This window comes from Stagnimonas aquatica, from assembly GCF_003730135.1.
Taxonomy (GTDB): Bacteria; Pseudomonadota; Gammaproteobacteria; order Nevskiales; family Nevskiaceae; genus Stagnimonas; species Stagnimonas aquatica.
Map to the genome: position 1 here is coordinate 114,843 of NZ_RJVO01000001.1, position 54,314 is coordinate 169,156.

A 54,314-nucleotide genomic window follows, 5' to 3' on the forward strand; every position below is an offset into this window, starting at 1 on the left:
GCAGGCCATGACCGATCACCTGGGTCAGCGCCAGGGTGCCGATGGTGGTTTCCTTGGCCCATTCCGGACGGAAGAACAGGCGGCCGACGAACAGGCCGGTGGCGCCCACGAACATCCCCAGCGCGCCGTTGAGCAGGCCGGCGGTCAGGTAGGCGGCGCGGGGCGGCAGCGGCGCGCGCGCGGACTGCCCCGGCGCCAGCGAGGCGAGGATCAGCAGCGCCAGGATCAGCCGCACCCAGTCGCCATCCACCGCCGCCGCGTAGGGCGCGACCAGGAAGGTCGCCGGCACCGCCGCCAGCGCGAACCAACCGGCGGCGCGCCACTCGACATGGCGCAGATAGGCGACGGTGCGCGAGGAGTTGGAGACCAGCTGCACGGCGGCGAACAGCGGCACCGCCTCGGCCGGCGCCATCCCCACCGCGTAGAGCACGCCAATCAGGATGGTGCCGCCGCCCAGACCGGCGACCCCGGACAGGAAGGCGGTGCCGAAGCCGCAGACGGTCAGGGCGGCGATCAGCAGCGGCGTCGGTGTCATCGCAGCCGACTCCCGCAGTCAGGGTTCGGCGCACTGCGAGCCGCGCCACGGCCGCCATCCGCTGGCGCCGCCGGACCGAAACGCCTCACAGCACCAGCGCGGTGGCCAGCACCAGCATCAGCCCCATGCCGGCGATGTCCGTGCCGGTGGTCAGGAAGATGCTGGAAGCCGTCGCCGGGTCGGCGCCGCAGCGGCGCAGGGCCAGCGGCACCAGCACACCGAACAGGCCGGAGACCAGGCAGGCGCCGGTCATCGCCAGCACGATCACCAGCGCCAGCTTCAGTGCCTGCGGATTGCCGTCGAGACCACCGGCGGTCCACCACATGGCCGCGCCCGCCACCAGGCCGGTGAGCAGGCCGTTGAGCGCGCCCAGCAGCGCCTCCTTGGTCAGCAGCCGGGCCAGCGGCAGGCTGTCGAAATCACCGAGCGTGAGCCCGCGCAGACTGATCGCCAGGGCCTGGCAGCCGGTGTTGCCGCTCTGGCCGGCGAGCAGCGGCAGGAAGGCGGCGAGCGCGACGATCTGGGTGATGGTGTCCTCGAAGGCGCCGACCACGAAGGCGGCCAGGAAGGCGGTCAGCAGATTGATCTGCAACCAGGGATGGCGTGCCCGGAACGCCGCCCAGAACGGCGTGCCAACCCGCTCCTCCTTGTCGATACCGACCATGCGCCCGGACTGGGCGCTGAGTTCCAGCGCCTGGTGCTCGAACAGCTTCCAGCCACGGACGATGCCGACCAGCCGCCCGGCCTCGTCGCAGACTGGGTAGACCGGGTAGTGGCGGCGCACGGTGGCGGCCACCGCCTCGCCCACCGGCGTCTCCGGCGCCAGCCGGAAGGGCTCGCGCAGCATCACCTGCGCCAGGGTCTGGCCGGGCTCGGCCAGCAGCAGCTCGCGCATCACCACCAGGCCGACCAGGCGCTGCGCCGCGTCGAGGGCGTAGAGATAGGTGAGCTGCTGCGGCTCCGGCTGCGCGCGCAGCCAGACGATGGTGTCGGCGACAGTGGTTTCCTGCGGCAGCGCGCCGCGCGGCGGCTCCATCAGCTCAGAGACCACGCCCGGCAATTCGGCGACTTCGCCGGCCTCCTCGATGGCCCCTGGCAGTTGCGCCGCGATGCGCGCCGCCGACGCCGGGCCCAGCGCCGCGAGAGCCGCTTCGATACGCGCCGGAGGCTCGTCAGCAAGCCGCGCGGCGGCATCCGGCGGGGAGCGACCCTGCAACTCGCGCAGCAAACCGGCCAGGTCGTCGTCGGGGCGATCGGATTCAGGCATAAGAGTCACCGGAGGGCGCGGGTCGCGAGTCGTGGATGGCAGCTCGCAGAGTACCGGCAGTTTCGGACCGAAGGCAGCCCGCAGGCGGAGCAGCAATGATCGGCCGCCGTCGCCCGATGCCGACGGGGCTGCCGGCGGCGCCATCAGCCCCTTCGCAAAAAGGAATATCGGACCGCCCCCGACCGAGCCAGAGCGAATTTCACCACTTCGCGCCCCCCGGAACTGACGTTACCGTAACGTGACAATCAGTGCAGATCGTCGAAGTAAGTCCCGGCCGGAGAGAGCCTGTGCGCCGTGTTGCCCCCCTTAGCCAACTGACCTCCCTGCTGTTCGCCAGCGCACTGCTCGGCTGCGGCTCCTCGCAACCGCCGGCCAGCGTCGATCCGGGGCCGAGCGGACCGGTGGTGAGCCGTTACGACCTCGCCAACCGCTGCTTCGTGATGAAGGCCGATGGCGCCTACGCGGTGCGCAGCGGCGCCAGCTTCCTCGCCAACGGCCAGGATGCCAGCGCCGCCGAGCGCTTCTACATGAAGCCGGCCGGCCTGGGGCGCTACCTGTTCTACACCGCCGACAAGAACCTGATGACTGGCAACCGTTCGGCGGTGAGCGCGGCGGCCAGCCCGGCCGACGGCTCCGACTGGACTCTCGATGGCGACGCCGGCCGCTATTCGGCGACCACGCTCGGCCAGAGTCTGGGCGTCGCCGCCGACGGCAAGCTGGTGCTGGGCAGCGCTCCGGCGACGCTGAGCTTCGAGCCCGCGCAAGGCTGCACCGAGTATCCGGAAATGCCGGTCGGCATCGACGGCCCGACCTTCAGCGGCCCGGCGCCCGGCAAGCCGGTACTGGGCTTCGCCGAGGTGCACGCGCACATGTCGATGGGCTCAGACATGTCCGACGGCAGCGGCGACCGTGGCCCCTCGGCCGGCGGCGTGATGTACGGCCACGCGGTGGACCGCTTCGGCGCACCCGAAGCACTGAAGAACTGCATCGCCATGCACGGCCCCGAGGGCATCCTCAGCGCCGAGAACATCATCCTCGACACCAACCCGTTGCAGACCCACGACACTGTCGGCTGGCCGACCTTCATCGACTGGCCCAAGCACGACTCGCAGCTGCACCAGCAGATGTACTACAAGTGGGTGGAGCGGGCCTACAAGGCCGGCCTGCGCACCATGACCGTCCACGGCACCACCATCGAGGCGCTGTGCAACATCGCCAAGCTGACCTTCGGCGACAAGACGGCGGCCTGCGTGGACATGGATGTCGGCACCAGGCAGGTCGAATACCTCTACGACATCGAGAAGTACATCGACGCCCAGGAAGGCGGCCCCGGCAAGGGCTGGTTCCGCATCGTCAAGGACCCGGCCGAGGCACGCCGCGTGGTCGGCGACGGCAAGCTGGCGGTGATCCCGGGGCTGGAGTTCGCCAACATCTTCCATTGCCGCGTGCAGTTCCTGCCCGGCATCGGCGAGGTCAGCGACTGCACCAAGGAAGACATCGACCGCGAGATCGACGAGGTCTGGGATCTGGGCGTGCGTCAGGTCTTCCCCTACCACGATGTCGATAGCGCGCTGGGTGGCACCGGCATCTTCAGTTCGATCCTGAACTACGTCGGCTTCACCAACACCCTGGGCTTCTGGAAGACCTACCCCTGCGAAAACGGTGGCGAAGGCCCGACCTATTTCTACGAGGCGGGCGCGGTGCTGGAGACCGCGACGCTGACCCAGTTCAATGATCCGGTCACGCAGTTGCTGATCGCCACCACCGGCGGCGTGCTGCCGGTCTACGGCCCCGGTCGCCAGTGCAATGCCCGCACCGTGACCGATCTCGGCAAGTACGCCATCGACAAGATCATGAAGAAGGGCTTCATCCTCGACATCGACCACGCCGAGATCAAGAGCAAGCAGTACATGCTCGACCAGGGCGCGCTGACCACGCCGAGCTACCCGATGATCTCCGGCCACGGCGGTCACGGCGGGATCAGCAACGCGCAGGCGGAGCAGATCTTCCGCCAGGGCGGCATCATTTATCCGGCCCTGCCCAACGGCAAGGACTTCGCCGCCTTCGTGCAGAAGGTCAAGCCGATCTGGCAGGCCTCCGGCACCAAGCGGCCGCTGTCGGTGGGCTACGGCGCCGACGCCAACGGCCTGCGCAATCTCGCCGGCTCACGCGGCGCCGGCAGCGAGCCGGTGCACTTTCCCTTCACCTTGTTCCAGGGCCCGGGCTGGGGGCCGCAGTACGCCGCCGCCGGCATCAAGCCGATCAGCGTCCAGCAGTTGGCCATCCCCGGCGGCAAGGCCTGGAATATGGACGAGGAGGGCATGTCCAACTACGGCCTGGTCGCCGACTTCGTCGAGGAGGCCCGCATCGAAGGCGGCGAAGAAACCACCAGCGCGCTCTACAACTCGGCGGAAGCCTTCCTGCAACTCTGGGAGCAGACCGAGAAGGCCTCGGCCGACGCGCAGAAGCTGCCGACGCCGTAGCTCCGACCACGGTGAGGATGCGGCGGAGGCTCGCCGGCTTGGCGGTGCTGCTGGCGCCGCTGCCGGCCGGCGCGCACGGCTTCGGCCGGCTCTACAACCTGCCGGTGCCGTTCTGGCTCTATGCCTGGGCGGCCTCGGCGGCGCTGCTGCTGTCCTTCCTGCTCGCCGCCTACTTCGCCAGCGCCCCGGCGGCGGTGCGCGAGGGCGGCAGCCGCGATCTCGGCAGACAGGCCTTCGGCCGCTGGCTGCGCCGCGCCCGCCCGGCGCTGGCGGCCTTGAGCCTGGGCCTGCTGCTGCTGTGCATCGCCAGCGGGCTGTTCGGCAACCGCGACCCCTACCGCAATTTCAGCATGACCTTCTTCTGGGTCGTGTTCGTGCTGGCGATCACCTACCTCACCGCCCTGCTCGGCGATTTCTACGCGGCGCTCAACCCCTGGCGGGTGCTCACCGGACTGCTGGCGCGCGTCTGGCGTGGCTACGCGCGCGGACGGCTGCGCTACCGCGAGGCCTGGGGCGACTGGCCGGCGCTGGCGCTCTACCTGGGCTTCATCGCCTACGAGCTGTTCGGCCACAGCAAGCCGCCCTCGCTGGCGCTGGCCCTGCTCGCCTACAGCGCGCTCAACCTGTTCGGCGTCTGGCTGGTCGGTGCCGGCGCCTGGTTCCGGCACTGCGAGCTGTTCTCGGTGTTCCTGCGTCTGGTCGCGCTGATGGCACCGCTGGACTACCAGCCCGCCGAACAGACCGGCGGACGCGGCCGCCTGCGGCTGCGCTGGCCGTTCAGCGGCCTGCTGCACGAGCGCCCGCAGAACCTGGGCACGGTGTGCTTCGCGCTGGCGATGCTTTCCACCACCGCCTTCGACGGCCTGCGCGCGACGCAGTGGTGGGTCTGGCTGTTCTGGCGCGACACCAGCGGCTGGATCACCGCGCTGGCCGGCAGCCCGCCGATCAGCGCCATCGCGCTGCTGCGGCCCTGGTACATCCGCTGGGAGCTGTTCTGGCTGCTGGTCTCGCCCTTTCTCTACCTCGCCGCCTACCTGGCCTGCCTGTGGCTGGCCAAGCGGCTCACCCGCAGCACGCGACCGCTACGCGCGCTGGCGCTGGACTTCGGCTACAGCCTGCTGCCGATCGCGCTGGTCTACCACGCCACCCATTACTCGACCCTGCTGCTCACCCAGGGCCTGAAGATCGTCAGCCTGTTTTCCGACCCCTTCGGCTGGGGCTGGAACCTGTTCGGCAGCGCGCAGTGGCTGCGGGCGCCGATCCTGCCGGCGATGGGCACGGTCTGGCACACCCAGGTCGGGCTGATCCTGCTCGGCCATGTGCTCAGCGTCGCCGTCGCTCACCGCATCGCCCTGCGTCTCTGGCCCGACCGCCGGCAGGCGATGCTGAGCCAGTTGCCGATGCTGCTGCTGATGGTGGCGTTCACCGTCGCCGGGCTGTGGATCCTGGCGCAGCCGCTGACCAACGAACGGATGCTCTGAGCCGGGCCTGCACGCCGGCGGAGCAATGGCGAGCGCCGCAATCCCGGCCGCCGCGCCGGGGCAGCCGCAAGGCCTTAACGGTTTCCTAAATCTGGCCGCGCATCGTGCTGCTCAGCCCCGGCATCCCGCCGGGCGAGAGACAGGAGCCGATGCCCAATGAACCTACCGACCTTCGTCCGCAAACCCATGGCCGCCGCCGCCCTGGGCGCCGCACTCGCGGCTCCCGTGGGCGCCGTCCTGGCACTGGGCTTTCACAGCCACGCCGAGGCGGCGATGCCCACCGCCGGCACGCTGCCCTCGCTGACCAGCAGCACGCCGCAGATGGTGGTGCCCAACTTCGCCGCGCTGGTGAAGCAGTACGGACCGGCGGTGGTGAACATCACCACCAAGGAGACCGTGAAGACCTCCAGCCGCGCGCCGCAGGGCCTGCCGCCCGGCTTCGGCGAAGGCGATGATCCGCTCTCGCAGTTCTTCGGCTTTGGCCAGATGCCGCGCTGGCGTGGCCAGGGCGGCGTGCCGGGCCAGCTGCTGCGCGGCGAGGGCTCGGGCTTCATCGTCGGCAGCAACGGCGTGATCCTGACCAATGCCCATGTCGTCGCCGACGCCAAGGAAGTCACCGTGAAGCTGGTGGACCGCCGCGAGTTCACCGCCAAGGTGATCGGCCAGGACGAGACCAGCGATGTGGCGGTGCTGAAGATCGACGCCAAGGATCTGCCCACCGTGAAGCTCGGCAACCCCGACAATGTCGCGGTCGGCGAGTGGGTGGTGGCCATCGGTGCGCCGTTCGGCTTCGAGAACAGCGTCACCCAGGGCATCGTCAGCGCCAAGGGCCGCACCCTGCCGGACGGCAGCTACGTGCCCTTCCTGCAAACCGACGTGGCGATCAATCCCGGCAATTCCGGCGGGCCGCTGTTCAATCTCAACGGCGAGGTGATCGGCATCAACTCGCAGATCTACACCCGCAGCGGCGGCTATCAGGGCGTGTCGTTCGCCATCCCCATCGACGTGGCGATGAACGTCAGCCAGCAGTTGCAGACCAGCGGCCATGTCGCGCGTGGCAGGATCGGCGTCACCGTGCAGCCGCTCGACGGCCAACTGGCGCAGAGCTTCGGCCTGACCAAGCCGGAAGGCGCGCTGGTGGCGCAGGTGCAGAAGGACAGCCCCGGCGCGGAAGCCGGGCTGAAGTCGGGTGACGTGATCCTGAGCTTCAACGGCACCGACATCCACGAGTCCTCGGAGCTGCCGGCGCAGGTGGCGCGGCTGGCGCCGGGCACCAAGGCCAAGCTCGGCATCTGGCGCGACGGCAAGGCCAAGGAAGTCGTGGTGCAGCTCGCCGACATGGGCGCCCAGGAGGTCGCCAGCGCCGACAGCGCCGCCGCCGGCAAGCTCGGGCTCTCGGTGCGGCCTTTGACCAAGGACGAGCAGAAGCAGATCGAGAGCGAGGGCGGCCTGCTGGTGCAGGACGTGGCCGGCGCGGCGGCCGAAGCCGGCATCCAGCCCGGCGACGTGGTGCTCGCCGCCAACGGCAAGGCGGTGGGCAGCGCGGCCGACCTCAAGGCGATCACCGACCACGCTGCCAAGCACCTGGCGCTGCTGGTGCAGCGCGGCGAGGCCCGACTGTTCGTGCCGGTCGATCTCGGCTGAACCAGGCCCCTTAGACTGACGGCGCCGACCTCCAGGGGTCGGCGCCGTTCTGTTTTTTTCCTTCGCACGAACCCGGAGTCGCCATGAGCCGTCCGCAGCCGCTGGACTACCTGCAATCCGCCGCCCGCTGGTTTGGCCGCCGCGCCGACCAGCTCAGCAACACCGAGCGGCGCGTACTGGCGCACGCCAACCGCCACGAGGCGTTGAGCGAGGACCCCGGACAGGTGCTGGACCGGCAGTCGAGCTTCGGCGAGCGGCTGGCCGACCGGGTGGCGGAGTTCGGCGGCTCCTGGACCTTCATCCTGATCTTCGGCGCCGTGCTGCTCGGCTGGACCCTGCTCAACACCGAAGTGCTGGGCAAGACCGCGTTCGATCCCTACCCCTACATCTTTCTCAACCTGATGCTGTCGATGCTGGCGGCGATCCAGGCGCCGATCATCATGATGAGCCAGAACCGGCAGTCGGCGAAGGACCGTCAGATGGCCGAGCACGACTACGCGGTCAATCTCAAGTCCGAGCTGGAGATCATGGCCCTGCACGACAAGCTCGACGCCCTGCGCAGCGAGCATCTCGAAGCGCTGCTGCGCAAGCAGCAGGAGCAGATCGAGCTGCTGACGCGGCTGCTGTCCGAGCGCCAGTGAGGCGCCTGCGGTTTGCAGCGCCGCGCGCATTTGCCAGACTGCGTCCGCACCGACACTCCAGGGACACCCGCCATGCCCGGCCATAGCAGCTACCTCATTGCCCGCGTCCTGCTGGCCAGCGTCTTCATCGGCCTGGGGGGTGCGCGCCTGCTGATCGGACTGGGGCTGATCGACGGTGGCGGCAGCGACTACACCCTGGGCGCACTGGCCTTCTCGGCCTTCGAGCTGGCGGCCGGCCTCGGCATCGCCGTCGGCTGGCGGGTGCGCTGGCTGGCGCTGCTGATGGCAGCCTTCCTGGCCATCGACGCGGTGCTCTCGCACCCGTTCTGGAGCCAGCAGGGCATCGAGCTGCACGCGCAACTGCTGCACTTCCTGAAAAACCTCGCGGCCATCGGCGGCCTGCTGCTGCTCTCCTGGGTGGAAGCCGGCGGCCGGCTGTCACGCGGCTCGCTGTGATGGCCAGCAGCCTGCTGCGGGTCCGCAAGGCGCAGGAGCACGGCAAGGTCAGCTTCGTCGAGCTGTTCTTCGACCTGGTGTTCGTGTTCGCCATCACCCAGCTCTCGCACACGCTGCTGGCGCATCTCACGCCCCTGGGCCTGGCGCAGACCGCCTTGCTGATGCTGGCGGTCTGGTGGGTATGGATCTTCACCTCCTGGGTCACCAACTGGCTGGACCCGGAGAAGCTACCGGTACGGCTGGCGCTGCTGGTGCTGATGGGCCTGGGCCTGCTGATGTCGTCCTCGCTGCCGCAGGCGTTCGGCGAGCGCGGACTGGTGTTCGCACTCGCCTACGTGGCGATGCAGGTGGGACGCAGCCTGTTCTTCCTGTGGGCGGTGCGCGGCCAGGCGGGCATGGTGCGCAACTTCCAGCGCATCCTGGTCTGGCTGAGTCTGGGCGGCAGCTTCTGGATCGCCGGCGCCTTCGCCGAGGGCGAAACCCGGCTACTACTCTGGAGCCTCGGCCTGGCACTGGAATACGCCTCGCCCTCCCTGGGTTTCTGGGTGCCGGGCCTGGGCCGCTCGGAGTCCACCGACTGGAACGTCGAGGGCGGTCATCTGTCGGAGCGTTGCGCGCTGTTCATCATCATCGCGCTCGGCGAATCGGTGCTGGTCACCGGCGCCACCTTCGCCGAGATGCCCTGGTCGGCGGCGACCTTTGGCGCCTTCCTGGCCAGCTTCGTCGGCAGCCTGGCGATGTGGTGGCTGTACTTCGACAGCATCGCGGAAACCGGCAGCCACCGCATCGCCCAGGCCCGCGATCCGGGCCGGCTGGCACGCCTGGTCTACACCTACATCCACCTGCTGCCGGTGGCGGGCATCGTCGTCACGGCGGTGGCCGACGAGATGGTGCTGGCCCATCCGCTGGGCCATGCCAGCGGCGCCGCCACCGCCGCCATCCTCGGCGGCACGGCGCTGTACCTGCTGGGCAGCCTGCTGTTCCGCTGGACCATCGGCGGACAACTGCCGCGCTCCTGCCTGCTCGGCCTGCTGGCGCTGGCGGCGCTGCTGCCACTGGCCTCGCATCTCGCGCCGCTGTGGCTGTCGCTGGCGACCAGCGCGGTGCTGGTGCTGATCGCCGCCTGGGAAGCCGGCGAACGCCACCGCCGGCAGTGCGCGACCGCGCTGCATTTGTCCGAGCGCTAGCAGCCAGCAGCGCCCGCCCCGAAACAAAGAGCCTTAGACGCCCAGCGCCTGGCGCTGCGCTTCCATCAACTCGCGGATGCCGAGAGTGGCGAGGTCGAGCAACTGGTCCAGCTCCTCGCGCCGGAAGGCATGGCCCTCGGCGGTGCCCTGCACCTCGATGAACTGGCCGGCCTCGTTCATCACCACGTTCATGTCGCACTCGCAGCCGCTGTCCTCGTTGTAATCGAGGTCGAGCACCGGCGTGCCCTTCACGATGCCGACGCTGATCGCGGCGATCTGGCCATGCAGCGGGTCCTTCTTGATCAGCTTCCTGGCCTGCATGGCGCGGATGGCATCGACCAGGGCGACATAGCCGCCGGTGATCGCCGCCGTGCGGGTGCCGCCGTCGGCCTGCAGCACGTCGCAGTCGATGGTGATGGTCAGGCCCGGCAGGGCATCGAGATCGACGCAGGCGCGCAGGCTGCGGCCGATCAGGCGCTGGATCTCCTGGGTGCGGCCGCTCTGCTTGCCGCTGGCGGCCTCGCGCTTGCTGCGGGTGTGGGTGGCGCGCGGCAGCATGCCGTACTCGGCGGTGACCCAGCCGCCGTCCTTCTTCCAGGCCGGACCACGCTCTTCGACGCTAGCCGTGCACAGCACCTGGGTGTCGCCGAAGCAGACCAGCACCGAGCCCTCGGCATGCTTGGTGAAACGGCGCTCGATGCGGACAGTGCGGAGCTGGCTGGGGGTGCGGCCGGAAATACGGGACATGGACGGGTCGGTCAGGGATTTTGCGGGACGCGAGTATAGTGCCGCGCCTCACGCCTCACGCCTCACGCCTCACGCCTCACGCCTCACGCCTCACGCCTCACGCCTCACGAGATTATGGACATCGACGAACTCGCGGAAACCTTCGAGCTGCTGGGCGACTGGGAGGAGCGCTATTCCTACCTCATCGACCTCGGCCGCAAGCTGCCGGCGCTGGCCGAGGCCGAGCGCAACGAGGAGACCAAGGTGCGCGGCTGCATGTCGCAGGTCTGGCTGGTCGGCGGCCTGGAGTCGGACGGCCGCATGCGCTTCAACGGCGATTCCGACTCCAGCCTGGTGAAGGGGCTGATCGCGCTGCTGATGGCACTGGTCAACGGCAAGACGCCCGGGGAAATCCTGGCGCTGGACATCGCCGGCAGCTTCCAGCGCCTGGGGCTGGAGAGCAACATCACCGTCAACCGCCGCAACGGCTTCTACTCGATGGTGGAACGCATCCGGGCGCTGGCAGCGGCGGTGCGCCGCTAACTTCCGCTCCTCGCGCCCAACGAGTCGCCCCAGGGCGTTGCGAGCTACGGCGCCTTCGGATGCGCCTTGAAGAACGCCCAGATGGTCTCGCTGGCATTCAGGGCCTGACTGGGCGCCTCGGCGCGGCGGCGGCCGGCGCGTCCCCCGGGCCAGGCATGGCCGGCGTCCTCGATCAGATAGCGCTCCACCGCCAGCCCCTGCGGGCAGCGATAGCGCCAGTGCTGCACGCCGCCCTGCACCTGGACCTCGGGCGCCGCCTCGCAACCATCGGCGCGCGCCCAGAAGGCGCCCTGCTCGCCGGCCGGCCGCAGCGGCGTGCCGTCCCAGGCGCCGGGGAAGCGTCCGCCGAGCGCACCGCCCTGCGGCGGCACCATGCGGTCGGTGCCACCGTTGATGATGAGTGCTGACACCGGCTGGTGCGGAAGCGCTTCGTCGCCGAACAGCGTGCCCACCACCGGCGCGATCGCGGCGACGGTGTCGGACAACTCGATGCCCAGGCGGTGGCTCATCATCCCGCCGTTGGACATGCCGGTGACATAGATTCGGCGGGGGTCCACCGGATAGTCCCGCGCAACCTGCCAGATCAGCGTGCGGATGAAGGCGACATCGTCCACCCGGTGCTCCATCGCGTAGGCACAGCAATGGCGCGCGTTCCAGCTCAGCAGGCGCTCCTCGAAACGGCCGCTGCCGTCGGGGTAGACGACGATGAAGCCCTCGCGCTGGGCAATGGGCGTGAAGCCACTCATCTGCTCGCCGTTGTCGGCATTGCCGCCGCCGCCGTGCAGCATCAGCACCAGCGGCAGCGGCCCACTCGGCAGCGGGGTCGGCACGCGGATCAGGTAGCTGCGCTGGGTCTCGCCCACGGGCAGGTGCCGACGGCCGCCGCTGTCGCCGCCGGCGGTGGCGAATCCCGGCGCCCCGGCCAGCACCAACGCCAGCAGCGCCGCGCGGCACGAAGGCGCGCGGCTCATTTGCGCGCCGCCGGCAGGCAGTCGGCGGCCTGTTCCGGCGTCTTGCCGCGCGCGCAGTCGCGGATGCTCTTGCGCTCGGCCTCCGGCAACTGCCGCGCGGCGCGGAAGCGCTCGCGGATCTCGGCGCGGCGTTCCGGCGGCAGCTCACGGAACTCGCGCACGAAGCCGCGCAGGCGTTCGCGCTCCTCGGGGCTCAGCGACTGCCAGCGCTGGCGCCCTTCCTTGAGCTGTTCCTTTTGCTCGGGTGGTAGCGCGTTGTAGCGGTCGGCACGGCGCAACAGTTGCTCGCGGCGGTCGCTGGGCAGGCTGTCCCAACCGGCGGCGAACTCGGACAAGGCCTGCTGCTGCTCGGGCTTGAGCTGGTTCCAGTCCTGCGCCCAGAGCGTCGGCGCGATGCACAGCAGCGCCAGCGGCCAGGCGCGGCGGAGAAAATTCGGAAGCGCGTTCATGGCGGCCTCAGGCGGCATCGTCGGCGGCGAGCCAGAGCAGGTATTCGAGGTCTTCGTCCTGCAAGGGCTCCTCGCCGGCCGTCGGCAGGCCGACCGCCAGTTCCTCGATGGCCGGCGTCGGCGGCGCGCTCGGCAATGGAGCCTGCGGCCAGAAGCCAATTCCGAAGGCCAGCAGCAGGCCAGTGGCCAGCGCCGGCGCCAGCCAGACCCAGGCGCGCCGGGGCTGGGCCTCGGCGACGGTCAGCGCGCGGCGGCGGGCGGCGGCCAAGCGCGCACGCTGCACCGGGTCGATCTCGTCCTGCCAGTGGTCGAGCGCGCGCAGCACCGGTTCGGTACCCGGCGGCGGCGGCTCGTGCGGCTCGGTTGGGCGGTTCATGCTTGCAGTCCTTCCTGCGCCAGCAGGCTTTGCAGGGCGCTGATCGCCCGCGACAGATGGGTTTTGACGCTGCCCTCGCTACAGGCCATGGCCTGGGCGGTCTCGCTGGTGGAGAGCCCCTCCCAATGCCGCAACAGAAAGGCCTGACGCTGCCGGTGCGGCAGATTTTGCAGCGCCCGCCGCAGCCGCTGCCGTACCTGCGCGCCAGCGACCAACGTCTCCGGCCGCTCGGACTCGGGCGCAGGCAGGCGCTCCAGCGCCGATTCCTCCTCGTCCTCGTTGTCGAACTGCCGCTGACCCAGCCAGCGGCCGCGCAGCAATTGCTTGTAGCGCCACTTGCGCAGGCGGTTGTCGAGGATGCGGTAGAACAGCGGTGGCCACTCGGCGGGATCGTGGTCGGCGTAATGGCGGGCGAGCTGGATCATCGACTCCTGCACGCAGTCCAGGGCCTCGTCGGCGTCGCCGCCGGTGCCGAGCTGGGCAATGCGCAGCGCCCGCCGCTCGACGCCGGCCAGGAAGCTGGCGAGCGTCGAAGTCCGCGACCGGGCGCTGGCAGTCACCCGCGCGTCAATCGCGGTGGCGGCGGTCGGCACGACGGTCTGCACGCTGCACCACCCGGTCGCCCTTGCTGTCCAGCCGGGTTTCCTTGCGCTCGCCGCGCTGATCCAGGCGCGCGTCGACGCGGTCGCCCTTTTCATCCACCCGGCTCTGGTAGCGCTCACCACGCTGGTCGATCCGGCTGGCGGCCTGCTCGTGGCCGTTGGCGTTGAGACGCTCGGCGCGGGTGTCGCTGTGCTGCTCCACCGCATCGCCACGGCGGTCCAGACGCTGGTCGATGACCTCGCCGCGCTGGTCGGCGTGCTGCTCCTGGCGCTCGCCGCGCTGATCCAGGCGCTGGTCGATGCGTCCGGCGCGGTTCTCGACCGGCGTCTGGGCCTGCGCCAAAGGCGCCAGCAGCGCGGCGCTCAAGGCCAGCGCCAGGTGGAATACGGGTTTGCGGTCCATGCGATGCTCCTGTGACGGTGAGAGGCTGGAGGGCGTCCGAAGCCGCTCCTGCCCACACAAGTCCACCGACTGCCATCCGGTTGACACGCTAGGATGCTGTCCTGGTACCGCTTCCAACAGAGAGCCGTCATGTCCGCCTTCGCCATCGCATTTCTGATCTTCGCCGCCGTCACGCTCTACAAGGGGGTGGTCACCGTGCCACAGGGCATGGAATACACCGTCGAGCGTTTCGGCAAGTACCGCGCCACCTTCACCCCCGGCCTGCACTGGCTGGTGCCGTACGTGGACCGCATCGGCCGCCGGCTGTCGATGATGGAGCAGGTGCTGGACGTGCCCAGCCAGGAGGTCATCACCAAGGACAATGCCATGGTCGGCGTCGATGGCGTGGTGTTCTTCCAGGTGCTGGATGCGCCCAAGGCCGCCTACGAGGTGCAGCAGCTGGAATACGCCATCCTCAACCTGACCCAGACCAATCTGCGCACGGTGATGGGCTCGATGGATCTCGACGAGCTGCTCAGCCAGCGCGACCACATCAACACCCGGCTGCTGGCGGTGATCGACCAGGCGACCTCGTCCTGGGGCATCAAGGTGACCCGTATCGAGGTCAAGGACATCCGCCCGCCGGCGGATCTGGTCGATTCCATGGCCCGGCAGATGAAAGCCGAGCGCGACAAGCGCGCCAACATCCTCGAAGCCGAAGGCTTCCGCCAGGCGGCGATCCTCAAGGCCGAGGGCGAGAAGCAGTCGCAGATCCTGCGCGCCGAGGGCGAGCAGCAGCAGGCCATCCTCGACGCCGAGGGCCGCAAGGAAGCCGCCTACCGCGACGCCGACGCCCGCGAGCGCGAGGCCCAGGCCGAGGCGCGCGCCACCATCATGGTCAGCGAGGCGGTGGGCAAGGGCGATGTGCAGGCGCTCAATTACTTCATCGCCCAGAAGTACACCGAAGCGCTGAAGGAAATGGCGCTCTCGCCCAACCAGAAGACGGTCTATCTGCCGCTGGAGGCCGCCAGCATCATCGGCGCGCTGGGCGGCATCGCGCAGCTCGCCAAGGACGCGGGCAAGCCGCAGACCTGAACCGGAGACGCTCATGGACGCATTGGTCTTCTGGCACTGGTGGGTACTCGGCTTCGGCCTGCTGATCGCCGAGATCCTGCTGCCCGGCACCTTCTGCCTCTGGCTGGGCCTGGCCGCCTTCGTCACCGGCGCCGCCGCCTGGCTGATTCCCAGCCTGCACTGGCAGGTGGAGGTGGTGCTGTTCGCGGTGCTGTCGTTCGCGGCGGTGGGCCTGTGGTTCCGCTTCCGCCCGGCTGACCGCGAGCAGGTGGAGCACGGCCTCAACCAGCGCGGGCGCGGCTACCTCGGCCAGGTGTTCGTGCTGGTCGAGCCGATCACCGAAGGTGTGGGTAAGGCCCGCGTCGAGGACGGCGTCTGGCGCGTGCAGGGCCCTGATCTGCCGGTCGGCGCCAAGGTGAAGGTGGTGGGCATCGAAGGCACCACGCTGCGCGTGGTCGCCGCCTAGCATGCGCCGGCAGGCCAGCCCCGCTCCCGCGCGACCGGCGCGGGTACGGGTGACCCTGCCGGACAGCATCTACAGCCTCGGCGAGGAGATCGCCCACGCGCTCAGCCACGGCGTCGGCGCCTTCGCCGCCATCGCCGGGCTCGCCGTGCTGGTGGCGAAGGCGGCGCTCTACGGCAATGCCTGGCATGTGGTTTCGGCCAGCGTATTCGGCGCCACCCTGATCCTGATGTACACCGCCTCGGCGCTGTTCCACAGCATTCCGCTGCCGCGCAGCAAGCAGGTGCTGCGGGTGATCGACCACTGCTGCATCTACCTGCTGATCGCCGGCACCTATACGCCATTCACCCTGGTGACCCTGCACGGTCCCTGGGGCTGGAGCCTGTTCGCACTGACCTGGGGCCTGGCGGCAGTCGGCGTGGTGTTCAAGATCTTCACCACCGGCCGCTACGAGGCGCTGTCGCTGGCGGTGTATCTGGCGATGGGCTGGTGCGCGGTGCTGGCGATCAAGCCCTTGCTGGCAGCGCTGCCGGCCGGTGGCCTCTGGCTGCTGCTGGCGGGCGGACTCTCCTACAGCCTGGGCGTGGTGTTCTATGCCTGGGAAAAACTCCCCTACCACCACGCGATCTGGCATCTGTTCGTGCTGGCCGGCAGCGTGCTGCACTACTTCGCGGTGCTGTTCTACGTGATCCCCTCCGGCGCGATTGGCGGCGGATAAGCGCCGTTGGTAGTCCCGCGTCCGCCGGCGTCCGGGCCTGCGCTAGGGTCTGCGCATGGCCGACCTTCCCCAGACCCGCCGTCTCAGCACCCCGCCCGCCTATACGGCCGAGGAGGAGATCGCCCACAGCGTCAGCCACGGTCTGGGCGCGCTGCTGGCCATCGGCGGACTGGCGGTGCTTGCGGCCCGCGCCGCGATGTACGGCGAGTACCTGCACGTCGTCGCCTGCAGCATGTTCGGCATGGCGATGCTGCTCACCTATCTGGCCTCGGCGATCTACCACAGCGTGCCGCTGTCGCTGCTGCCGACCGCCAAGGACGTGCTGCGCGCCATCGACCAGGCCTTCGTCTACGTACTGATCGCCGGCACCTACACGCCGTTCTGCCTGCTGGTGGTCGAGGGTCCGCTAGGGCCGACGCTGTTCATCGCCACCTGGACGGTGGCGCTCACGGCCATCGCCTTCCGGGTACTGGCACCCGACACCCACGAGCGCATCGCACTGTGGATCTATCTGGCCCTGGGCTGGGGCGCGCTGCCGCTGATGTCGCGCCTTTCCGACGGCTTGCCGCGCGAAGGACTGTGGCTGCTGATCGCCGGTGGCTGCGCCTATACCGCCGGGGTCGGCTTCTACCTGCAAACCAAGATGCGCTACCACCACGCGATCTGGCATCTGTTCACCCTGCTGGGCTCGGCGCTGCACTACTTCGCGGTACTGCTCTACGTGATCCCGTCGCGCTGACCCTTGCGGCTGGCGCGACAGCGTGCCAGCGTTGGCCGTGAGCCCTTAAACCCGCCCCCACAGGATGAAAGCCTTCAGCGCTCCCGACAGCCCCTGGCGCGTGCCCTACGACGGTGGCTTCGAAGTCGCCAAGGCGCCGACCCGGCCGCCCAAGGACAGCCTCGACAAGGCCGGCCGCCAGGCGCGGCTGGCGGAACTGGTGGAAGAGCTGGCGAGCTTGCAGCACATCCTCTACGCCCACGACCACCGCTCGCTGCTGCTGGTGTTCCAGGCCATGGATGCCGCCGGCAAGGACTCCACCATCCGCGCTGTGCTCTCCGGCGTCGATCCCGCCGGCTGCCAGGTGACCAGCTTCAAGCAGCCGAGCAGCAGCGAGTTGGAGCACGACTTCCTCTGGCGCACCACGCTGGCCCTGCCCGAGCGCGGCCGCATCGGCGTGTTCAACCGCAGCTACTACGAGGAGGTGCTGGCGGTGCGCGTGCATCCCGAGTTCCTCCAGGCGCAGCGGCTGCCGCAGCCGATGCCGCCGCTCAAGCAGCTCTGGGCCGACCGCTACGAGTCGATCCGCGACTACGAAAAGCACCTGGCGCGCAATGGCACGGTGATCCTGAAATTCTGGCTGCATGTCGGCAAGGAAGAGCAGCGCCAGCGCCTGCTGGCCCGACTCGACGAGCCGGCGAAGAACTGGAAGTTCAACAGCGGCGATGTCAGCGAGCGCCAGCACTGGAACCGCTACATGCGCGCCTACCAGGACGCCCTGAACGCCACCAGCCGCCCCTGCGCGCCCTGGTACGCGATCCCCGCCGACTCCAAGAGCTACATGCGCATGGCCATCGCCGAGATCGTGGTACAGACCCTGCGCGGCCTGGACCTGCGCTACCCGACGCTGGATGCCAGCGAGCAGCGGCGTTTCGCCGCCATGCGCCGCGCCCTCGCCCGCAAGACCTGAAACCGACACTCCGCGCCCGATGAGCCCACCCCAGAAGTGGACGCTGCTGCTCGCCCTGTATTTCAGCCAGGGTCTGCCTTTCGGCTTCTTCACCCAGGCGCTGCCGGTGCTGCTGCGCGAGGACGGCGTCTCGCTGTCGCGCATCGGCCTCTCCGGCCTGCTGTTCCTGCCCTGGGCGCTGAAGTGGCTGTGGGCACCCTGGGTGGACGCCCACGGCCTGCGCAAGCACTGGATCATCCCCCTGCAACTGGCGACCATCCTCACCGCCGTGGCGCTGGCGGCGGTGGACGGCAGCCCGGAGCAGAAACTGTTCTGGCTGAAGATCGCCATCGTGCTCTGCGCCTTGTTCGCCGCCACCCAGGACGTGCCCAGCGACGCCCTGGCGGTGCACCTTCTGCAACCGGGCGAACGCGGCCTGGGCAATGCCGTGCAGGTCGGCGGCTACCGGCTGGGCATGGTGCTGGGCGGCGGCGCGCTGATGATCGTGCTCGACCAACTGGGCTGGGCGGCGGCCTTCCTGGCGATGGCGGCCTTCCTGGGCTTGAGCCTCTGGCCGGTGCTGCGCTTCCCCGAACAGCGCCTGCTACCACCACTGGAACGGCGCGCGCCCGGCGCCAATCCCCTGCCGGCGATCTGGGCGCGGCTGCGGCTGCCCGGCATGGCGGCGCTGCTGTGCTGGCTGGTGGCCTACAAGTTCGGCGACAGCATGGCTTCGGCGATGGTGAAGCCCTATCTGGTGGATGCCGGCTGGAGCAAGACCGAGATCGGCCTCTGGGCCGGCATCGCCGGCTCCGGCGGCGGCCTGCTCGGCGCGCTGCTGGGCGGCCTGGCCGCCGACCGCCTGGGCCGCCGCCGCGCCCTGCTCTACTGCGGTCTGGCGCAGACCGCAGCGGTGGCGCTCTACGCCCTGCACGCCTACGGCCCCGGCGGCGAATGGCTGCTGAAGAGCGCAGTCACCCTGGAACATGTGCTGGGCGGCATGGCGACGGTGGCGCTGTTCACCCTGATGATGGACGCCAGTGATCCCCAGCACGCCGGCAGCGACTACACGCTACAGGCCTGCGCCATCGTCATCGCCACCGGCCTGGCCGGCTGGGTGGGCGGCCTGTTGGGCGACGCGCTCGGCTACGGCGCGCTGTTCGCGCTCGCCACCGCGCTCTCCGGTGCCGGCTGCGGGCTGCTGCTGTGGGCGCTGGCGAGGCGACGGGTGCCCACTCGGCTGGTCGCGCAGATGCGCAGCTAGACGGCGCCGCCTCAGCCAGGCCCGACTCCGGATCAAAGCCCTGCGCAAGCCCTGGGGAAGAACAGGCTACGGACCTCAGCGCTCCCAGAGGATGCGCACTGCCAACTCCGGGCTGCCGCCGGGCGGGATGTTGTGCATCAGCAGCTCCAGGCCGCCGGCGGGCAGAAGCTGGAGCACGAGATCCCAACCCCAATCCGGCCCGGGCGGCGCGGCATAGCTGCCCAGTACCAGGAAACCATTTGCGCGGGCCTCGCCCCGGCAGTGCATCACCGAACCGCTGCTGTGGAAGGAATCGACCCAGGCGGCGCTGACCAGCGCGCGCTCGTTGTCGTTGCCGACCAGCAACAGGCCCGACTGCGGCTGCCCCTCGTAGCTCCACCGGTAGCGCAGCGCCAGGAACTTGCCCATGGCCTCGCTGGTGATCTGCACTTCGCAGGGGCAGACCGCGTGCGGCGGCGCCTTGGGGTCGAACCACAGGCTCTTTTCACCGGACCATTCGCCCAGCAACGCGGGGTGCAAGCTGCTCAGCTTCATCGGGTTCTCCGGTGGCCCGACCCGCAGTGTAGGTGCTGCCGAGACAGACGGCCGGCGGCGGCGTTCAGAACGACAGCCGCGCCCGCGCGCCGCCTTCGGGGCGGTTCTCCAGACTCAGCCGCCAGCGCAGGCGCTGCGCCAGGGTGGCGGCGATATAGAGCCCCATTCCGGTGCCGCCGTCGCGGCCACGGCTGCGCGGCGCGAACACCTGCGGCAGCTCCTCGGGCGGAATGCCGGGGCCGTCGTCGTCGACCACCAGCCCTACCGAGTCCAGCCGCACCCGCACCGCGCCCGGCTGCTGACGCCCGGCCTGGGTGACCGCGCGCAAGGAATTGCGCAGCAGATTGCTGACGATCACCGTCACCGCGCCGGCCGGCGCCACCACCGTGCAGGGCTGCAACTGCCAGTCCACGGCGCTGATGTCGAGCTGGGCGGCACACAAGGCCGGCAGGCGCTCGTGCAGCGGCAGCGCCTCGGCGACCGGCACCACGTCGGTGCGCGACAGCCAGAGCAGGGCGTCGAGATCCTGCAAGGCGCTGCGCGCCGAGCGCAGGATGCGCGCCACCGGCGGCGCCGGCTGGCTGGCGTCGAGGATCTCGGCGGCACCCAGGATCACCGCCAGCGGCGTGCGCAGCTCGTGGCTGGCGCTGGCAGCGAAGGCGCGCTCGCGTTCCACCAGTTCATCCACCCGCGCCATGTGGCCGTTGAGCGCCTCGGCGATCACCGCCAGCTCGCTGTCGTGCGGCGCCGCCGGCAGCCGGGCGCCGCGCTGCTCGGGGTCGAGGCCGCGCAGGTCGGCGACCAGGCCGTCGAGCGGGGCCAGGGTCTGCTGGGCAAGACGGCCGGACAGCCACCAGCCGAGCAGGGCGGTGAAGCCCATGCCGGCCAGCAGGGTCAGCCAGAGCAACTGCTCGCGGGAGCTGAGCGCGCGGTCGCTGTAGCTGAGGTAGGCGCTATCGCCGGGACCGAGGCGGCGCACCAGCACGTAGTGCGGGCGGTCTTCGTAGACGATATCGGCGTGCAGCCCTGGCGGTAGCGCCCAGACCACCGCCGGCGGCGGCGCCCCGCCCCGCGCCGGCCGGTAGTAGCGCAGGGTCTCGCCCTGCAGTTCGCTGGGCTCGGGCGCTGTGCCGGCGCGCACGAAGTAGCGCATCTCGCGCTCCAGCAGATCGCTGAGGGTGGCGTGTTCGATGTAGCGCTCCACCGCCAGGAAGCCGAGGCCGAGCAGCAGCGCGCTGAGCAGCGACAGACTGACCAGGGAGGACGCCAGCCGGCGGCGGAGGCGGTGGCCGCCCGTGCGGCCACTGCTGAGCACCGAGGCCACCGCCGATGCCCCGGACGAGGGCTTCAGGCGTCGAGCACCGCCAGGCGGTAGCCCTCGCCGTGCACGGTGTGGATGAGCTTGGTCGGGAACGGCTTGTCCACCGCCGCCCGCAGGTTGTGCAGGTGGGCGCGCAGCACATCGCCATCGGGGGCGTCGTCGCCCCAGAGCGCGCGCTCCAGCTCGGCACGGGTGACCAGCCGTGGCGAGCGGCGCAGCAGCACCTCCAGCAGGCGGCGCTCGGCGCGGGTGAGGGTGATCGGCTTGCCGGCGCGGCGCACTTCGGCGGTGCCGGGATCGCATTCGAGGTCCGCGACCCGCAGGATCTGTTCGGCGACGGTGCCGCTGGCGCGCCGGTGCAGCGCCGCCAGCCGCGCCGCCAGTTCAGACAGCGCAAACGGTTTGACCAGGTAGTCGTCGGCGCCGGCGGCGAGGCCATCGACGCGGTCGCTGACGGCGTCCAGCGCGGTGAGCATCAGCACCGGGGTATTGACGCCCTGGCCGCGCAGGCGCCGGCACAGGCTGGCGCCATCCAGGCCGGGCAGCAGGCGGTCGAGGACGATGACATCGGCGTTGCCGTCCTGCGCCCGCAGCAGGCCGGTGGGGCCGTCGGCGGCGAAGTCCACCGCATGGCCCTGGGCCGTGAGGTAGTCGCCGACATTGGCGGCGAGGTCGGGATGATCTTCGATGACGAGTATGCGCATGGGACGAATGCTACGTCAGCCGGGGGTCAAACGTCCGTCAAGCAGGATCAGGATCGCGGGCGCGCTGCTTGCCGATCCAAGCGGCCCACAATATGCCCAGCTCGAACAGCAGATAGGACGGCACCGCCACCAGCACCTGGCTGGCGACATCGGGCGGGGTGATGATCGCCGCGACCACGAAGATGCCGACCAGCACGTAGCCGCGCGCCTCCTTGAGCTGGGCGACGCTGACGAAACCGGTCCAGACCAGCAGCACCACGGCCACCGGCGTCTCGAAGGCGACGCCGAAGGCGATGAAGATGGTGAGGATGAAGTCCAGGTACTTGCCGATGTCGGTGGCCACCTGCACGCCGGCGGGCGCGACACCGATCATGAAATGGAACACCGCCGGCAGGGTGATGTAGTAGGCAAAGGCGACGCCGGCGTAGAACAGCAGCGTGGAAGACGCCAGCAGCGGCGCGATCAGCTTGCGCTCGTGCTTGTACAAGCCGGGCGCGACGAAACCCCAGACCTGGTAGAGGATCCAGGGCATCGCCAGCACGATCGAGAGGATCGCCACCAGCTTGAAGGGGATGAGGAAGGGTGAGGCCACCTCGGTGGCGATCATCGAGGCGCCTTCCGGCAGCAGCTTGGTCAGCGGCGCGGCGAAGAATGCGTAGATGTCGCGCGCGAAGAACAGCATCGGCAGCAGCAGCACCAGCACGCCGTAGAGGGCGTTCAGGAAGCGGGTGCGCAGTTCCAGCAGGTGGGCGAGCAGCGGCTGCTCGGCGCCCGGGGCGTTGGGGTCGATGATCGGCATCGACTAGTTCTTGCCTTCGCCGGGCGGCGTGGCGGCGTCCTTGACCTCGCCGGCGGTGGACTTCACCTGCGACTCCAGCATGGCGAACTGCTCGCGGGCCAGGCGATTGGCCTCGTCGAGCTTCTTCTTGAGGTCCGCCGCCTGGGTTTCACGCTCCAGCTCGGTGGAGAGGTTGCGCATGTAGCTCTTGGCCTGGCCGGTCCAGCGGCCGACGCTGCGCGCCACCCTGGGCAGGCGCTCCGGCCCGAGCACGATCAGGGCGATCACGAAGCACAGGAACAGCTCGCCGAACCCGATATCGAACATGGCAGAAGGCCGGCCGCGAGGCGGGGCTGCTAGACCTGCTCTTTCTTGGTTTCGCTCTGCGCGCTGGTCTGCGACTGAGCGGCGACCGCCTCCGGCTTCTTGGCCGCCTCGGCTTCGCCTTCGCGCATCGCGTCCTTGAAGTTCTTCACCGCCGAGCCGAGGTCGCCGCCGGCACCGCGCAACTTCTTGGTGCCGAATACCAGCACCACCACCACCAGCACGATCAGCCAGTGCCAAATCGAGAAGGAACCCATGTGTATCTCCTAGAAAAATGACCTACTTCGAGCGCGCGGCTTTTTCCGCGTGGCCGGAGGTGCCCATGCGCCGGGCCAGTTCGGCCAGCACCGCCTGGGAGGAAAGGCCCCGGTGCGTCAGCAGCACCAGGGTGTGGAACCAGAGATCCGCCACTTCGTAGACCAGCGCCGCGTCGTCGGGGTTCTTGGCGGCGATGATGGTCTCGGCCGCCTCCTCGCCCACCTTCTTGGCGATGCCATCCACACCCTTGGCGTAGAGGCTGGCGGTGTAGGAACTGGCGGCATCGGCTGCCTTGCGGGCGAGCAGTTGCGCATCCAGCGCTTCGAGAATCTGACTGGCGGGAGCGGACATCGCGCAAGTTTAGCCCAGCGAATGCTGCAACAGTGCGTCAGTCCACCGCCATGTCCGGGCTTGTAAAGCCTGGGTAAAGACCGGCCTGCGGCGGCGACAGCGCCGAAATACTGGGCTCCTCCCAACCCCAGGTTTCGCCCAGGAGCCGCGCATGAAAACGACCTTACCCGGAAACAACTCCCAGGCGTCCGAGGAGGCCCCGGCCACCCGCCTCGGCCGGCGGATCAGCCGTCGCGAAGCGATCAATCTGCTGGGCGGGGTGGCCGGCGCCGCCCTGGTGATCGGCTGCGGGGCCGGCACCGAACAACTGGTCGAGACCGACAGCAGCAGTAGCAGCGGCTCCTCCTCCTCGGGAGGCTCCACCAGCTCCTCGTCCGGGGGTTCCACCACCGGGAGCTGCACCCGGGTGGCCGAGGAGACCAATGGCCCCTTCCCTTCGGACGGCTCGAACACCAACAACGGCGTGCTGAAGAACTGCCTGACCGACTCGCGGGTGATCCGCCGCGACATCCGCAGCGACTTCGACGGCAGCAACACCCAGGCCGGCACGGCGCTGACGCTGACCATGAACCTGCTCAACACCAATGGCAGTTGCGGCACGCTCAGCGGCTACTACGTCTACATCTGGCATTGCAGCGCCGCCGGCAGCTACAGCCAGTACAGCGGCAACATGAACGGCGGCAACTACGCCGACCGCACCTGGCTGCGCGGGGTGCAGATCAGCGATGCCAACGGGCAGTTGACCTTCACCACCATCTTTCCGGGCCGTTATTCCGGCCGGGCGACGCATATCCACTTCGAGGTCTATCCGGCCGACGCCGGGGTCGGCACCGCCGCGCATCAGAAGAGCAAGGTGATCGCCACCTCGCAGTTGGCCTTTCCCGACAGCGTCACCAACGGCAGCGGCAACCCCTACAGCAACACCACGCTCTACCCGAACAGCGCGACCAACAACACCAGCAATGCCAACGACGGCATCTTCAGCGATGGCACCAGCACCGAGATGCTGACGATCAGCGGTAGCAACAGCAGCGGCTACGCCGCCAGCATCACAGTGGCGGTCGCGGCCTGAGTCAGCGGCAAACAAAAAAGCCCGCCATCGGCGGGCTTTTTCCACGGAGCGCGGCTTACTGGCGTACCCGCACGCCGCGCTGGGCGAGGTAGCTCTTGGCCTCGCCGACCGTGTAGGTGCCGTGGTGGAAGATGCTGGCGGCGAGCGCCGCGTCGGCATGGCCCTCGGCCAGGCCCTGGTAGAGATGCTCCAGATTGCCGACGCCGCCGGAGGCGATCACCGGCACATTGACCCGGCGGTTGATCGCCGCCAGCAGCTCGACGTCATAGCCTTCCTTGGTGCCGTCGCGGTCCATGCTGGTGACCAGCAGCTCGCCGGCACCGTACTGCACCATCTTCGCCGCCCAGTCCACCGCGTCGAGGCCGGTGGCCTTGCGGCCGCCATGGGTGAACACTTCCCAGCGCGGCGGCTCCTTCTTCTTGCTCACCCGCTTGGCGTCGATGGCGACGACGATGCATTGCACGCCGTAGCGGTCACCCGCCTCGCGCACAAAGTCGGGGTTCTGCACAGCGGCGGTGTTGATGCTGACCTTGTCGGCGCCGGCGGCGAGCAGGCATTTGACGTCGGCGCAACTGCGCACGCCGCCGCCGACGGTGAGCGGGATGTAGATCTCGCGCGCCACGGCTTCAACGGTGGCGAACAACGTCGGACGGTCGTCGGAGCTGGCGGTGATGTCGAGGAACACCAGCTCGTCGGCGCCCTGGGCATCGTAGCGACGGGCGACCTCGACCGGATCGCCGGCATCCTGCACGTCTTCAAACTTCACGCCCTTGACCACCCGGCCACGGTCGATGTCCAGGCAGGGGACGATGCGTTTCGCGAGCATGCGGATCAGCTCTTTACGATCTTGACGGCGTCGGCGAGCTTGAACTTGCCTTCGTAGAGCGCGCGGCCGATCACTGCGCCGACCACGCCATCGCCTTCCAGGTCCTTGAGCTTGCGGATGTCATCCAGCGAGCCAATGCCGCCGCTGGCGATCACCGGGGTCTTGATGGCGCGGGCCAGGGCCTGGGTGGACTCGGCATTGAAGCCTTCGAGCATGCCGTCGCGGCCGATGTCGGTGTAGATGATCGCCTCGACGCCGTCGTGCTCGCACTGCTGGGCGATTTCGACCACGGTGTGGTGGCTGAGCTTGCTCCAGCCATCGACGGCAACGTGGTCGCCCTTGGCGTCGAGGCCGACGATGACATGGCGCGGGTATTCGATGCAGAGGTCGTGCAGGAAGTGCGGCGCGGTAATCACCCGGGTGCCGAGGATCACGTAGCTGACGCCGATGTTGAGGTAGCGCTGCACGGTCTCCTCGTCGCGGATGCCGCCGCCGATCTGTACCGGCACATCGCCGGCGGCCTGGACGATCTTCTCCACCGCCCTGAGGTTGACCGGCGCACCCTTGAGCGCCCCGTCGAGGTCGACGACGTGGATGCGTTCGGCGCCATCGCCGATCCAGCGCCGCGCCATCTCGGCGGGGTCGTCGGAGAACACCGTGACATCGTTGAAATCACCCTGGCGCAGGCGGACGCACTGGCCGTTCTTGAGGTCAATCGCTGGGATCAGGAGCATGACGCGTGGTAGCTAGGCGCGGGACGCCTGGACAGTGGGTTTGTGCGCGTGAGGGGTTAATCCTTGCGGCAAAGCGTAACACCATCGGTGCACGCCAACAGCCGGGGTCAAGGATTCCGGTCAAGGATTCCAGTTGACGAAGTTGGACAGCAGCCGCAGCCCGAGCAACTGGGACTTCTCCGGATGGAACTGGAAGGCCACCAGATTCTCGCGGGCGACGGCGGCCGCGAACACCTGGGTGTACTCGGCGCTGCCCAGCACATGAGCGGGGTTCTTGGGGCGGGCGTAGTAGCTGTGCACGAAGTAGAACCAGCTTTCGTCAGGGATGCCCTCCCAGACCGGATGCGGCTTGGCCTGCTTCACGCGGTTCCAGCCCATGTGCGGCACTTTCAGGCGGTCGGCGCCCTCGGCCGGCGGGTCGGGGAAGCGCACCACCTCGCCGGGAAACAGGCCCAGCGCCGGCACGCCGCCGTTCTCCTCGGAGAACTCCAGCATCACCTGCATGCCCAGACAGATGCCCAGCATCGGCACCTTCTTGCTGGCTTCGACGACGAGTTGCGCCAGCTCCAGGCGGTTCAGCTCCTTCATGCACTCGCGCACGCCGCCGACGCCGGGCAGCACCAGGCGGTCGCAATCGAGCAGCTCCTCGGCGTCGTAACTGACCACCACACGCTGGTCGGGGGCAACGCGCTCCAGAGCCTTGGCCAGGGAGTGCAGGTTGCCCATGCCGTAATCAATGACGCCAATGCTGCGCATGGAACCGGAGGAGAAAAGCTGGAAGGACTTAGAGGACGCCCTTGGTCGAGGGCGTGACGTCGATCTGGCGGGGGTCGATCTCGGCGGCGGCGCGCAGCGCGCGGCCGAAGGCCTTGAAGATGGTCTCGGCGACGTGGTGCGCGTTCTTGCCGCGCAGACTGTCGATGTGCAGCGTCACCTTGGCGTGGTTGACGAAGCCCTGGAAGAACTCGTGCAGCAGATCGACATCGAACTCGCCGACGTGCGAACGCGGGAAGTCCACGAACCACTCCAGGCCCGGGCGGCCGGAGCAGTCGATCACCACCCGCGACAGTGCTTCGTCGAGCGGCACATAGGCATGGGCGTAGCGGCGGATACCCTTCTTGTCGCCGATGGCCTTGTCGAAGGCCTGGCCGAGGGTGATGCCGACATCTTCCACGGTGTGGTGGGCGTCGATCTGCAGATCGCCCTGAGCGTGGATGGCGAGGTCGATCAGGCCGTGACGCGCCACCTGGTCGAGCATGTGATCGAAGAACGGCACGCCGGTGACGAAAACCGCCGAGCCACTGCCGTCGAGATTGATCTCGACCTTGATCTGGGTCTCGCGCGTGTTGCGCTCGACGCTGGCTTTGCGGGGGCTCATCTCGCCGTGGGGGCTGAACAAAAGTGGCGCGCAGGATACACCCGGCTGTTGGCGAAGCAAAACCGGACGCACGAGAGCCGGACTTCTGCTGCGCGCCACCGCCGTCGCACGGCGGACAGCAAGCGGCAATGACCCGGCGGGTCATTGCCGGCAACCGCCGCCTACAGGCACCATACCGAACAGTATGTCGCCGGAGTCCACCATGCCTGCCGTCCATAAGCTGCAACTGCAAAGCCGCGACGGGCACCCGCTGGCCGCCGATTTCTTCGCACCGACCGGCACCCCGCGCGCAGCCGTGCTGCTCGCCGGCGCCATGGGCGTGCCGCGCCGCTTCTATGCCGCCTTCGCCAGCGATCTCGCCGAGCACGGCCTGGCAGTGCTGACGCTCGACTATCGCGGCTTCGGTGGCTCGGCGCCGAAGCGCCTGCGCGGTTATCGCGCCTCGATCAGCGACTGGATCGACCACGATCTGCCGACCGCGCTCGACGACCTGGCCGAGCGCGCGCCGGGCGCGCCACTGCTCTGGCTGGGCCATAGCGTCGGCGGCCAGCTATTCGGCTTCATGGACAGCTCCCGCCTGCGCGGCGCCCTGCTGGTCGCCAGCCAGAGTGGCCACTGGTCGCTCTGGGACAAGCCCGAGTGGCGACGGCGGATGTGGCTGCTCGGCCATGTCCTGCTGCCCGGCTGCGCACTGACGCTGGGGCGCTTCCCCGGCCGGCTACTGGGCGGCGACGATCTGCCGGCCGGCGTCGCCCGCCAGTGGGCGGCCTGGATCCGCGATCCGGAGTACCTCGGCCACCTTGCCCGCCAGCGTGACTGGGCCGACTTCGCCCGCTACCAGGGGCCGCTGCGGGTGGTGAGCATCGCCGATGACGACTACGCCCCGGCGCGCGCCGGCGCCGCCCTGCTGGGCTATTTCCAGCGGGCGCGCGGCGAGCGGGTGACGGTGACGCCGGCCGAGATCGGCGTCGAGCGCATCGGCCACTTCGACGGCTTCCGTCCGCGCTTCCGCGAAACCCTGTGGCCGCAGTGGCGCGACTGGCTGCTGGCGCAGGCGCAGACCTGATCCGTCACGGCGGCCCGGCGGGCACGGCGGCGCGGCGGGTCGCCACGGCGCGCCAGCTACGCGGGCCGCGCACCAGAACTAGCGATAAACTGCGCGCCCTTTTCGGAGTTGCCCATGAACATCGGACCGCAGTGCGCCGTCAGCTTCCACTACACCCTCACCGACGACGCCGGCGCGGTGGTCGACAGCTCGCGCGGCAGCGAGCCGCTGGTGTACCTGCACGGCGCCGGCAACATCGTGCCCGGCCTGGAGGACGCCCTCAGCGGTCGCGGCGCCGGCGAGCAGTTCAAGATCAGCATCGCCCCCGAGCAGGGCTACGGCGCCCGCATCGAGGCGCTGGTGCAGAAGATGCCGCGCAGCATGTTCGAGGGCATGCCCGGCCCCGAGATCGGCATGCAGTTCCAGGCCGAGAGCAACATGGGCCCGGTGATGGTCACGGTGATCGCGGTCGATGACGACAGCGTGACCCTGGACGGCAACCACGCCCTGGCCGGCGCCACCCTGCACTTCGATGTCGAGGTGGTGGCGGTACGCGCCGCCAGCGCCGAAGAGCTGGAGCACGGCCATGTCCACGGCCCCGGCAGCCATCACCACTGAACGGTGACCGGCGACGCCGGTCTGAGCGGAACCGCCCCCACCCTGCCCTCCAAGGACTAGCCCCATGTACCTGCCCGCCAACGCCGTTGCCCTGGCTCTCGTCCTCGGCTCGCTGATGCTGCCGGTGCCCGGCCTGGCGCTGGAAAAGCCGGTGGCCATCAAGGAAGCCCCGAAGGCACTGCGGGAAGCAGTGGCGGCGCCGCATCGCAGCCCGGAGTTCCGCGAGCGCGACCGCTACCGGCACCCGCTGGAGACGCTGGAGTTCTTCGGCGTCGAGCCGAACATGAGCGTGGTCGAGCTGTGGCCCGGCGCCGGCTGGTACACCGAGATTCTGGCGCCCTATCTGCGTCAGCGCGGCAACTACATCGCCGCCGGCTTCGTGCTCGACGAGAACTCGCCGCGCTACCAGTTGCGGCTCAACGAGGTGCTGCTCAACAAGCTGCGGGCGCAGCCGGCGCTCTACGACCGCGCGCAGCTCACCACCCTGGGCCCGCCGGACCACTGGCAGATCGCGCCGGAAGGCAGCGCCGACCGGGTGCTGAGCTTCCGCAACGTCCACAACTGGCTCGCCGGCGACTACGCGCCGCAGGTGTTCGCCGCCGCCTACCGGGCACTGAAGCCGGGCGGCCTGTTCTGCATCGTCGAGCACCGCGCCTGGCCGGGCAGCAGCCTGGAGCAGATGAAGAAGAGCGGCTACGTCACCGAGGAAGAGGTCTACCGCCTGGCCGAGGAAGCCGGCTTCCTGGCGCTGTCGGGCTCCGAGATCAACGCCAATCCCAAGGACAGCAAGGACTACCCGGAAGGCGTCTGGACCCTGCCGCCGACCCTGGCGCTGAAGGATCAGGACCGGGAGAAGTATCTGGCCATCGGCGAGTCCGACCGCATGACCCTGCGCTTCATCAAACCGGCGAAGCGCTGAAGTCCCGCCGGCAACTCAACGCGGTGCCGGCGGCGGAATCTGGCTGAAGCGGGCGTCCCAGTCGTCGCGCTGGCGGATCAGCCGCAGGTCCTGCCAGAGCACCAGCGCCTCGGTGCGCAGGCTGCCACCGACCCGGCTCTTGGCGAGATCGACATTGGTCCAGACCCGCAGCTCGCCCTCGCGCAACTCGGCATGGCCAGTGCGGCCGCGCACCAAACCCGGCAGCAGCCGGTGCAGACGCGGCGCGTAGGCGGCCGGATCGTCAGGACGGAAGTCCACTTCCATCAGCCGGTCGTTGAAGAATTCCAGACCCAGCTGGCCCTCGACCTGCAGGTGCTGGTAGCCGTCGACGGTCAACGTCACCATCTGCCGGGGCGGGTACTTGGGGCTGGGCAGCCGCTTCAGTTCGCGACGCTGCACGCTGTAGCCGGCCGCCTCCAGCGCCTGCCGCAGCGGCAGCTCCGACTCGTAGCTTTGCAGGCCCTCGATCAGTTCCAGGCGCGGCTCGGCCAGCGCGCGGAACTGCGCACTTTCCGGATGCGGCTGCGGGCCCCGGGCGTACTCGGAATACCAGTAGCTGGCCCCCAGCCCGGCGAGCACGATGGCGCCGGCCAGCCAGTACAGCGGCCGCCGCGATCGCGACGGCGGCGGGTTCTTGCCCGGCAGCAGGATGGGTTGGGTGCGACTGAATTGTTCCTGGCTCATGCCTACAGGTTGCCTGCTGCGGCGGCCAAGTGCGAGCGAGGCGGCCAATGGCAGCCGCCGAGCCGCACTGCTCCGGTCCACCAGCCCGGCCGCTGCCCTCCGGCTCGCGGCGCCCGGCCCAGAACCCTCAGTCTTCGGGTTCGTACCCCAAGTTCGGCGCCAGCCACTTCTCCGCCTGTTGCAGCGTCCAGCCCTTGCGCTCCGCGTAGCTGGCGACCTGCTCCTTGTTGATGCGGCCGAGCACGAAGTACTGGGCGTCCGGGTGGGCGTAATACCAGCCGCTCACCGAGGCGCCGGGCCACATGGCCATGCTTTCGGTGAGCGTGATGCCGGCGGCGTGCTCGGGATCAAGCAGCGCCCAGATGGTCGCCTTCTCGGTGTGCTCGGGGCAGGCGGCATAGCCGGGTGCCGGACGGATGCCGGCGTACTGCTCGGCGATCAGCTCCTCGTTGCTGAGTTGCTCGTCGGCGGCATGGCCCCAGAATTCCTTGCGCACGCGCTGGTGCAGGCGCTCGGCGAAGGCTTCGGCGAGACGGTCGGCCAGCGACTCCAGCAGGATCGCCGAGTAGTCGTCATTGGCCTGTTTGAACGCCTCGACCTTCTCCTTGCAGCCCAGCCCGGCGGTCACCGCAAAAGCGCCAACGTAGTCGTGCAGACCGGTCTCTTTCGGCGCCACGTAGTCGGCGAGGCAGCGGTTGGGCACGCCGACGCGGTGCTCGCCCTGCTGGCGCAGATTGCGCAGGCGCGCCGTTTCCACCGTGCGGGTCTCGTCGGCGTAGATCGCGACGTCGTCGTGATCGACGGCATTGGCCGGGAACAGGCCAAAGACCCCATTGGCGCGAATCCACTTTTCGGCGATCAAGCGGTCGAGCATGGCCTGGGCATCGGCCCAGAGCTTGCGGGCGGGCTCGCTGGTGGCCGGATTGTTGAGGATCTCCGGAAACTTGCCCTTCATCTCCCAGGCGATGAAAAAGGGCTGCCAGTCGATGTACTCGCGCAGTTCGGCCAGCGGGTAGTCCTTGAACACCTTCACGTACTGCAGTGCTTGTCTCCCCTCCCCCACCGGGGGAGGGGCCGGGGGTGAGGGCCTAGCCGGCTGGAGCGCATCCCAGATCGCCGCGAGCACCGACTCCGTCGATTTAAGGACTTCGTCATTCCAGAAGCGCAGTACCTTGATGCCGTGCTGTGCCAGAAGCTTGCTGCGCAACTCATCATGCGCAACCTGATCCTCTTCTACGTGCTGGCCACCATCAAGCTCAATCGCCAGCTTGTGCTCGTGGCAATAGAAATCGAGCACGTAGCTGGATACTGGATGCTGGCGCCGGAACTTGTAGCCACCGAGGCGCTTGTCGCGTAGCAGATACCAGAGGCGCGCTTCGGCATCCGTCGGATGCTCGCGCAGCTCGCGGGCGAAGCTCAGCAGTTGCTCAGGGACTTTGGGGTTGGCCTTCAGACGCAGGCCCTCACCCCCAACCCCTCCCCCGGAGGGGGAGGGGAGCGCAGCGACCGGAGCCAGACGTTGGTGCTGCGGGTGATCGCACAACCCACCCTCGCAAACCGCATGATCCTGCTGCAGCAGCATGCGCGGCCGGAACGGGTGATAGCCGCTCCAGTCGATGGGCGTGCGATTGGCGCGCGCCTTCTCCAGCGTCACGAATTTCTCGTCCTTGTGCTTGCTGGCATGGCGCTCGCGGATCTGGTCGTACTCGGCCTTGGTTTCGGCCAGCAGCTTCGGGCGCTGCTCGTCGCTCAGTAGCGCGGCAGCGACCGGCACCGAGCGCGAGGCGTCCTTCACCCAGACCACCGGGCCTTCGTAGGCGGGGTCGATCTTCACCGAGGTGTGCGCGCGCGAGGTGGTCGCGCCGCCGATCAGCAGCGGGATGGTGAAGCCCTGGCGCTGCATCTCCTTGGCCAGATGCACCATCTCGTCCAGCGAGGGCGTGATCAGGCCCGAGAGGCCGATGATGTCCACCTTCTCGGCCTTGGCGGTGTCGAGGATCTTCTGCGGCGGCACCATCACCCCGAGGTCGATCACCTCGTAGTTGTTGCACTGGAGCACGACGCCGACGATGTTCTTGCCGATGTCGTGGACATCGCCCTTCACCGTCGCCATCAGGATCTTGCCCTTCGTTTCCCGAATCGCAGCCTGCTGCGATTCGGCGACGTCGCCGGGCCCGCCTGTCGCTTGCGACAGGCGCAATGATTCCTTCTCCGCCTCGATGAACGGGATGAGGTAGGCCACCGCCTTCTTCATCACCCGGGCCGACTTCACCACCTGCGGCAGGAACATCTTGCCGGCGCCGAACAGGTCGCCGACCACGTTCATGCCCTCCATCAGCGGGCCCTCGATCACCTCGATGGGCCGGCCGCCGCGCGCGGCGATCTCAAGGCGCAGCTCCTCGGTATCGGCCTCGACGTACTGGTCAATGCCCTTCACCAGGGCGTAGGTGATGCGCGCGCCGGGCGTGGTCTCGCGCCAGCTCAGGTCTTCGGCGCGCGCCTCCTGCTTCTGGCCGCTGAAGCGGCCGGCGATCTCGATCAGGCGCTCGGTCGCGTCGTTGCGACGGAACAGGATCACGTCCTCGATGCGTTCGCGCAGCTCGGGGTCGAGCTGGTCGTAGACCATCAGCGCGCCGGCGTTGACGATGCCCATGTCCATGCCCTCGCGGATCGCGTGGTAGAGGAACACCGAGTGGATCGCCTCGCGGACATGGTTGTTGCCACGGAAGCTGAAGCTCACGTTCGACACGCCGCCGCTGATCTTGGCGTGCGGCAGGTTGGCCTTGATCCACTTCACCGACTCGATGAAGTCGATGCCATAGAGGTTGTGCGCCTCGATGCCGGTGGCAACCGCGAAGATGTTGGGGTCGAAGATGATGTCTTCGGGCGGAAAGCCGACCTGCTCGGTCAGTACCTTGTAGGCCCGCGCGCAGATTTCCTTGCGCCGCTCCAGCGTGTCGGCCTGGCCTTCTTCATCAAACGCCATCACCACGGCGGCGGCGCCGTATTTGCGGCAGAGCCGCGCCTCGCGGATGAACTTCTCCTCGCCCTCCTTCATCGAGATGGAGTTGACGATGGGCTTGCCCTGCACGCACTGCAGGCCGGCCTCGATGATCTCCCACTTCGAGGAGTCGATCATGATCGGCACCCGCGAGATGTCCGGCTCGCTGGCCAGCAGGTTGAGGAAGCGGCGCATGGCGGCGAGGCCGTCGAGCATGCCCTCGTCCATGTTGACGTCGATCACCTGCGCACCGGCCTCGACCTGCTGGCGGGCGATGGCGACGGCGGTGCTGTAGTCGCCGGCCTTGATCAGGTCGCGAAACTTCGCCGAGCCGGTGACATTGGTGCGCTCGCCGACGTTGACGAACAACTGGCGCTCGCCTTCCAGACCGATGCTGAACGGCTCCAGGCCGGCCAGCCGCAGCGCGCGCTTGGGCGTGGACTGCGCACGCGGCTTCACCGTTGCAACCGCCTTCGCAATCGCGCCGATGTGCGGCGGCGTGGTGCCGCAGCAGCCGCCGACGATATTCACCAGCCCGCTCTCGGCGAACTCGCGGATGATCGCGGCAGTGTCCTCCGGCTTTTCGTCGTACTCGCCGAAGGCATTCGGCAGGCCGGCGTTGGGATAGCAGCTCACGTAGCAGTCGGCGACCCGCGCCAGCTCGGCGATGTAGGGGCGCATGTCCTTGCCGCCGAGCGCGCAGTTGAGGCCCACCGCCAGCGGCTTGGCGTGCGCCACCGAATTCCAGAACGCCTCGGTGACCTGCCCGGACAGCGTGCGTCCCGAGGCATCGGTAATGGTGCCGCTGATGATGATCGGCCACTCGCGGCCGCGCTCCTCGAACAGCGTCAGGCAGGCGAAGATCGCGGCCTTGGCGTTGAGGGTGTCGAAGATGGTCTCGATCAGCAGCACGTCGGCGCCGCCATCGACCAGGCCATTGGCCTGCTCCAGGTACGCGACGACCAGCTCGTTGTAAGTGACGTTGCGCGCGCCCGGATCGTTGACGTCCGGCGAGATCGAGCAGGTGCGGCTGGTCGGGCCGAGCGCGCCGCAGACGTAGCGGGGGCGATCCGGCGTCTTCGCACTCCATTCGTCGCAGGCGGCGCGGGCCAGCCGCGCAGCTTCGTAGTTCAACTCGTAGGCCAGCGCCTCCATGCCGTAATCGTGCAGGGAGATGGTCTGGGCATTGAAGGTATTGGTCTCGACGAAGTCGGCACCGGCCTCCAGATACTTGCCGTGGATCTCCTGGATGATCTGCGGCTGGGTCAGCACCAGCAGGTCGTTGTTGCCCTTCAGATCCTTGTGCCAGGTAGCGAAGCGCTCGCCGCAGTAGTGCTCCTCCTCCAGCTTGTAGCCCTGGATCATGGTGCCCATGGCGCCGTCGATCACCAGCAGGCGCTGGGCAAGCAAGGCACGCAGGGCGGCGGAGCAGTCCGGGCGCAGCTGCGGGGAGCGGTCGGGGGAGGAAGCGTCGTAAGCCATGACGGCGGCCTGGGCAGCGTGAGGGAGCGCTATTTTATCCGCTTATACGGATTAGCGGATATTTGAAGCGGGATCGGCACTGCGACCCGCTTGTCGGCAGGGCCCAGCCTCGCATCCCGCCGCCCCGGCACACCGGCGGCGCGAGGCTAGTTTGCGCGCATGGCCGTCCTCTCACCCAGCCGCTCCGCCGCCCCCCAGCCTGCCGACTTGGTGGCCCTGGAGCGCCCGCAGCCGGCCGTCGCGGCTCTGCCGGCGGCGCTGCGCGACCTGGCCCTGCGCGAGGCCGAAGCCCTGGCCGGTGACTTCGTGGAGCATCTCGACGCCGCCCTGCAGAGTCTGGTCGGCCAGGCCCGCAACAGCGCCGAGACCCGCAACGCCCTGGCCCTGGGCGACGCCCTGCGCCTGAGCCAGGCGGAGTTGCTGCGGCAGATCAGCCGGGCCTTCCGCGAACGCCTGACCCCCTGGACGCTGACCGCCGGCCGCTCCCTGCTGGATCTTTCGCGGGCCGAGGCCCCGAGCCTCGAAGAACTGGAGGACCGCCTCCGGCTCGACCAGCTGGCCCAGGTCTGCGAGCGTCTGGCCGGGGAGCGTGGCCCGCGCCTGCGCCAGCGCCTGGACAGCGCCAGCCGCAGCCTGGGCCTGCCGGCACTCGCCAGCGCCTTCGCGCCGGCCACGCCGGGCGACTGCTTCGCGGCCGCCTTCCACCGCATGGCGCTGCCGGCCGAGCAACGCGCCCTCGCCTACCGGCTGGTGGAACAGCAGGCCCTGCCGCGCTGGCCGGCGCTGCTGGACGCAGTCCTGCACCTGCTCGATCAACAGGCCCTGGATGCCTCCCAGCTGCAGTCCGGCGCGGCCGCCAACAGCGACCCGGCCACTGCCGACCGCCGGCCGGCACCACTGTCGCGGAGCGCCAGCGCGGTCATCACCGAAGGCTTCCTGCCGCTGCTGGCGGGCATCCGCCGCCGCCACGGCCGAGGTTCCCAGCAGGACCAGGCGGCGCTGGCGCTGCTCAACGAGTTTGCCGCCAGCTTCGCACCGCAGGCCCGGCGCACGACCCGCATCGACCTGACCCTGCGCATCGGCGAAGCCTTGCAGGCCGCCGGTCTGCCGGAAGCGCGCCTGCACGCCCTGCTCGACGGCTTGGCCGACCACTATGCCGAGGCCCACGGACCGGCGCCGCGCTCGGCGCAGCCGGCGGCTGCGCTGGCCACGCCGGGCATCGCCGGCCCGCTGCCGGAGGCCAGTACCCGCAGCGCCGCCCAGCCCGAACAACTGGCGCGGCTGCTGCGTGCCGAGCAATGGTTCCGGGTCCGCGACCGGCGCAGCGGCGATGACCGCTGGCTGTGCCTGGCCGCCCTCTACCCCGAGCAGGATCGGCTCAGCTTTCGCGGCTCCGATGGCGCGGTGGTGTTGGGCCTGCGCACCAGCCAGTTCGTGCAGGACCTGATCGATGGCCACGCCGAGCCGCTCAACGCCGACTCCGACCTCGGCCGTGCCCTGCGCGGCCTGCAAACTCCGAACGGCCGGAGCCCGATGCGCGACGCCGCAGCCTTCTGAGCCGCCACCGGATCTCCCCCGTGCACAACATGTCGATTTCCGCCCGCCAACGGCTACTCGCCTACCGCGACAAGCTGCGCAACAGCCCGCCCCTGAAGCGGGTGGTGGTGCGCCGCAACCGCGACGCCCACAGCGGCGAGCTGATGCTGGTGCTGACCGTCTTCTAGAAACGGGCTTCGGCACCCCGGGCCAGTGCCCGGAACAGGATTGACAGGCGGCGGCGGTAGAGGCACTGTACGGATATACAGTTCCCTCGCCGACCGCCATGGACCTCACCCCCCGCCAGGCCGAAATCCTCGACTTCCTGCGTCGCCACCGCGACGAGCAGGGCGTCCCGCCGACCCGGGCGGAGATCGTCGCCGCCTTCGGCTTCCGCTCGCCCACCGCCGCCGAGGACCACCTGCGGGCGCTGGAGCGCAAGGGCGTGATCGAACTCAGGCCCGGCGCCTCGCGCGGCATCCGCCTGCTGGAGCGCGCCGACGAGTATCTCAGCGAGGCGGTGCAACTCGCCCGCCGTGAGGCCGCCAATGAAGCCAGCCTGCCGCTGGTGGGCCGGGTCGCCGCCGGCGCACCCATCCTCTCCGACCCCAATGTCGAGACCCGCATCCCGCTGGCCGGAGACTTCTTCCGCCCGCGCGCGCACTTCCTGCTGCGGGTGCAGGGCGAGTCGATGCGCGATGCCGGCATCCTCGACGGCGACCTCCTGGCTGTGCACCAGACCCCGGAAGCACGCAGCGGCCAGACCGTGGTGGCGCGGCTGGAGGACGAGATCACGGTCAAGACCCTGCGCCTGAAGGGCGCCATCGCCGAGCTGCTGCCGGCCAATCCCGACTTCTCCCCCATCGTCGTCGACCTCTCACGGGAAAGCCTCGTGATCGAAGGGCTGGCGGTGGGTCTTATTCGCGGTGGCTTCGGCTCGCCGCTGGTTCGTTAACCGGTATCCCCATGCGCCTCTCACTCGCCACCCCACCGCCCGAACTCACCGCCCTGCTCGACAGCGGCCGCCTCTGGCGCGGCCAACAAGCCCCGCGTATCGCCGCCGAAGCCAGCGGCCACGCGCGCCTCGATGCTCTGCTGCCCGGCGGCGGCTGGCCGAAGGCGGCGCTGTCGGAAGTGCTGCATCCGCAGCCCGGCACCGGCGAGCTGGCCCTGGTGCTGCCGCTGCTGGCGCGGCTGACCCAGGCCGAGCAGCACGTCGCCTTCGTGGCGCCGCCGCTGATCCCCTACGCACCCGGCCTCGCCCAGGGCGGCGTGCGGCTCGACTACAGCCTGGTGGTGCAGACGCCGAATCCGGCCGAAAGCCTGTGGAGCGCCGAGCAGTTGCTGCGCGCCGGTCACGCCGCCGTGCTGGTCTGGGCCGACGCCGCCAGCGTCCAGAGCCTGCGCCGCCTGCAACTCGCCGCCGAGGAAAGCGGCGGCATGGCCCTGCTGTTCCGCAGCCTCAAGCGCGCCGCCGAACCCTCGCCAGCCGCCCTGCGTCTGGCGGTGCGCCGCGAGCACGGCACACCGCGCGTGCAGGTGCTGAAGACGCGCGGCCAGGCCGGCGCCGGCTTGCGGCCGGTCGCCCTCGGGCAATGAGCACAGGCGTGGAGATCCTGCCGTGCTGTGGCTGTGTCTGGACTTTCCGGCGCTCGGGCGCGAAGCCCTCGGCGTCGAGGCCAGCGTCGCCGTACTCGGCGCGCACGGCAGCCATCGCTGGCTGATCACCGAGGTCGCCGGCGGCCCGGCCGGAAAAACGCTCCCCGCCGGCCTGTCGCTGGCCGAAGCGCGCAGCCGCAGCCCCGAGTTGCCGACCCGGCCGCGCCAGCCCGAGGCCGAACGCGAACAGCTCGAAGCCCTCGCCCACGCGCTCTACCGCTTTGGCAGCCCGGTGGTCGCCGAGGTGCTGGAGCCGGCCGAGCCTTTCGCGCTGCCGCGCTGGCGGGTGTCGGTGGAGATCGGCGCCAGCCTGTCGCTGTTCGGCGGCGTCGAGGCGCTGCGCGAGCAGGTGCTGCTAGACCTGCTCGACTGGCACTGCGCCGCCCGCCTCGGCATCGCCCCCAGTCGGCTCGCCGCCGGGGTATTGGCGGAGGCCGGCGAAACCACGCCCTGCCTGCGCGCCGAGGACTTGCCGACGCGGCTGAACCCCTTGCCGATCGGCCTGCTGCCCTGGCCGGCGGCGACCCGCGACGCGCTCGCCAGCGTCGGCCTGGCCCGGCTCGGCGCACTGTTCGCGGCGCCCCCGGAAACCCTGCGCCAGCGCTTCGGCGCGGAAGTCCCGCGCGATCTTGAGCGCCTGCTGGCACGCCGCGCCGAACCCTACCGCGCCATCGAGCCGCCGCCGGTGTTCGCGGCGCGCTTCGAGCTGCATGGCGAGGTGGACAACGTCGAGACCCTGCTGTTTCCGCTCAAGCGCCTGACCCAGCGCTACGCCGCCTATCTCTCGGCGCGGGCGGTGACGGCGATGCACTGCCGGCTGGAGCTGCGCCACGACCTCGGCGCGCCGACCGTGGTGCCGCTGCAACTGCTGAGTCCCAGCCGCGACGCGGGGCGCTGGTTCGAGATCCTGCGCGAGCGCCTGTACCGCCAGCCCCCCAACCGGGCGGTGCGCGAGCTGCATCTGTCGGCGACCGATTTCCTGCCGATCAGCGGCTCGCAGGCGGCGCTGTTCGACGCGCACCGCCTGAGCCGCGAGCGGCAGGCGCTGCTGGAAAAGCTGATCGCCCGCTACGGCGAGCCCAACCTCTGGCGGCCGGCACTGCGCGGTGACCATCGGCCGGAGCGGGCCTGGGCCGCGACCGGTCTTGGGCAGCCGGTGGTGTCGCCACCCCCTCTACCACCTGCGGCGACATCTCCGCTATTGCAGAGAGGCGACAGCAGCGATGCCCTCCCTCCCCCGCCTGCGGGGGAGGGCTGGGGTGGGGGCGGTTTGCGGAAGCAGTCGACCACCCAAGGCCCGCCCAACCGCCCCCCTCCTAGCCTCCCCCCGCCTGCGGGGGGAGGAACCCATCCGCGCCGCCGCCCACTCTGGCTGCTGCGCCAAGCCAAGCCCATCGCCCAGCCACCGGCCGAAGGCCTGCCCGAGCGCATCGAGACCGGTTGGTGGGACGGCGCGCCCGCCCACCGCGACTATCACCGCGTCACGCTCGGCGAGCGTAGCGGCTGGGTCTACCGCGACCTCGACGACGGCCGCTGGTATCTGCAGGGGCTGTGGGAGTGAGCCTGCCGACACGGTGTCCGGCCATAGGCCAAGGGGTGCGGGAAGCGGGCGGTTCGCCCGGCATCGCCCGATGAGCCAGGCCCCCAACGACCAGGCGCCCGGGCCGCCGCAACTGGACCTGCCCCAGCATCGCGTCGGCGCGCCGCCCGGCACGCCCGACTACGCCGAGCTGCACTGCGTCTCCAACTTCAGCTTCCTGCGCGGCGGCTCGCATCCGCAGGAGCTGGTCGCGCAGGCGCAGGCGCTCGGCTATCGCGCGCTGGCGATCACTGACGAGTGCAGCCTGGCCGGCGTGGTGCGCGCCTGGGAGGAGACCAAGCGCAGCCCCATTCAACTGATCGTCGGCGCCGAGTTCCGGCTCAGCGATGGCCCGCGTCTGCTGTTGCTGGCCGAGAGCCGCGAAGGCTATGCGCGCATCAGCGCTGCCATCAGCCGTGCCCGCATGAACTCGCGCAAGGGCAGCTACCGGCTCGACGCCGACGGCTTCGGCCACGACTGGCGCGAGGTGGCGGCGATCTGGCTGCCGGGCGCCGAGCCCGATGCCGGCGAAGCCGCGTGGATGGCCGAGCGCTTCGGCGCCGGCGCCTGCTGGCTGGCCATCGAGCGCCACCTCGACGGCGACGACAGCGCCCGCATCGAGCGCCTGCTCGAACTCGGCCACCGGCACGGCCTGAAGGCCGTCGCCTGCGGCGATGTGCACTACCACGCGCCGGAGCGCCGGCCGCTGCAGGACGTGCTCACCGCCCTGCGCCTGAAGACCACGGTCGAGCGCTGCGGCGCGGCGCTACTGCCCAACGGCCAGCGCCACCTGCGCCGACGCGAGGAGATCGCCGCGCTCTACGACCCGGCCTGGATCGCCGAGAGCCTGATCATCGCGCGGCGCTGCCGCTTTCAGCTCACCGAGCTGCGCTACGAGTACCCCAAGGCATTGGTGGACCCGGGGGAAACGCCGGCCAGCCAGTTGCGCAAGCTGACCCTGCGCGGCATGCGCCAGCGCTGGCCGCAGGGCACGCCGTTCACGGTGCGCCGGCAGATTCACCGCGAGCTGCACATCATCAGCCACAAGCAGTACGAGGCCTTCTTCCTCACCGTCGAGGACATCGTCCGCTATGCCCGCAGCCAGAACATCCTCTGCCAGGGGCGCGGCTCGGCGGCCAATTCGGCGGTCTGCTACGCGCTTGGCATCACCGAGGTGAATCCGGGCCTGACCACCCTGCTGTTCGAGCGCTTCGTCTCCATCGAGCGCGACGAGGCGCCGGACATCGACGTCGACTTCGAGCACCAGCGCCGCGAGGAGGTGATCCAGTACATCTACCGCAAATACGGCCGCCAGCACGCCGCGCTGGCCGCCACCGTCATCCACTACCGCAGCCGGCTGGTGCTGCGCGATGTCGGCCGCGCCCTGGGCGTCGCCCCCGAGCTGATCGACCGTCTCAGCGACGCCCTCGCCTGGTGGGACAAGAGCGCGGCTTGGGAAGAGCGGCTGCGCGAGCTGGGCTTCGATCCCGAGGCGCTGCAGATCCGGCTCTGGCTCGCGCTGGCACGCCAGCTCAAGGATTTTCCCCGCCACCTGTCGCAGCACGTCGGCGGCTTCGTGATTTCCGACCGGCCCGTGCACGAGCTGGTGCCGATGGAGAACGCGGCGATGCCCGAGCGCAGCATCATCCAGTGGGACAAGGACGATCTCGAATCCCTGGGCCTGCTCAAGGTCGACGTGCTGGCGCTGGGCATGCTCAGCGCGCTCAAGCGCATGCTCGGCTTCGTCTCGCAGCGCCAGGGCGCGCCGTTCACGCTGCAATCCATCCCGCGCGAAGACCCGGCCACCTACGCGATGATCCGCGCGGCGAAAACGGTCGGCGTGTTCCAGATCGAATCGCGCGCGCAGATGTCGATGCTGCCGCGCCTGAAGCCCAACAACTTCTACGACCTCGTCATCCAGATCGCCATCGTCCGGCCGGGCCCGATCCAGGGCGGCATGGTGCATCCCTACCTGAAGCGGCGGAAGGCGCAGGCCGAGCGCGAGGCGCTGGCCGCGCAGGGCCGGCCGCTGCCGCCGGAAGACCCGGCGCTGAAGATCCGCGCGGAGCTGATCCCCGCCATCGGCCGCACTTTCGGGGTGCCGATCTTCCAGGAGCAGGTGATGCAGATCGTCGCCATCGCCGCCGGCTTCACGCCCGGCGAGGCCGATCAGGTGCGGCGCTCGATGGCGGCCTGGAAGCGCAGCGGCGGCCTGGAGAAATACCGCGACAAGCTGCTCGCCGGCATGGCCGCCAACGGCTACACGAGCGAGTTCGCCGAGAGCATCTACCAGATGATCCTGGGCTTCGGCAGCTACGGCTTTCCGGAGTCGCACTCGGCCAGCTTCGCCATCCTCGCCTACGCCTCGTCCTGGCTGAAGTGCCACCAGCCCGCCGCCTTCATCGCCGGCCTGCTCGACAGCCAGCCGATGGGCTTCTACCCACCGACCATGCTGGTCAGCGAGGCGAAGAAGATGGGCGTGCAGGTGCGGCCGGTGAGCGTGATCGACTCCGACTGGGACAGCCGCGTGCATTGGGCGCGGCCTGCGGACGGGAGCGATCCGGGCGTGCTGACGCTGGGTTTCAACCGCATCAGCGGCTTCAGCGAAGAGACGGCGCGGCGGATCGTGGCGGCGCGCGCGCAGCAGCCGTTCCGCGACGCCGACGACCTCGCCGCCCGTGCCCGCCTCAACCGCCGCGATCTCGACCTGCTGGCCCAGGCCGACGCCCTGCGCGCCCTGGCCGGCCATCGCAACCGCGCGCGCTGGCTCTCGCTCGGCTACCAGCCGCAGGCCGATCTGCTGGCCGGCATCCCGCGCCTGGAAGCGGCAGTGCCGCTGCGCGCGCCCAGCGAGGGCGCGGAGATCGTCGGCGACTACCGCAGCACCGGCCTGACGCTGCGCCGCCATCCGGTGGCGCTGCTGCGGCCGAAGCTGGACCGGCTCAAGGTCACGCCCAACGAACGGCTGGCGCAGCTACCGCACGGCCGCCGGCTGCGGGTCGCCGGCCTGACCATGTTCCGGCAGCGGCCGCCGGAGGCGAAGGGGGTGATGTTCCTGACCCTGGAAGATGACACCGGCATCGTCAATCTCGTCGTCTGGGCCAAGGTGCTGGAAGCTTGCCGCGAGGCGGCGGTGACCGGCGGCTTCCTGATCATCGCTGGCGAGGTGCAGAAGCAGGACGGCGTCGTCCACGTCGTCGCCCGGCGCATCCGCGACTACAGCGCCTGGATCGAGGGTCTGCCTTACCTGTCGCGCGATTTCCGCTGAACCCCGCGCTTGGCGGATGATGCCGGCTCCGCAAACAGCCCGGCCCCGCCCATGCACCTGCTCATCCTCGGCGCCACCGGCATGCTCGGCCAGCAGACGGCGCGCGCCGCAGCGGCGGCCGGCCATGACCTGACCCTGGCCTATCGCGATCCGCGCGCGCTGACGCGCTTCGAGGGCCTGCGCCATCGGGCGGTCGCGGTCGATCTCGAAACCGGTGCCGGGCTCGACGCCGCGCTCGACGGCGTCGATGCCGTGCTGCACGCCGCCGCACCCTACCCGACCGTGCCGCGCCCCTGGCGCGCCGAGGTCGAGGCCGGACTGGCGCGCATGGCGGCGTTCTACCGCGCCTGCGAGCGCAAACCTTTGCAGCGCGTCGTCTATCTCGGCGGCGCCATCGCCCTGCAAAGGCGCGCCGATGGCCGGCCGGGCGACGAGACCTGCGAGTACGCCGGCCGGCCGCCGGGCGGCAATCCCTACGTGCAGCTCAAGTGGGCGCTGGATGCCCAGGCGCGCGAACAAGCGGCGCGCGGCCTGCCGGTGAGCATCGGCATCCCGACCATGACCTTCGGCGAGTACGACTACGGCCCCACCACCGGCCGGCTGCTGCTGATGCTGGCGCGCGGCCAGTTGCCCAACTACGTGCGCGGCCGGCGCAACGTCATCTACGGCGGCGACGCCGGACGCGGGCTGCTGGCGGTCTGCGAACGCGGCCGTCCCGGCGAGCGCTACCTGCTCACCGGCGAGGATAGCGACATGGACCAGCTCACCGCGCTGATGGCGGAGCTGGCCGGCCGGCCGCGTCCGAAGCCGGTGCCGCTGCCCATCGTCCGTGCGGTCAGCGCCGTGCAGACACTGCGCTGGCACTTCGGCGGGCCGCTGCCGGTGGTCGATGCCACCGCCGTCGCGGTGATGTCCGGCGGCCAGCACCTGTCCGGCGCCAAGGCGGAACGGGAGCTGGGCTTCCGTAGCCAGGTGTCGCTGCGCGAGGCGCTGGCCCGCGCCCTGGCCTGGTTCCGGCAGGTGGGCTACCTCGACTGAGCGGCGGGCGTCGCCGGCCGTGGGACAATGCCGCCATGAACGATCTCGTACTCGCCTCCCACAACGCCAAGAAGCTCAAGGAGCTGCAAACCCTGCTGGCGCCGCTCGGCTACCGGCTGAGACCGGTCTCCGAGTTCAGCCCGGAGGTGCCCGAGGAAACCGCCCCCAGCTTCATCGAAAACGCCCTGCTCAAAGCCCGGCACGCAGCGCGCGTCTCCGGCCTGCCGGCCATCGCCGACGATTCCGGGCTGGAGGTCGAGGCGCTACGCGGCGCGCCCGGCGTCTACTCCGCGCGCTATGCCGGCGAGCCTTCGGACGACGCCGCCAACAACGCCAAGCTGCTGCAAGCCCTGGCCGGCGTCCCGGCGGCCAGGCGCGGTGCGCGCTTCGTGTCGGCGCTGGCGCTGCTGCGCCATGCCGACGATCCCACGCCGGTGATCGCACTCGGTTACTGGCCGGGCCAAATTCTCGACGCAACACGCGGTGCCAACGGCTTCGGCTACGACCCGTTGTTCCTCGTCCCCTCGCTGGGCAAAACCTCGGCGGAACTGACGCCCGGACTGAAGAACCGCATCAGCCATCGCGGCCGCGCCATGCGCGCCTTGCTGAAGCAACTGCGCGAGCGGCCGTGATCCCCTTAGCGCTCTACATCCACATCCCCTGGTGCGCGAAGAAGTGCCCCTACTGCGACTTCAATTCGCATCCGGCACGCGGCCAGATTCCGGAAGCGGACTACGTGCAGGCGCTGCTGCGCGACCTCGACTTCGAGCTGGCGCAGGCCCCTGAAGCACGGCCGCTGACCAGCATCTTCTTCGGCGGCGGCACGCCCAGCCTGTTCAGCGGTGCCGGCATCGGCGCCATCCTCGACGGCGTGGCGCAACGGCTGGCCTTCGCGCCGGGCATCGAGATCACACTCGAAGCCAATCCGGGCACCGCCGAGGCGCAGCGTTTCCGCGACTACCGCGCCGCCGGCGTCAACCGCCTGTCGATGGGCGTGCAGTCGCTCAACGACCGGCATCTGAAGGCGCTGGGCCGCATCCACGGCGCCGACGAGGCCCGTGCGGCGGTGGCGATGGCGCGCGACGCCGGTTTCGACAACCTCAACCTCGACCTGATGTTCGCGCTGCCGGAGCAGACGCTCGCCGAGGCCGAAGCCGATCTGCGCGGCCTGCTCGCGCTCGCGCCGGAACATGTCAGCTACTACCACCTGACGCTCGAACCCAATACCGAGTTCGCCGCCAGGCCGCCGACGCTGCCCGATAGCGACCTCGCCTACGAGATGCTGGAACGGGGCCAGGCCCTGATCGAAGCCGCCGGCTACGCGCAGTACGAGACCTCGGCCTACGCGCGCCCCGGCCGGCGCGCGGCGCACAACCTCAACTACTGGCGCTTCGGCGACTATCTCGGCATCGGCGCCGGCGCCCACGGCAAGCGCACGCTGGACGGCCGCGTGCTCCGGCGCGCGCGCCACAAGCATCCGAAGACCTTTATGGAAACCGCCGGCAGTGCCGCCGGCGTGCAGGAACAACGCGCGGTGGACGGCGCCGAGCTGGCCTTCGAGTACGTGCTCAACAGCCTGCGTCTGCACGAGGGCTTTGCGCTGGCCGACTTCCGCGCCCGCACCGGCCTCGCCGACACCGCCCTGGAACCGGCCCTGGGGCGGATGCTGTCGAAAGGCTTGCTGGAGCGCGACGGCGAGGTCATCCGCCCGACGGTGCTCGGCCGTAATCACCTCAACACGCTGCAAATGGAGTTTCTGCCCTCATGAGCCGGTACGAGCTGGAAAGCCGCGCGGTGCAGTGCCCGTATTGCTGGGAGGAGATCGAGCTGGACCTTGATCTCTCCGCCGGCTCGCAGACCTATACGGAGGACTGCCACGTCTGCTGCCAGCCGATTCTGGTGCGGCTGACCGTGGAGGAAGACGGCGAAAGCTATGAAGTCGAGGTCGAAGCCGAAAATCAGTAGCCCGGCTATTGCACCTGCACGCTGACGTAGGGCGAGACCGCCGCCGTCGGCACCAGCACGCTCTTCATGCGCTCGGCCTCTTCGCGCGGCGTGCTGCCGAAGAAGCGCTTGAACTCGCGGCTGAACTGCGAGGCGCTTTCGTAGCCGACCCGGCCGGCGGCGGTCGAGGCGCTCAGGCCCTCGTGCGCCATCAGCAGCCGCGCCTTGTGCAGGCGGGTGGTCTTCAGGTACTGGATCGGCGAGGTGCGGGTGACCTGCTTGAAGTGGCTGTGGAAGGCAGCGACGCCCATGCCGGCCTCCTCGGCCAGGCGGCTCACGTCGAGATCGGCGGCGTACTCGGCGTGGATGCGCCGCAGCGCCCGGCCGATGCGGCCGCAGTGGCTGTGATGCACCAGCGCCCCGGCGATGGCCGCGCCCTGCTCGCCGGTGAGCATGCGGTAAAGAATCTCGCGGACGATGCCCGGCCCCAGCAGCCGCGCTTCCACCGGCGAGCGCAGCGCCATCAGTAGCCGGAGCAGGCTGTCTTCCATGCCGGCGTCCATCGCCGCCGTGGCGATGCCCAGCGGCGGCACTGCGGCGCGGGCACCGAGCCCGTCGAGGGCCAGGATCAGCTCGGCGGCCACCGGCAGCTTGATGGTGATGCCGACCGCCAGCAGGGGCTCCTCGACGCTGGCCTCGGTTTCGCACTCGAAGGGCAGCGGCACCGCCGCCACCAGGTAGCGGCGGGCGTCGAAGACCAGCGTCTGCTCGCCGAAGAAGCCGCGCTTGCGGCCCTGGCAGATGAACATCAGCTTCGGCTCGTAGAGCACCGGCGCCTTGACGAAAGCGCGCTCGGCGCGCGCCAGCGTCACCTCCTCCAGGGCGGTGTTGAACACCCCGGCAGCGGGCAGCATCTCGCCGAGCAGGCCAAGCAGCCGAGACGGGCCGGGACTGGGCGGGGGATCGAACATGGCGATCTCGCACTGAAGAGGACTAGGCAGCGAAATGTACTCTTTGCGACCGCCTCCGGGACCACGGCCACAGGAATAGGCAAGACTTGCAGAGCATCCGGTATTGGGCCGCCGGCGCCCGGCCACCTAGCATGGCCGCATCCCCCTCCCCACCCGGAGCGCCGCCATGACCGCCACCAACATCGCCTTTCTGCGCGCCCGACCGGGACGCGAACCCTGGCTGGACCAGGCCCTGCACACCCTGGTCGCGCTGAGCCGTGGCAATCCCGACTGCCAACTCGCCAACCTGCACCGCAGCGACGAGGACCCGGCGCTCTGGCTCTTGTACGAGAACTGGACTACGCAGGAGGCGCTGTGGCGGCATCTGGGCAGCCCGGACGTGCAGTCCTTCGTGCGCCAGAGCGCCAGCCTGCTGGAGAGCGACCTCGGCCTGCGCGGCTTCCGGCTTCAGCCGGCCTCGCCCATCGGGCTCGCCGCCTGAGCACCAGTCGGCCGCCGTTGGGAGGGCGGATTCCACCGGCCATCCCCAGCGCCCGGGGAAACTCCGGCCCGGCTGGCAGAGTCGGCCTCGTTACCGACTTCGCACTCACCTTATAAGGACCGGCCATGGAACTCGCGCCCCTGCACTGGCAGCAACTGCCCCTGATCCTGGCCGTGCTCGCCGCCGCCAGCGGCGTGCTCTACGGTCTGCTGAGCCTGATCCTGCCGCGCCCCCAGGTCTGGGCGCCGCGTGACGGCCAGGGCCTGGACGGCGAGGCGATGCCCCTGCGCGGGGCGGACCGGCGCCGCAACCACCAGGCCTGGCCGGCGCACCTGGAACGCCGCCTGGCGCCGCGCTGAGCAGCCAGGCCGGCGGACAAATAGTTGCCATCCGCCCCCTGCGCCGCTATCCTGCGCGCCCTTTTCGTTTGATCCGCCCGGTTGTGGGCGTTGCCGAGACCGCCATGAAAGAAGGCATCCACCCCGAATACCGCCCCGTGGTGTTCCGCGACGCGGGCTCCAACCAGAGCTTCATCATCCGTTCCACGGTCAAGACCCGTGAAACCGTGAAGCACACCGACGGCGAGACCTACCCGGTCATCACCCTCGATACCTCGCACCTGTCGCACCCGTTCTACACGGGCAAGACCCGCGTCACCGACACCGGCGGTCGCATCGACAAGTTCAAGAAGCGCTACGGCAAGTAATCGCCGCTGCCCGCTGCACCAAGAAAGCCGCTTATGTCCTAGCGGCTTTTTTGTTGCCCCCACCCCGGCCGCAGGCCGGCGACAGGGCAAGCCCTCCGTTTTTCCCACCACACCGATGCGCGCCCAGGAAGCAGGCAACGCGCTGACGCCATGAACGAACAGATCCCCAGCCATACCCTCCGCACCGCCGCCCTCCACTACCACGAGTTCCCCAGGCCGGGAAAACTCGGAGTCAGCATCACCAAGCCCTGCGAGGGGCCGGAGGACTTAGCGCTGGCCTACTCGCCCGGCGTCGCCGAACCGGTGCTGGCGATCCAGGAGAACCCGCAGGACGCCTACCGCTACACCAGCAAGGGCAACCTGGTCGCCGTCATTAGCAACGGCACGGCGGTACTGGGCCTTGGCGACTGCGGCGCGCTCGCCGGCAAGCCGGTGATGGAAGGCAAGGCCCTTTTGTTCAAGAAATTCGCAGACCTCGACTGTTTCGACATCGAAGTCGACGAGCGCGAACCTAAGACTTTCGTCGAAACCGTGGCCCGCATCGCCGGCACCTTCGGTGGCATCAATCTGGAAGACATCGCCGCGCCGGCCTGCTTCGAGATCGAGGAAGCGCTACAGGCGCGCTGCGACATACCGGTGTTCCACGACGACCAGCACGGCACCGCCATCGTGCTCTGCGCGGCGCTGCTCAATGCGCTGGAGTTGCAGGGCAAGACGCTCGAAGACGCCCGCATCGTCTGCGTCGGCGCCGGCGCCGCCGGCATTGCCTCGATGCGTCTGGCGCGCAGCCTGGGCGCCAAGCCCGAGCACCTCTGGCTGGTCGACCGCCAGGGCGTGATCAGCACCGACCGCCCCGGCCTGAGCAAGGAAAAAAGTGAATTCGCTCAAGCACCTTCCGAGCGCAAGACGCTGGCTGGCGCACTCGCCGGCGCCGATGTCTTCATCGGCCTTTCCGGCCCCGGCCTGCTGCGTGAGGAATGGCTCGGTTTGATGAACGAGAAGCCGGTGATCTTCGCGCTCAGCAACCCGGTGCCGGAGATCATGCCGGAGATCGCCAAGCGGGTGCGCAACGACGCCATCGTCGGCACCGGCCGCAGCGACTACCCCAACCAAGTCAACAACGTGCTGTGCTTCCCCTTCCTGTTCCGGGGGGCGCTGGACGTGCGCGCACGCAGCATCAACGAGGCGATGAAGCTGGCGGCGGTGCGTGCCCTGGCCGAGCTGGCGAAGCAGCCGGTGCCGGCACCCGTGCTGGCGGCCTACAAGCAAAACTCGCTATCCTTCGGGCCGGATTACATCATCCCCAAGCCACTCGATCCCCGCCTGCGCGAGCACGTCGCCGGTGCCGTGATGCGCGCGGCGGTGGAGAGCGGAGTCGCCCGCCTGCCCTTGCCCCGCTAGAGCAAGCCACGGCGCGATTCTTGCCAGCCTTTCTTGACGTCTTTACTTGATATTTGGGAGCTACGCGATGAGTGAGGTCAGCTACAGCCTGGTCAACAACGCCACCGGGGAGAAGGTCGATCTGCCGGCTATCGGCGGCACCCTCGGCCCGGTCGGCCTCGACGTGGGCAAGGTCTACGACAAGACCGGCGCCTTCACCTACGACCCTGGCTTCACCTCCACCTGCTCGACCAAGAGCGCGATCACCTACATCGACGGTGACGAGGGCGTGCTGCTGTATCGCGGCTACCCGGTGGCGCAACTGGCGCAGCACTGCAGCTTCCTGGAAGTCGCCTACCTGATCCTCAACGGCGAGCTGCCCAACAAGACGGCACTGGAAACCTTCGACCAGAGCATCCGTCGTCACACCATGATCAACGAGGGCCTGAAGAGCTTCTTCAACGGCTTTCACTACGACGCCCACCCGATGGCGATGCTGACCGGCGTGGTCGGCTCGCTGTCCGGCTTCTACCACGACACCGGCAACAACAAGGATCCGCGTCACCGCGAGATCTTCGCGCACCGGATGATCGCCAAGATCCCGACCATCGCGGCGGCGGCCTACAAGAAGTACTACGGCCAGCCGTTCATGTATCCGCAGAACCACCTCGACTATTGCAGCAACCTGCTGCACATGATGTTCGCGGTGCCGGCCGAGCCCTACCACGTCGATCCGATCGCCGCGAAGGCGCTGGACGTGCTGTTCATCCTGCACGCCGACCACGAGCAGAACGCCTCGACCTCCACCGTGCGCATGGCCGGCTCCACCGGCACCAACCCCTACGCCGCCATCTCCGCCGGCATCGCCGCGCTCTGGGGCCCGGCCCACGGCGGCGCCAACGAGGCGGTGCTGAACATGCTCGACGAGATCGGCGACGTGAAGAACGTGCAGGGCTTCATGGACAAGGTGAAGGACAAGCAGTCGGGCGTGCGCCTGATGGGCTTCGGTCACCGCGTCTACAAGAACTTCGATCCGCGCGCGACCATCATCCGCGAGGAATGCCACAAGGTCTTGAAGGCGCTGAAGATCGACGATCCCAAGCTCGAACTGGCGATGAAGCTGGAAGAGATCGCCCTCAACGACGACTACTTCAAGGCCCGCAAGCTCTACCCGAACGTCGATTTCTACTCGGGCATCATCTACAAGGCGCTGGGCATCCCGGTGAACATGTTCACCCCGATGTTCGCGGTCGCCCGCACCGTCGGCTGGGTCGCGCACTGGAGCGAGATGGTCGGCGACGGTCCGCTGAAGATCGCCCGCCCGCGCCAGGTCTACACCGGCGCTGCGGAACGCAACGTGGTTCCGGTGGCGCAGCGCTAAGCCAGCCCCGGCCACAAAAAAGCCCGCCTTCCGGCGGGCTTTTTGTGGCTGCGACCAACGCCTCAGCGGCGGACTTGGTCGAGCTTTTCCTTGGCCTTCTCGGCCAGCGCCTCGGCGCCCGCCTTCACCTTGGTCACCGTCTCGCGCAGCTTGTCACCGGCGTTGTCGATGGCTTCCTTGACCTCGCCCTTGACCCGGTCACCGGCGCCTTCGATGCGGTCCAGCCGGCCTTCGGCCTCCAGGCGCTCGTTGCCGATGACGCTGCCCACGGCTTGCTTGACCTGCCCCAGGGTCTGCTTGGCCTGGCCCTTGAGCTGGTCGTAGCGGCCGCTGTCGGTGGTGGTGGACTGCAGCTTGTCCTTGGTATTCATGCCGATCTCCTTTGAAAAGCACCCGATCTGGGGCTTGGAAGACCGTAAACCCGGCGGATGAACGCCCGGTGAGCGACCAAAGCAGGCCGCTAGTACAGGCTCTCGACCGGCTGCGCCGCCAAGCGCTCGGCCTCCGCCAGACTCAGGCGCGGCGCCGGTCGGCCATTGCCGACCGCCAGCGGTGCCCGGCGCTCCTGCCCGGGCGCGAACAGCGCGACATCGACGCCAATCTCGCCAGCCTCGAAGCGCGCCAGCGGCACCCGTTCACTGCGGCCGTCGCCATAGCGGTAGTCGCGTTCGTCGGCCTCGACCTCGAAGCCGCGCTCGGCGAGGAACACATCCACCAGCTCCGGCTGGTCCGGGAAGCAGTGCAACTGCACCCGGTGCGCCTGGCTGATGGCGCCGGTCACCACCGCGCCGCTCAGGCGCGGCTCGAAGCGGGCCAGCAGCTTCATCGCCTGCACCGCAGTCCGCCGTAACAGTTGCAGGCGCTCGACATAGGCGTGGCCGCCGAACAGCCGCTGGTAGGCCAGCACCTCGGTCTCGACCCGGGCGTTGTCGGGCAGCGCGCTGCGGCTGGACAGCCCCAGACGCTCGGCGGCGCGACGCTTGGCCAGCCCGTAGTCGGTGAGCTGCTCCTCGACCAGGATGCGCGCCGCCTCGCCGGCCAGATCGCCGGCATCGCCCAGGCCGCGACGCCCCATCAGAACAGATCCTGCGCTGCCTGCCCGGCCTCACTCTCGTGGCCGGGAATGGCGCCGTCGTCCTGCGGAGGCAGGCGCTCCAGCGGCAGGGTTTCGTAGATCACCTTGCCGGCGCCTTCCCAGGCCAGCTTGCCGTTTTCGGGATTCAACCGAACATCGGTCATGCCGGCCGGCCGTGGCGCCACCTGCTCGGGCACGCCCTTGAGCGCCACCCGCATGAAGTCCATCCACATCGGCAGCGCAGCGCGACCACCGACCTCGCCACGACCGAGCGGCGTCGGCGTGTCGTAGCCGATCCAGGCGGTGGCGGCGAGCGTGGCCTGGTAGCCATTGAACCAGGCATCGGTCTCGTCGTTGCTGGTGCCGGTCTTGCCACCCAGGTCGCGACGCCCCATCGCATTCACCGCAGCGGCGGTGCCGCGCACGGTGACGTCGTGCAGCATGCTGTTGAGCATGTAGACGGTCTGCGGGTCGAGCGTGCGCGCGGCAAGCTGGGCGGCGGGGTCGCCGGCGGTGATCTCCGCCGGGCATTCCGGGCAAGCGCGCACTGGCTTGGCCTCGAACAGCACCTGGCCGCGCGCGTCCTCGATGCGGCTGATGAAATAGGGCTGCACCAGGAAGCCGCCGTTGGCGATCACCGCGTAGCCCCGGGCGATCTCCAGGGGTGTGAGCGCCGCCGAACCCAGCGAGAAGGTGAGATCACGCGGCAGCCGCGTCTTGTCCAGCCCGAAGTTCTGCGCGTAGTTGAGCGCGTAGCCCATGCCCACCGCCTGCAGCACGCGGATCGACACCAGATTGCGCGACTGCACCAAGGCCTCGCGCAGGCGCATCGGCCCCTTGAAATCTTCGTCGTAGTTGGACGGCCGCCACTCGCTTTCCAGATTCGGATCGTCGAAGACGATGGGCGCGTCGAGGAAGATCGAGGCCGGCGTGTACCCCTTGGCCAGCGCCGAGGCGTAAAGGAAGGGCTTGAAGCCGGAACCGGCCTGCCGCCGCGCCTGGGTGACACGGTTGTACTTGCCGGCGAAGAAGTCGTAGCCGCCGACCAGGGCGCGGATGGCACCGTCCTGCGGCTCCACCGCCACAAAGGCGCCCTGCACGCCGGGCTTCTGGGACAGCCGCAGCTTGTCGCCGCTGGCACGGATGCGCACCACGTCACCGACCGCCAGCTTGTACTTCTTGCCGGTCCAGGCAAAACCCTTGGCGTCGATACTCTCGACACCGCGCTCCAGCGAATACACCTCCAACTGCTCGGGGCTGGCGGACAGCACCAGCGCCGCCGGCAGGTCGGCCAGGCGCGGCCGCGAGCGCAGCAGCGCCTGAGCGGCCTCGTTGCGATCCGGGCTGATTCGCTCCAGCGTCGCCGCCAGTTCCGGCTCGGCCTTGGCCTCTGGCCCGCTGTAGCCATGGCGCTCTTCGTAGTCGAGCAGGGCCTTGCGCAGAGCGGCGTTGGCGGCCTCCTGACGGCCGGCCTGCACGGTGGTGTAGACGCGGTAGCCGGCGGTATAGGCCTGCTCACCGTACTTCTCGAACATCGCCGCCCGCACCATCTCGGCCACGTAGTGCGCCTCGATCTCCACCTGCGGCGGGTGCTCGCGCGCCAGCAGCGGTTCGTCCAGCGCCTGTCGATAAGCGGGCTCGGTGATGAAGCCCAGCTCGCGCATGCGCCGCAGCACGTAGTTGCGGCGGTCCTTGGCGGCAGTGGGATTGACCAGCGGGTTGTCGCGTGAAGGTGCCTTGGGCAGGCCAGCGAGCACGGCGGTTTCCGCCAGCGTCAGTTGGTCCAGCGGCTTGCCGAAGTAGACGTGGGCGGCGGCGGCGACACCGTAGGCGCGGCTGCCGAGAAAGATGCGGTTGAGGTAGATCTCGAAGATGCGCTGCTTGTCGAGTTCGCGCTCCATCTTCCGCGCCAGCAGAATCTCCTTGATCTTGCGCTCGTAGCTGCGCTCGGGCGTGAGAAAGACATTGCGCGCCAACTGCATGGTGATGGTCGAGCCGCCCTGGCGCTTCTCGCCGGTGGCGGCAAGCTTGAGCGCGGCGCGCACCAGGCCGAAGAAATCGACACCGCTGTGCTCGAAGAAGCGGTCGTCCTCCGCAGCCAGGAAGGCTTGCAGCAGCGGCTTGGGGAACTGCTCGTAGCGCAGCGGCGAGCGCCGCTCGGCGCCGAACTCGCCCATGCGCTTGCCCTCGGCGCTGAGCACCAGCAGCGGCGCGCCGAGATTGGGTTCGCGCAGGCTCTCGACCGAGGGCAGTTGCGCTTCCAGGCTGGAAACCTTGGCCCAGACGAACAGCCCGGCGCCGGTGGCGGCGACCAGGA

Annotated in this window: 57 protein-coding genes (2 of these 57 cut by a window edge); 32 read left to right on the forward strand and 25 right to left on the reverse strand. The window is 69.3% G+C overall.

What is annotated here, in order from left to right; genetic code table 11:
* A protein-coding gene (locus ED208_RS00500) for a sulfite exporter TauE/SafE family protein (RefSeq protein WP_123209904.1) crosses the window boundary here: on the reverse strand, positions 1–535 show its 5' portion. 221 nt of this gene lie to the left of the window's left edge; the window shows 535 of its 756 coding nt (coding positions 1–535); the start codon lies at positions 533–535; its stop codon lies beyond the left edge, outside the window.
* Positions 536–620: 85 nt separating this feature from the next.
* Complete coding sequence (locus ED208_RS00505; RefSeq protein WP_123209905.1) at positions 621–1,802, reverse strand: magnesium transporter; 1,182 nt, start codon at positions 1,800–1,802, stop codon at positions 621–623.
* A gap of 287 nt (positions 1,803–2,089) precedes the next feature.
* Between ED208_RS00505 and ED208_RS00510 the strand changes: the two genes are divergently transcribed.
* From ED208_RS00510 to ED208_RS00535, 6 genes are all read left to right on the forward strand, one after another.
* Positions 2,090–4,285 (forward strand): peptidase M19, encoded by a 2,196-nt coding sequence (locus tag ED208_RS00510; RefSeq protein WP_123209906.1) that lies wholly within the window; start codon positions 2,090–2,092, stop codon positions 4,283–4,285.
* 17 nt (positions 4,286–4,302) lie between these two features.
* Entirely contained in the window at positions 4,303–5,766 is a 1,464-nt protein-coding gene (locus ED208_RS00515; RefSeq protein ID WP_123209907.1) for a hypothetical protein, read from the forward strand.
* A gap of 156 nt (positions 5,767–5,922) precedes the next feature.
* Positions 5,923–7,410, forward strand: coding sequence for a DegQ family serine endoprotease (locus ED208_RS00520; RefSeq protein WP_199720464.1), 1,488 nt, complete (start codon positions 5,923–5,925; stop codon positions 7,408–7,410).
* An 83-nt stretch (positions 7,411–7,493) separates the two neighbouring features.
* Positions 7,494–8,051: a DUF1003 domain-containing protein gene (locus ED208_RS00525; RefSeq protein WP_123209908.1), complete on the forward strand. Its 558-nt coding sequence runs from the start codon at positions 7,494–7,496 to the stop codon at positions 8,049–8,051.
* 72 nt (positions 8,052–8,123) lie between these two features.
* On the forward strand, positions 8,124–8,507 hold the full coding sequence (locus ED208_RS00530) for a hypothetical protein (RefSeq protein ID WP_123209909.1): 384 nt from the start codon (positions 8,124–8,126) through the stop codon (positions 8,505–8,507).
* Positions 8,507–9,694: a low temperature requirement protein A gene (locus ED208_RS00535; protein ID WP_123209910.1), complete on the forward strand. Its 1,188-nt coding sequence runs from the start codon at positions 8,507–8,509 to the stop codon at positions 9,692–9,694. Before ED208_RS00530 ends, ED208_RS00535 begins: the two co-directional genes overlap by 1 nt.
* A gap of 33 nt (positions 9,695–9,727) precedes the next feature.
* Here the strand turns inward: ED208_RS00535 and rph are convergent, their stop codons facing one another.
* Positions 9,728–10,441 (reverse strand): ribonuclease PH, encoded by a 714-nt coding sequence (gene rph, locus ED208_RS00540; RefSeq protein WP_123209911.1) that lies wholly within the window; start codon positions 10,439–10,441, stop codon positions 9,728–9,730.
* Positions 10,442–10,555: 114 nt separating this feature from the next.
* Between rph and ED208_RS00545 the strand changes: the two genes are divergently transcribed.
* Positions 10,556–10,963 carry a SufE family protein gene (locus ED208_RS00545; RefSeq protein WP_123209912.1) on the forward strand — a complete coding sequence of 136 codons (408 nt, stop codon included), beginning with the start codon at positions 10,556–10,558 and terminating at the stop codon, positions 10,961–10,963.
* A gap of 44 nt (positions 10,964–11,007) precedes the next feature.
* On the opposite strand, the gene ED208_RS00550 is transcribed toward ED208_RS00545, so the two are convergent.
* From ED208_RS00550 to ED208_RS00570, 5 genes are read right to left on the reverse strand one after another with little or no spacing between them, the layout of a single operon-like run.
* The gene (locus ED208_RS00550) at positions 11,008–11,934 is read right to left on the reverse strand and encodes a CE1 family esterase (RefSeq protein ID WP_123209913.1); all 927 of its coding nucleotides are present in this window, start codon (positions 11,932–11,934) and stop codon (positions 11,008–11,010) included.
* Positions 11,931–12,383 (reverse strand): DUF3106 domain-containing protein, encoded by a 453-nt coding sequence (locus ED208_RS00555; protein ID WP_158608378.1) that lies wholly within the window; start codon positions 12,381–12,383, stop codon positions 11,931–11,933. The genes ED208_RS00550 and ED208_RS00555 overlap by 4 nt, the downstream gene beginning before the upstream one ends.
* A 7-nt stretch (positions 12,384–12,390) precedes the next feature.
* Complete coding sequence (locus ED208_RS00560) at positions 12,391–12,759, reverse strand: hypothetical protein (protein ID WP_123209915.1); 369 nt, start codon at positions 12,757–12,759, stop codon at positions 12,391–12,393.
* Positions 12,756–13,364: an RNA polymerase sigma factor gene (locus ED208_RS00565; RefSeq protein WP_199720465.1), complete on the reverse strand. Its 609-nt coding sequence runs from the start codon at positions 13,362–13,364 to the stop codon at positions 12,756–12,758. The genes ED208_RS00560 and ED208_RS00565 overlap by 4 nt, the downstream gene beginning before the upstream one ends.
* Positions 13,327–13,764, reverse strand: coding sequence for a hypothetical protein (locus tag ED208_RS00570; RefSeq protein WP_123209917.1), 438 nt, complete (start codon positions 13,762–13,764; stop codon positions 13,327–13,329). The genes ED208_RS00565 and ED208_RS00570 overlap by 38 nt, the downstream gene beginning before the upstream one ends.
* A 129-nt stretch (positions 13,765–13,893) precedes the next feature.
* On the opposite strand from ED208_RS00570, the gene ED208_RS00575 reads away from it, so the two are divergent.
* From ED208_RS00575 to ED208_RS00600, 6 genes are all read left to right on the forward strand, one after another.
* Positions 13,894–14,838 carry an SPFH domain-containing protein gene (locus ED208_RS00575; protein WP_123209918.1) on the forward strand — a complete coding sequence of 315 codons (945 nt, stop codon included), beginning with the start codon at positions 13,894–13,896 and terminating at the stop codon, positions 14,836–14,838.
* Positions 14,839–14,851: 13 nt separating this feature from the next.
* Complete coding sequence (locus ED208_RS00580; protein ID WP_123209919.1) at positions 14,852–15,283, forward strand: NfeD family protein; 432 nt, start codon at positions 14,852–14,854, stop codon at positions 15,281–15,283.
* Between the two features lies 1 nt (position 15,284).
* Positions 15,285–15,998 carry a PAQR family membrane homeostasis protein TrhA gene (gene trhA, locus ED208_RS00585; RefSeq protein WP_123209920.1) on the forward strand — a complete coding sequence of 238 codons (714 nt, stop codon included), beginning with the start codon at positions 15,285–15,287 and terminating at the stop codon, positions 15,996–15,998.
* A 55-nt stretch (positions 15,999–16,053) separates the two neighbouring features.
* Positions 16,054–16,737, forward strand: a complete 684-nt coding sequence (gene trhA / locus ED208_RS00590; protein WP_123209921.1) for a PAQR family membrane homeostasis protein TrhA — start codon at positions 16,054–16,056, stop codon at positions 16,735–16,737.
* Positions 16,738–16,801: 64 nt separating this feature from the next.
* A complete protein-coding gene (locus ED208_RS00595) occupies positions 16,802–17,686 on the forward strand; it encodes a polyphosphate kinase 2 family protein (protein WP_123209922.1) in 885 nt (294 codons plus the stop codon).
* 19 nt (positions 17,687–17,705) lie between these two features.
* Positions 17,706–18,929 (forward strand): MFS transporter, encoded by a 1,224-nt coding sequence (locus tag ED208_RS00600; RefSeq protein ID WP_123209923.1) that lies wholly within the window; start codon positions 17,706–17,708, stop codon positions 18,927–18,929.
* 75 nt (positions 18,930–19,004) lie between these two features.
* On the opposite strand, the gene ED208_RS00605 is transcribed toward ED208_RS00600, so the two are convergent.
* The 7 genes from ED208_RS00605 to ED208_RS00635 all read right to left on the reverse strand — a co-directional run bounded on the left by ED208_RS00605 (position 19,005) and on the right by ED208_RS00635 (position 23,199).
* Positions 19,005–19,463, reverse strand: a complete 459-nt coding sequence (locus tag ED208_RS00605) for a DUF1579 family protein (RefSeq protein WP_123209924.1) — start codon at positions 19,461–19,463, stop codon at positions 19,005–19,007.
* Between the two features lie 64 nt (positions 19,464–19,527).
* Positions 19,528–20,778: a sensor histidine kinase gene (locus ED208_RS00610; protein WP_158608379.1), complete on the reverse strand. Its 1,251-nt coding sequence runs from the start codon at positions 20,776–20,778 to the stop codon at positions 19,528–19,530.
* Between the two features lie 32 nt (positions 20,779–20,810).
* Positions 20,811–21,488 carry a response regulator transcription factor gene (locus ED208_RS00615; RefSeq protein ID WP_123209926.1) on the reverse strand — a complete coding sequence of 226 codons (678 nt, stop codon included), beginning with the start codon at positions 21,486–21,488 and terminating at the stop codon, positions 20,811–20,813.
* A gap of 37 nt (positions 21,489–21,525) precedes the next feature.
* Positions 21,526–22,287 carry a twin-arginine translocase subunit TatC gene (gene tatC, locus ED208_RS00620; protein ID WP_123209927.1) on the reverse strand — a complete coding sequence of 254 codons (762 nt, stop codon included), beginning with the start codon at positions 22,285–22,287 and terminating at the stop codon, positions 21,526–21,528.
* Between the two features lie 3 nt (positions 22,288–22,290).
* Positions 22,291–22,593, reverse strand: coding sequence for a Sec-independent protein translocase protein TatB (gene tatB / locus ED208_RS00625; protein WP_123209928.1), 303 nt, complete (start codon positions 22,591–22,593; stop codon positions 22,291–22,293).
* A 29-nt stretch (positions 22,594–22,622) separates the two neighbouring features.
* Positions 22,623–22,847, reverse strand: a complete 225-nt coding sequence (tatA, locus tag ED208_RS00630; protein WP_123209929.1) for a Sec-independent protein translocase subunit TatA — start codon at positions 22,845–22,847, stop codon at positions 22,623–22,625.
* A gap of 22 nt (positions 22,848–22,869) precedes the next feature.
* The gene (locus ED208_RS00635; RefSeq protein WP_123209930.1) at positions 22,870–23,199 is read right to left on the reverse strand and encodes a phosphoribosyl-ATP diphosphatase; all 330 of its coding nucleotides are present in this window, start codon (positions 23,197–23,199) and stop codon (positions 22,870–22,872) included.
* A gap of 151 nt (positions 23,200–23,350) precedes the next feature.
* Here ED208_RS00635 and ED208_RS00640 point away from each other — a divergent pair, with 151 nt between their 5' ends.
* Positions 23,351–24,271 carry a dioxygenase family protein gene (locus tag ED208_RS00640; protein WP_123209931.1) on the forward strand — a complete coding sequence of 307 codons (921 nt, stop codon included), beginning with the start codon at positions 23,351–23,353 and terminating at the stop codon, positions 24,269–24,271.
* Between the two features lie 55 nt (positions 24,272–24,326).
* On the opposite strand, the gene hisF is transcribed toward ED208_RS00640, so the two are convergent.
* From hisF to hisB, 4 genes are all read right to left on the reverse strand, one after another.
* Positions 24,327–25,097 (reverse strand): imidazole glycerol phosphate synthase subunit HisF, encoded by a 771-nt coding sequence (hisF, locus tag ED208_RS00645; protein WP_123209932.1) that lies wholly within the window; start codon positions 25,095–25,097, stop codon positions 24,327–24,329.
* 5 nt (positions 25,098–25,102) lie between these two features.
* Positions 25,103–25,831, reverse strand: a complete 729-nt coding sequence (gene hisA / locus ED208_RS00650) for a 1-(5-phosphoribosyl)-5-[(5-phosphoribosylamino)methylideneamino]imidazole-4-carboxamide isomerase (RefSeq protein WP_123209933.1) — start codon at positions 25,829–25,831, stop codon at positions 25,103–25,105.
* 120 nt (positions 25,832–25,951) lie between these two features.
* The gene (gene hisH, locus ED208_RS00655) at positions 25,952–26,587 is read right to left on the reverse strand and encodes an imidazole glycerol phosphate synthase subunit HisH (RefSeq protein WP_123209934.1); all 636 of its coding nucleotides are present in this window, start codon (positions 26,585–26,587) and stop codon (positions 25,952–25,954) included.
* Positions 26,588–26,615: 28 nt separating this feature from the next.
* Positions 26,616–27,209, reverse strand: a complete 594-nt coding sequence (gene hisB, locus ED208_RS00660; RefSeq protein WP_123209935.1) for an imidazoleglycerol-phosphate dehydratase HisB — start codon at positions 27,207–27,209, stop codon at positions 26,616–26,618.
* Between the two features lie 202 nt (positions 27,210–27,411).
* On the opposite strand from hisB, the gene ED208_RS00665 reads away from it, so the two are divergent.
* From ED208_RS00665 to ED208_RS00675, 3 genes are all read left to right on the forward strand, one after another.
* Complete coding sequence (locus ED208_RS00665; protein WP_158608380.1) at positions 27,412–28,275, forward strand: alpha/beta hydrolase family protein; 864 nt, start codon at positions 27,412–27,414, stop codon at positions 28,273–28,275.
* Positions 28,276–28,389: 114 nt separating this feature from the next.
* Entirely contained in the window at positions 28,390–28,872 is a 483-nt protein-coding gene (locus ED208_RS00670) for an FKBP-type peptidyl-prolyl cis-trans isomerase (protein ID WP_123209937.1), read from the forward strand.
* Positions 28,873–28,936: 64 nt separating this feature from the next.
* Positions 28,937–29,791: a class I SAM-dependent methyltransferase gene (locus ED208_RS00675; RefSeq protein WP_199720466.1), complete on the forward strand. Its 855-nt coding sequence runs from the start codon at positions 28,937–28,939 to the stop codon at positions 29,789–29,791.
* A gap of 15 nt (positions 29,792–29,806) precedes the next feature.
* On the opposite strand, the gene ED208_RS00680 is transcribed toward ED208_RS00675, so the two are convergent.
* Both ED208_RS00680 and metH read right to left on the reverse strand, forming a co-directional pair.
* A complete protein-coding gene (locus ED208_RS00680) occupies positions 29,807–30,496 on the reverse strand; it encodes a hypothetical protein (protein ID WP_123209938.1) in 690 nt (229 codons plus the stop codon).
* A gap of 127 nt (positions 30,497–30,623) precedes the next feature.
* Complete coding sequence (metH, locus tag ED208_RS00690) at positions 30,624–34,979, reverse strand: methionine synthase (RefSeq protein WP_233574728.1); 4,356 nt, start codon at positions 34,977–34,979, stop codon at positions 30,624–30,626.
* A 159-nt stretch (positions 34,980–35,138) separates the two neighbouring features.
* Between metH and ED208_RS00695 the strand changes: the two genes are divergently transcribed.
* The 10 genes from ED208_RS00695 to ED208_RS00735 all read left to right on the forward strand — a co-directional run bounded on the left by ED208_RS00695 (position 35,139) and on the right by ED208_RS00735 (position 46,024).
* Positions 35,139–36,536: a DUF1631 family protein gene (locus tag ED208_RS00695; protein ID WP_123209939.1), complete on the forward strand. Its 1,398-nt coding sequence runs from the start codon at positions 35,139–35,141 to the stop codon at positions 36,534–36,536.
* Positions 36,537–36,565: 29 nt separating this feature from the next.
* Positions 36,566–36,703 (forward strand): hypothetical protein, encoded by a 138-nt coding sequence (locus ED208_RS17200; protein WP_158608381.1) that lies wholly within the window; start codon positions 36,566–36,568, stop codon positions 36,701–36,703.
* Positions 36,704–36,801: 98 nt separating this feature from the next.
* Entirely contained in the window at positions 36,802–37,470 is a 669-nt protein-coding gene (gene lexA, locus ED208_RS00700; RefSeq protein ID WP_123209940.1) for a transcriptional repressor LexA, read from the forward strand.
* A gap of 11 nt (positions 37,471–37,481) precedes the next feature.
* The gene (gene imuA, locus ED208_RS00705) at positions 37,482–38,114 is read left to right on the forward strand and encodes a translesion DNA synthesis-associated protein ImuA (protein WP_123209941.1); all 633 of its coding nucleotides are present in this window, start codon (positions 37,482–37,484) and stop codon (positions 38,112–38,114) included.
* A gap of 22 nt (positions 38,115–38,136) precedes the next feature.
* A complete protein-coding gene (locus ED208_RS00710; RefSeq protein ID WP_123209942.1) occupies positions 38,137–39,735 on the forward strand; it encodes a Y-family DNA polymerase in 1,599 nt (532 codons plus the stop codon).
* A gap of 70 nt (positions 39,736–39,805) precedes the next feature.
* The gene (locus ED208_RS00715; protein WP_123209943.1) at positions 39,806–43,021 is read left to right on the forward strand and encodes an error-prone DNA polymerase; all 3,216 of its coding nucleotides are present in this window, start codon (positions 39,806–39,808) and stop codon (positions 43,019–43,021) included.
* 51 nt (positions 43,022–43,072) lie between these two features.
* Complete coding sequence (locus ED208_RS00720) at positions 43,073–44,059, forward strand: NAD-dependent epimerase/dehydratase family protein (protein WP_123209944.1); 987 nt, start codon at positions 43,073–43,075, stop codon at positions 44,057–44,059.
* A 35-nt stretch (positions 44,060–44,094) separates the two neighbouring features.
* Entirely contained in the window at positions 44,095–44,691 is a 597-nt protein-coding gene (gene rdgB, locus ED208_RS17520; RefSeq protein WP_123209945.1) for an RdgB/HAM1 family non-canonical purine NTP pyrophosphatase, read from the forward strand.
* Positions 44,688–45,827 (forward strand): radical SAM family heme chaperone HemW, encoded by a 1,140-nt coding sequence (gene hemW, locus ED208_RS00730; RefSeq protein WP_233574729.1) that lies wholly within the window; start codon positions 44,688–44,690, stop codon positions 45,825–45,827. The genes rdgB and hemW overlap by 4 nt, the downstream gene beginning before the upstream one ends.
* Positions 45,824–46,024 carry a CPXCG motif-containing cysteine-rich protein gene (locus ED208_RS00735; RefSeq protein ID WP_123209946.1) on the forward strand — a complete coding sequence of 67 codons (201 nt, stop codon included), beginning with the start codon at positions 45,824–45,826 and terminating at the stop codon, positions 46,022–46,024. Before hemW ends, ED208_RS00735 begins: the two co-directional genes overlap by 4 nt.
* Positions 46,025–46,029: 5 nt before the next feature.
* Here ED208_RS00735 and ED208_RS00740 read toward each other — a convergent pair whose 3' ends face one another.
* Complete coding sequence (locus tag ED208_RS00740; protein WP_123209947.1) at positions 46,030–46,974, reverse strand: AraC family transcriptional regulator; 945 nt, start codon at positions 46,972–46,974, stop codon at positions 46,030–46,032.
* A 166-nt stretch (positions 46,975–47,140) separates the two neighbouring features.
* On the opposite strand from ED208_RS00740, the gene ED208_RS00745 reads away from it, so the two are divergent.
* The 5 genes from ED208_RS00745 (at position 47,141) to ED208_RS00765 (ending at position 50,922) form a co-directional block, all read left to right on the forward strand.
* Positions 47,141–47,455: a putative quinol monooxygenase gene (locus ED208_RS00745; RefSeq protein ID WP_123209948.1), complete on the forward strand. Its 315-nt coding sequence runs from the start codon at positions 47,141–47,143 to the stop codon at positions 47,453–47,455.
* 125 nt (positions 47,456–47,580) lie between these two features.
* Complete coding sequence (locus ED208_RS00750) at positions 47,581–47,814, forward strand: hypothetical protein (RefSeq protein ID WP_123209949.1); 234 nt, start codon at positions 47,581–47,583, stop codon at positions 47,812–47,814.
* A 104-nt stretch (positions 47,815–47,918) separates the two neighbouring features.
* A complete protein-coding gene (locus ED208_RS00755) occupies positions 47,919–48,161 on the forward strand; it encodes a type B 50S ribosomal protein L31 (RefSeq protein ID WP_123209950.1) in 243 nt (80 codons plus the stop codon).
* A 150-nt stretch (positions 48,162–48,311) separates the two neighbouring features.
* The gene (locus tag ED208_RS00760) at positions 48,312–49,562 is read left to right on the forward strand and encodes a malic enzyme-like NAD(P)-binding protein (RefSeq protein ID WP_123209951.1); all 1,251 of its coding nucleotides are present in this window, start codon (positions 48,312–48,314) and stop codon (positions 49,560–49,562) included.
* A 67-nt stretch (positions 49,563–49,629) separates the two neighbouring features.
* Positions 49,630–50,922 (forward strand): citrate synthase, encoded by a 1,293-nt coding sequence (locus ED208_RS00765; RefSeq protein ID WP_123209952.1) that lies wholly within the window; start codon positions 49,630–49,632, stop codon positions 50,920–50,922.
* A 62-nt stretch (positions 50,923–50,984) separates the two neighbouring features.
* On the opposite strand, the gene ED208_RS00770 is transcribed toward ED208_RS00765, so the two are convergent.
* The 3 genes from ED208_RS00770 to ED208_RS00780 all read right to left on the reverse strand — a co-directional run.
* On the reverse strand, positions 50,985–51,293 hold the full coding sequence (locus ED208_RS00770) for a CsbD family protein (protein ID WP_123209953.1): 309 nt from the start codon (positions 51,291–51,293) through the stop codon (positions 50,985–50,987).
* A gap of 89 nt (positions 51,294–51,382) precedes the next feature.
* A complete protein-coding gene (locus ED208_RS00775) occupies positions 51,383–51,997 on the reverse strand; it encodes a hypothetical protein (protein ID WP_123209954.1) in 615 nt (204 codons plus the stop codon).
* A protein-coding gene (locus ED208_RS00780) for a penicillin-binding protein 1A (RefSeq protein WP_123209955.1) crosses the window boundary here: on the reverse strand, positions 51,997–54,314 show its 3' portion. It continues 58 nt past the right edge of the window; 2,318 of the gene's 2,376 nt are visible here — the last part of the coding sequence; its start codon lies beyond the right edge, outside the window — the gene reads right to left on this strand; the stop codon is at positions 51,997–51,999. The genes ED208_RS00775 and ED208_RS00780 overlap by 1 nt, the downstream gene beginning before the upstream one ends.

Coding starts and splice junctions, on each gene's coding strand:
- ED208_RS00505 (WP_123209905.1), bottom strand. CDS start 1,802: ATGCCTGAATCCGATCGCCCCGACGACGACCTGGCCGGTTTGCTGCGC.
- ED208_RS00515 (WP_123209907.1), top strand. CDS start 4,303: ATGCGGCGGAGGCTCGCCGGCTTGGCGGTGCTGCTGGCGCCGCTGCCG.
- ED208_RS00520 (WP_199720464.1), top strand. CDS start 5,923: ATGAACCTACCGACCTTCGTCCGCAAACCCATGGCCGCCGCCGCCCTG.
- ED208_RS00525 (WP_123209908.1), top strand. CDS start 7,494: ATGAGCCGTCCGCAGCCGCTGGACTACCTGCAATCCGCCGCCCGCTGG.
- ED208_RS00530 (WP_123209909.1), top strand. CDS start 8,124: ATGCCCGGCCATAGCAGCTACCTCATTGCCCGCGTCCTGCTGGCCAGC.
- ED208_RS00535 (WP_123209910.1), top strand. CDS start 8,507: ATGGCCAGCAGCCTGCTGCGGGTCCGCAAGGCGCAGGAGCACGGCAAG.
- rph (WP_123209911.1), bottom strand. CDS start 10,441: ATGTCCCGTATTTCCGGCCGCACCCCCAGCCAGCTCCGCACTGTCCGC.
- ED208_RS00545 (WP_123209912.1), top strand. CDS start 10,556: ATGGACATCGACGAACTCGCGGAAACCTTCGAGCTGCTGGGCGACTGG.
- ED208_RS00550 (WP_123209913.1), bottom strand. CDS start 11,934: ATGAGCCGCGCGCCTTCGTGCCGCGCGGCGCTGCTGGCGTTGGTGCTG.
- ED208_RS00555 (WP_158608378.1), bottom strand. CDS start 12,383: ATGAACGCGCTTCCGAATTTTCTCCGCCGCGCCTGGCCGCTGGCGCTG.
- ED208_RS00560 (WP_123209915.1), bottom strand. CDS start 12,759: ATGAACCGCCCAACCGAGCCGCACGAGCCGCCGCCGCCGGGTACCGAA.
- ED208_RS00570 (WP_123209917.1), bottom strand. CDS start 13,764: ATGGACCGCAAACCCGTATTCCACCTGGCGCTGGCCTTGAGCGCCGCG.
- ED208_RS00575 (WP_123209918.1), top strand. CDS start 13,894: ATGTCCGCCTTCGCCATCGCATTTCTGATCTTCGCCGCCGTCACGCTC.
- ED208_RS00580 (WP_123209919.1), top strand. CDS start 14,852: ATGGACGCATTGGTCTTCTGGCACTGGTGGGTACTCGGCTTCGGCCTG.
- trhA (WP_123209920.1), top strand. CDS start 15,285: ATGCGCCGGCAGGCCAGCCCCGCTCCCGCGCGACCGGCGCGGGTACGG.
- trhA (WP_123209921.1), top strand. CDS start 16,054: ATGGCCGACCTTCCCCAGACCCGCCGTCTCAGCACCCCGCCCGCCTAT.
- ED208_RS00595 (WP_123209922.1), top strand. CDS start 16,802: ATGAAAGCCTTCAGCGCTCCCGACAGCCCCTGGCGCGTGCCCTACGAC.
- ED208_RS00600 (WP_123209923.1), top strand. CDS start 17,706: ATGAGCCCACCCCAGAAGTGGACGCTGCTGCTCGCCCTGTATTTCAGC.
- ED208_RS00605 (WP_123209924.1), bottom strand. CDS start 19,463: ATGAAGCTGAGCAGCTTGCACCCCGCGTTGCTGGGCGAATGGTCCGGT.
- ED208_RS00615 (WP_123209926.1), bottom strand. CDS start 21,488: ATGCGCATACTCGTCATCGAAGATCATCCCGACCTCGCCGCCAATGTC.
- tatC (WP_123209927.1), bottom strand. CDS start 22,287: ATGCCGATCATCGACCCCAACGCCCCGGGCGCCGAGCAGCCGCTGCTC.
- tatB (WP_123209928.1), bottom strand. CDS start 22,593: ATGTTCGATATCGGGTTCGGCGAGCTGTTCCTGTGCTTCGTGATCGCC.
- tatA (WP_123209929.1), bottom strand. CDS start 22,847: ATGGGTTCCTTCTCGATTTGGCACTGGCTGATCGTGCTGGTGGTGGTG.
- ED208_RS00635 (WP_123209930.1), bottom strand. CDS start 23,199: ATGTCCGCTCCCGCCAGTCAGATTCTCGAAGCGCTGGATGCGCAACTG.
- ED208_RS00640 (WP_123209931.1), top strand. CDS start 23,351: ATGAAAACGACCTTACCCGGAAACAACTCCCAGGCGTCCGAGGAGGCC.
- hisF (WP_123209932.1), bottom strand. CDS start 25,097: ATGCTCGCGAAACGCATCGTCCCCTGCCTGGACATCGACCGTGGCCGG.
- hisA (WP_123209933.1), bottom strand. CDS start 25,831: ATGCTCCTGATCCCAGCGATTGACCTCAAGAACGGCCAGTGCGTCCGC.
- hisH (WP_123209934.1), bottom strand. CDS start 26,587: ATGCGCAGCATTGGCGTCATTGATTACGGCATGGGCAACCTGCACTCC.
- hisB (WP_123209935.1), bottom strand. CDS start 27,209: ATGAGCCCCCGCAAAGCCAGCGTCGAGCGCAACACGCGCGAGACCCAG.
- ED208_RS00665 (WP_158608380.1), top strand. CDS start 27,412: ATGCCTGCCGTCCATAAGCTGCAACTGCAAAGCCGCGACGGGCACCCG.
- ED208_RS00670 (WP_123209937.1), top strand. CDS start 28,390: ATGAACATCGGACCGCAGTGCGCCGTCAGCTTCCACTACACCCTCACC.
- ED208_RS00675 (WP_199720466.1), top strand. CDS start 28,937: ATGTACCTGCCCGCCAACGCCGTTGCCCTGGCTCTCGTCCTCGGCTCG.
- ED208_RS00680 (WP_123209938.1), bottom strand. CDS start 30,496: ATGAGCCAGGAACAATTCAGTCGCACCCAACCCATCCTGCTGCCGGGC.
- metH (WP_233574728.1), bottom strand. CDS start 34,979: ATGGCTTACGACGCTTCCTCCCCCGACCGCTCCCCGCAGCTGCGCCCG.
- ED208_RS00695 (WP_123209939.1), top strand. CDS start 35,139: ATGGCCGTCCTCTCACCCAGCCGCTCCGCCGCCCCCCAGCCTGCCGAC.
- ED208_RS17200 (WP_158608381.1), top strand. CDS start 36,566: ATGTCGATTTCCGCCCGCCAACGGCTACTCGCCTACCGCGACAAGCTG.
- lexA (WP_123209940.1), top strand. CDS start 36,802: ATGGACCTCACCCCCCGCCAGGCCGAAATCCTCGACTTCCTGCGTCGC.
- imuA (WP_123209941.1), top strand. CDS start 37,482: ATGCGCCTCTCACTCGCCACCCCACCGCCCGAACTCACCGCCCTGCTC.
- ED208_RS00715 (WP_123209943.1), top strand. CDS start 39,806: ATGAGCCAGGCCCCCAACGACCAGGCGCCCGGGCCGCCGCAACTGGAC.
- ED208_RS00720 (WP_123209944.1), top strand. CDS start 43,073: ATGCACCTGCTCATCCTCGGCGCCACCGGCATGCTCGGCCAGCAGACG.
- rdgB (WP_123209945.1), top strand. CDS start 44,095: ATGAACGATCTCGTACTCGCCTCCCACAACGCCAAGAAGCTCAAGGAG.
- ED208_RS00735 (WP_123209946.1), top strand. CDS start 45,824: ATGAGCCGGTACGAGCTGGAAAGCCGCGCGGTGCAGTGCCCGTATTGC.
- ED208_RS00740 (WP_123209947.1), bottom strand. CDS start 46,974: ATGTTCGATCCCCCGCCCAGTCCCGGCCCGTCTCGGCTGCTTGGCCTG.
- ED208_RS00745 (WP_123209948.1), top strand. CDS start 47,141: ATGACCGCCACCAACATCGCCTTTCTGCGCGCCCGACCGGGACGCGAA.
- ED208_RS00750 (WP_123209949.1), top strand. CDS start 47,581: ATGGAACTCGCGCCCCTGCACTGGCAGCAACTGCCCCTGATCCTGGCC.
- ED208_RS00755 (WP_123209950.1), top strand. CDS start 47,919: ATGAAAGAAGGCATCCACCCCGAATACCGCCCCGTGGTGTTCCGCGAC.
- ED208_RS00760 (WP_123209951.1), top strand. CDS start 48,312: ATGAACGAACAGATCCCCAGCCATACCCTCCGCACCGCCGCCCTCCAC.
- ED208_RS00765 (WP_123209952.1), top strand. CDS start 49,630: ATGAGTGAGGTCAGCTACAGCCTGGTCAACAACGCCACCGGGGAGAAG.
- ED208_RS00770 (WP_123209953.1), bottom strand. CDS start 51,293: ATGAATACCAAGGACAAGCTGCAGTCCACCACCACCGACAGCGGCCGC.
- ED208_RS00775 (WP_123209954.1), bottom strand. CDS start 51,997: ATGGGGCGTCGCGGCCTGGGCGATGCCGGCGATCTGGCCGGCGAGGCG.